Genomic DNA, 51,314 nt, shown 5'->3' with positions numbered 1-51,314 from the left:
CAGATGATGCCGGGGAGTGTGGAGGCATGGGTCAAATCTCGATGAAAATTTCCGCCCTACCCGGGTCAGTTCTCAGTGAAAATCAACAGCGGGGGATCATGTCGCCCCCTGCAAGGTCGGCGCGACATCGGCAATCCGGCCATGGGCTTCGCCCCAGAAGTCGATCAGATGATTGAGGACCAGCGCGTCGTCCATCTCCGCAAGCCTCATCGTGACATCGATCAGACATAACATCACGACCGTAAATGAACCGGCGCGCACCTTGCGGACGGCGTAGCCGAGCGCACTGTCGGGCGTCCTGCTGACATCAAGGGCAAAGCCCGTTCCCGTCAGTTCCAGCCACAGGGTTTCGGCACTGATCAGGAAAACGGGCAGATAGACTTCAGGGTGTGCCGCGTCAGCTGGTGATACGACCACCCGTTTTCCGGTGCCACGGTCCAGCAGTTCAATCGGCTTGCCGATTTCGGCCAGAAGCCATGTCTGCGCGGCACTGATCGCCGCCAGATCGATCGCGCTCATGAGAACCGCCTCCTTTGCCATGTCGGCAGGGCGGTGCGGACCGGCCCGATGAGGAAGCGTCGCATGGAGCGTATCGCGGCTGGCAGCGTCAGCCCGAAAAACGAGATCGTCCCGAAAAACACCACGCCGAAGACCCCGATCAGCAGGGTGGTGAGGCTCCAGTGTGTCACGGAGATGAGAATGGGAAAGCAGCTGCGGGCGTCGAGAATGAAAACCCGGACAGGATAGGCCGTTGCACGCCACATCACGCGTCTCTCCTTTCTTCCGCCAGAGCGGTGTCTTCGGTGATCAGATCGGCATCAAGCAGTTTGCGGATGGCTCTGCCGAAGGACTGGCCCTGCGCCTCGACCGCGTTGGCCACGACGTCCGGCCAGTCTGTTGGCTCGGTCCGGGTCAGCTTGCGGCGCAGATCACGATCGAAGGTGAGGAATTCGCGGATCGCAACACGCCCGCCGCCCTTGCGGGGCACAAGGCGCTGGTTGATGCAGAACCGGAGTGCCTGAGCGAGGGCCGAGACCAGGTTGTCACGTTCCGAGGGGGGACAGAGCGCGATCGCGCGCTGGATCATGAGGGAGACGCTGTCTGCGTGTAGCGTCGTGCCTAGGATACCGCCCATCATGGCGATATTGATGGCTGCATTCATGGTCTCGCCGTCCCGACATTCCGTGATGATGCCATCGCTCATCTCGCGGCGTGTCAGGCTGCGGGTGAACGTGGGAAAAGTCAGGGTGGGGGGGCGGATCTCCGTCTGGCTGATCCGCGAGCCTGAAGGCGGACGCAGGTCGTCCAGCAGGAACTCGATGGGCTCCTCGCCGGTTGCCATGTCGCAATACACGGTCGGGTCCATGAGTTTTTCGATGGCGAGCCCGAATTGCAACGTGGTCTTTCCGGAACCGGTTGCCCCACCAAACAGGATCATGCCGCTTTTGAGCCTGTTCGTGTCCCGGATTTCCTGCTCGACCATCTGCTGGTCAAGGCTTGCGGGGCGGGCGGGGATCGGACGCATGACGATGTGGACGCCACTGCCCCGCTTGACTGAAATGGGTGAAAGATTGATCCGGAAACGCAGATTGACCTTGCGGTCCAGTGCCACGCTGTAGGCTGTATCGAGGATATGGCCGACACCAAGCATGGCCATCCCGTCAGAGGCATAGACATGGCCGACGATATCCGCCAGCGCAAGGGAGTCCGTCGCTTTACATGTGGCGTAGCGGATCACGCCGTGCACTTTGATCGTGACCGGATGGCCGGTCTTGATGTCGATGCGCGAGGCGCCGAGGCCATGCGCCCAGCGAAGGAGGGAGTCCAGCCCTGGCGCGTTACGCCGTCGCTCCTCGACCCAGGCAAACGCTTTCCTGCCTTCATCCGGCCAGCGTTCGTCGGTCGTGACGGGGATGGTGATATTCATCGGCAATGCTCCGGATAACCGTAATCGCTTCCGCGCCGGACGTGGCCCTGAAGCCCCGGCTGGCTCGCGATCCGGATCGTGCGGTCATTGAGGTGGAGGGTGTCTCCTCCTCCCACGGCATCTTGGTGCTCGAACACGACGCGCGGTTCTTCGACGCGCCCGGCGTTCAGCAGCACCCGGTAGCGGGCCATGCCGGTAATGTCGCGCTGCAGGCGCGACAGGTCGGAGAGGAAGATCTCGGTCGCCTGCTTTTCCCCGTCTGCCCAGCCTTCGGCCACCCACTGGTTCCAGTGTGACACTTCCGCCTTTGTGCGGGGCAGGGCCGCGGCTACCGGGTGATGCGGTTTGCCCCATGTCCGGACGAGATACGTGCGCCAGTCCGGGGGCGCGGATGTCAGTTGTGCCTCCCGGGTGATCTCGAAAACACATTCTGTCTCGTGCGCCACCTGGCCGGTGTCATTGAGCGCAAAGGCCATCTGTGCCTCGGTGACGATGGGGGGCTGCATGAGGGTCTGGCCGCTCCCGATCGGAAGCACGATCGACCGGAAATCATAAGTGGCGTCGAGTGTCTCCTCGTGGCGCCGCAGCATCTCGTTGATTGCGAATGCCCGGGCGGCCAGACCGCCTTGCGCGCCGTAAATATGCGCGGCTTCCCGAAGCTGGGTGCTTCGACCGGGTTTCAGGTCATCGCCTGGCTCGTCATTGGGGCGGGTGTTCTCAAGGGCCTCAAGAGAGGGGGGCGCTTCGCCGCCAACCACCTCGTCGAGCGTTGAGGCCCCTGTCACCGGTTTATTGATGGGATTGGCAAGGGCGGGGTCAGCCCCGTCCACCTGATCCGCACCCGGCTGGGGCGGCTGTGGCTCCGGGACCAATGTGCCGCTGCGGGCCGATGGCGGGGATGGAGACGATGTCGGTAGCCGGACGTGCTGCCCCTCCTCAATGACAACCTTCCCCGTGGAGACAGATGCCGCATGGGTCGGGCTGCCTGCGGCCGTCACGACGATGGCCGAAGATAGAAAGAGCGCCACCTTACGCATGCCAGGCCACCGTTATCGCGTGGTGAAGCGGGTCTACCGAGACCATGGCCTGATCTCCGGCCTGATCGCCCAATGTCCGAAGGATATCCACCACGGCGGCAACGCTGTTGGTCGCGACGCGCATTGCTCGGGGATGGCCGGTGACCGTCACGCTGTAGCCAATCTCCTGGCCGAGTTTTGCGACGGCCTTGCCCAGCGGGCCGTCCCACACGAACCAGATCCGGCGGGTCAGGTCATCGGGGAGCGGGGGTTGGTTGGTAGATGCAACGACCGGAGACGGGCGGATGCTGCCAAGTTCCCGAAGATCAGTCGTGGTCTCTGCTATTGACCGCTGCAAGGCCAGTTCAGGATTGGCCATGCCGGTCGTCGCAATGGGAGAAGGTGACGACAGGCTCTGCGCACAGGCGTTGAGCGCCATGGGCAAAAGAAAAATGAGCAGAGAATGTTTCATGAGCTTCTCCGGATGATGGGAGAAGCTTCGAAGATCATCTTGCGACTGCTACAGCAAAAATTGGCTGCGTTGCTTTTTCTTTCATGTAGGCCCCGAGAGCAGATTCGTGTCCTCTTTTGGGGTATGCTGTCGCCGGATTGACGCGCAGAATTGCGTGGGACAGGAGCAACCCTTTTCTGTTTTCGGCTCTGAACGTGAGGGGATCACCGGCAGCCATCCATGTTGCTGACAGTCCTACCAAGCATCTGATGTGCGCTGAACAATCTGTATCGATGGGACACAATGAGGTATGTCGATGATATGTAGCCGAGAGGGTAGAGTGCAGGATGAAGATCATCAGAACGGCCATCGTGATGGCGATCATTGCAGGCACGAGTGCCTGTTCGTCCACGGGTGATGCTTCCATAAAAAAAACAACCATCGCGGAAGTTGATCAGAATATTCATGATGGTGTGACAACTTCATCCCAGGTGCGTCAGATTTACGGTGAACCGGGGCAGAAAACCTATGAAGATGGTTATGAGGTCTGGATTTATAGTTTTACGTCCGGCAGGGAGGATGGTCTTTCAATAGCGCAGGACGTAGTCGGGCTTGGCATGCTTGGAGAAAGATCAAATAACAAAAGCAAGATGCTGACTGTTGTGTTGAGTAACGGGATCGTGCTGAAGCATAGTTTTGCCACCTCGCATTTCAGTTCCAGCAGTGGCTTGAGGTAGTAATATCGCAGGCAGGTAATGGTTTGGTATGAATGTATTGATCTGGGCAAGGCATGCAGCCGGGGCTGACTATAATCAAGACGTGTGCCGCAGAAATTAAGTTGGAAGAAACCACCTGCATGGTCCGTAGTAATGGGTCGCGGTAAGTGCGTATCCGCATGTCTCCTGATCAGAAACACAGCTATACGCGCTCCAGACGTATATCCCCCTTTAAGTCACTGCATTGACGGGTAAGTGGTCCTTTTGGTGACGAAACCATGGGACCATGCGGCGGATGGCTTCTTCAATCTGGTCCGTTGCTACCGCAAAGCTGAAACGGATGAAGTATTTCCCGTCTAGAGGGTCGAAATCAATGCCCGGTGCTGTCGTAACACCCGTATCCAGCAACAGGCGCTTGCAAAACGCCATGCTGTCATCCGTCAGGTGCCGGATATCGGCATAGATATAGAACGCTCCATCTGGTGGCGCGATATGGCGCAGCCCCATTTCGGGCAGGGCACGTAACAGCAGGTCACGATTGCGCCGGTAGGTTTCCATATGCCCTTCAAGCTCATCGCGGCAATCGAAGGCGGCAAGGGCCGCGTGCTGGCTGAGGGCGGCGGGCGGCAGGAACAGATTACCCATCCGCGCGCGGGCGGCTTCCACCTTGGCTGGCGGGACAACCAGCCACCCCAGCCGCCACGGCGCCATGCTGAAGTATTTGGAAAAACTGTTTACCACCAGCGCATCGGGATCATATTCCAGAATACTGTGCGCGCGTTCGCCAAAACTCAGGCCGTGATAGATTTCATCCGATATGATGCAGATCCCGTGCGCGCGACAGACGTCAACAATGCGCCGTATTTCATCAGGAGACAGGATGGTACCGGTGGGGTTGGCGGGACTGGCCAGGATCAACCCGTCGGGAGCAGGTTCAAGCGCGGCAATGCCGTCGGGGGTCAACTGGAAGCGTTCTTTTTCCCCACACGGAATTTCAACCGGTTTCATATGGAGCGAGCGCACGACATTGCGGTAGGCCACATAACCCGGTCGCGCCATGGCTACATGCGCGCCGGGCACAAAACTGGTCATGAGCGCCAGAACCAGCGCGGGTGAGGCGCCACAGGTCAGGATAATCTGTTCAGGCTGGAGCGAAACGCCATATGTTTCGTCATAGTGCAAGGCGATCCGTTCCTTCAGGGGCTGGCTTTCCCAATAGCCCATGGGGTCGGTCGCCAGTACGTGCTGGGCGCGTTCGATCGCCGCGCTTGGCGCGCCGGTAGAAGGCTGGCCAAATTCCATATGAATGATGCTGCGCCCCTGCGCGGCCAGTTCATGTGCCAGTGCGCTGATGGACAGCGCGTGGAAGGGATCGATTGGCGGCACAGGCATCATGACCTCAAGGTGGAAAATAGACTTATAGGGTGATGATCGCCCCGCGACCAGAAACTGCCCGTGGAATTCAGGCGGCCTGCCCAGCGTTTTCTACGCGACGTGCCAGTTCCTGCCAGGAACGTGTTGTGAAGGGCAGAGGCTGGAGTTTGCAGAATTCCATATATGACGGTATAAGGCAAATTATCTGTCAAATATGAGTGATAGTAATGGGCTCACCAAAATCCCGCGCGGCTCTTGAACGACTGGGGCGTGACCTTCGTGGCGCGCGCCTGCGGCGCGGCATAGCGATAGCCGACCTAGCCGCTCGTGCCGGCACGTCAGCAAGTTCCATCGCGCGCCTGGAAAAGGGAGACCCGGGTGTGGGGATCGGCACTCTGGCCGACGTGCTTGTCGTGCTTGGTCTTCTGGACCGGTTGGCCGACCTGATTGATATCCGCAAGGATGATCTGGGACTGGCGTTGGCAGCTGAACGTCAGCCTCGTCGAGGCCGGTCTTCTGCGACCACGTTACGCAGGCAGCAGGATAAGGATAAGGCCACGCATGGGGGAGCGGATGTTATTGATATGGACGGTGCTTCGTTCTGATGCCTGATTTCAGCGCCCATGTCGTTCTTGGCAACAGCCTGACTCCCGTGGGTCAACTGCGTTTTACGCAGGCAGGTCCACGGCAGTTTTCGACCTTCACTTATGATCCGGCCTGGGTCGAGAATTCTCGGGCCTTTGCCATCCAGCCAACCTTTCCCCTTGGCTCTGGGCCGTTTCATGCGGCTGGCCAGCCAGGGAACGTGCGCGATGCCCTTGCGGGTGTCTTTGCTGATGCTGCGCCCGACAGTTGGGGGCGCAGGCTTCTCGAGCGTGCCTACGGTAATGGGCTTTCCGAGTTTGAATATCTCACACTGTCGGATGACGTATGTCGGCAGGGTGCGCTTCGTTTCGCCGATGATAACGGAGAAATCATTCGTGGCGGCGCCGATGACATCATACCGCGTCTGGTCGATCTTGCCGCTATTACGGCTATCGCGCGGGCATATGAACAGGGCAAGGACATATCCGAAAGAGATATGCAGGCGCTCGCTGGTGCAGGTGGTTCGGGTGGGGCGCGACCGAAGGCCAATGTTCGGGACGGCGATGTGCTCTGGCTTGCAAAATTTACCTCGGTTCACGACCAGTGGCCAATAGAACGTATTGAAGTTGCCACGCTTCGTCTGGCAAGAGCATGCGGAATCCGGACGCCAGAGGTCAGGCTGGAACTGGCTGAAACGCCGTTTCCTGTGGCTCTGATCCAGCGGTTTGATCGGCGTGAGGCTGGCCGGATTCCTTATATTTCGGCGAGGACTGCTCTGGGGAAAACCGGAACGGAACTGGGTTCCTATACGGAGATTGTCGATTTTATCCGGACCTATGCCGCCGATCCCCAGGCAGAGTTCCGCGAACTCTTCCTGCGTCTGGTTTATACTATTCTCGTGTCAAATAAGGACGATCATCTGAAAAATCACGGATTTCTCTATGTGGGCGCTGGACACTGGCGGTTATCCCCCGTTTTCGATGTGAATCCAGCACCCGACCGTAACCCGCATCTGGAAACGGCGATACTGGAGGGCGGTCCGCATGATCGGTCCATCCGTCTGGCACTGGAGGCGTGTGAATTCTTCGAAATTACCCCTGCTGAGGCCCGGCAGATGATCCGCGTGACAGCGCGGCGAATTTCGGATGAGTGGAGGCCTGTTCTGCGAGAGGTTGGTGTTTCCGGGGCGATGGCGCGTCATTATGAAGCCGCCTTCATAAACGATCAGATCGGGATCGCGCTAACGATCTGATAGTCACATATGACTGATAATATCGTATAATATGCCAGATACGACACATAAATTTGTCGAATCTATCCCTGCCAGACGTCGCCGCGCTATTGATCGAACAGCATGGTCAACATCATTGTGTCCGCAATGATCGGGATGTGAGGCCGTCAGGAAAATATCGGTCACCTTCTACCCAATGGTAAATTCGAGTTCCGATTGTTCATCAATGGCGCGCAGGGTTTCATACAATCCTGCGGCCACGCCTCTACCTTCCACGATCTCATCCGCCAGTTCATCCAGAACGCCGGCAAACGCTTCATCGGTCGCGAGACCGAAAACATTCATGCGCTCGCTTTTTCTGCGTTCGATCTCGCTGTTTGCTGTTCCCGAGGGAAATACAGTGGCGAGCATCCGCAGGGCGCGGGCAAAATGGATCCGTTTGTAAAGGCGCGAACGGAGCGCCGTGTCGCCAGGCGTCGTCGAGAATGACCAGAGTTCGATTGGCCCCAGGACGTTCACCAGAAGCTGTTCATATTTTGCTTCTCCGGCCGACATGTCCACGAAGAACGGCGCACCATTCTTTCCCGGACCCGGCAGCGCGTTGCGAATGACATAGGCGCTGGCATCGGACAGCTTGAAACGTCGGATAAGACTGTCTGCCGTCTCCTGATCACCGCATTTGAGGACCCATCGGGCGGTTGATATCTTGTAGAGATCCTCGCTGAAATCGGTATGGTTCTGTGAAATGAAGGCGAGTTGGACGTTGTGCTTACGCCCCTCGCGGCCGTCGCGGACAGCCTGCTTGTCTACTTGGGGTGCGGGTTCGGTACGGTGCCACTCATCGAAGTCGACACGCTTCGTCGTTTCGTACATCTCCGTGAAGCGGGCGAGATGATAGTCCCGCATGGACGGGGGCATATGCGGGTCGTCGGCATAATCGGGATGGAGAAAGAAATTCCGGGCCAGGATATGGCGGCCAAGCATATACATGAGCGCTGTCTGGCGGTTGGCCGCGGGAGAGCCGGATGGTGCCACCTCGGCAAGATCGAGGACGATCACGCGCGCGTCCCCCATATCCAGCCTTGTCGGGGACGCCAGCATGGGAAAATTCTTGATCACGTTCATGATGTAGCGATCAAACGTGTCGATCAGGCTTTCACCGGTTTCCAGGGTGATCTTGGAATAGCGTTTTTCGATTTCCGGGCTGCGGGCCGCAATCAGCAGATCCTGCAGGACCGGTACGGCATGGCGCTGGGCAAAACCTGCAAGGCGGTATTCCCTGAGATTGACAAGGGCATCGACGACATCCCGCCACCATGTCGGATCGTCCTCTCCCGCATGGTGGGGCAGGCTGATACCCAGCGATGTTATTGCGGCATCGACGTCGGGCTCGATCCCTGGGGTGTAGATTTTGGGCGTGCCCCCCTGCACCCCGGTACAGAGGCGGTAGGCTTCATCAATCACGTCCTCTACCAGATGGTCCATGCCCTCCCACGGCCTGCCATCCAGCGGCGTAGCAAGGAGCGAGATGAAATTCTGCAGGAAAACGCGCTCGAGTGGCAGGGGATATTCCAGTCCGACCTGGGTATCGAAGACATTGACCTCGAAGCCCGGGATTGCCTGCATCTTGACGTAAACCGCCTCGTGCTGGCGTTCGGGGCCAAGCGCGTTGCGCAGCATCTCGATCAGTCCGCGCGAGGACGGCCCGATATCGAGCTTGCCGATATAGGGGAGCTTCGTGCCGTGGCTGCTGATCGCGGCGCTGCTGAGGATCAAGCCCAGAAGAATGGTATTGGCCAGAACGGATTTTCCGCCGCCAGGCGGGGCTACGATAATGTCTACGACGGATGGGCGTAGCCCGCCCCCGGTCGGATCGTAGGGCCAGATTGAACCATCGGGTTTGCGGAAGAGAATGGATCCTCTCTGCCACGGTGATGCACTGCGTGCCCACGGCATCATGGAGAACGCGTCACCGACAAGGGCGAGCGATGAGGTCGCAGTCGAACCGAGCGCCAGGGCAGGGACAGAACCCATGGCCGCCTCCAGCGGATCGCCAGAGATCCGCGTTGTCTTGCTGTTGCCCCACGCATCAATTGCCTGAGAGAGGTCCGACGCCTGCCGTCGCAGCTTCGCCTCTGCTCCAACCGGAGCCCAGGTTGTGGCGGTCATGCGCATCCGCACGGAATTATGGTTGTTTTTCTGGCGCTCCAGCTTGAGTGCAGCAAACGCCCGTCGAATGTCGCTATTTCCGGGGAACATCGCCAGAAACCCGGCTCCGGCTTCCTTGAAGCCGAAGGCGGCGCGGCCACCACCCTCCAGGATCATGGCGCTGCGCCATGGCAGTCTCTTGCGGCCAAGCACGCTGGAGAGTTCGGAAAACGGGCGCGGATCCTCTGGGCCAATCGTCATGTCGACCGGGGCGTATGTATAATCCCCCACGGTCACGAGTTGTCCGCCTTTCGTTTCGGCGTCGGCATTGAAAATCTGGTCCCGGATCGCCGGCCAGAGCAGGCCCTGCGGGTGTGGCTGCGGATCATCCAGATCGTCGGGAAGCCGTGGCATGACCCGGTCACCCAGCAGGGTCGGTTTCCAGGCGGACCCCGCCGTTTCACGATAGGTCGCTTCGCGCGCGACCTGCAATGCCTGATGTGGACCAAGGAATTCGCAGGAAATGTCGAACCCCTGCAGGGCAGCCTGGACGCGTGAAATGAACGATTCATGGCGGGCCGCCATGATATCGGAGCGCAGGGCAAAACGTTGGGTATTGCCCACGCGGGGAAATTGGGAGGCAAGGGTCCGGCGCTCCTCTGCCACCTGTTTGCGGTCCTCACGTGTCAGCACGCTGGGCCGGGTCCACAGGACGTAACAGGTGGCTTCCCAGCGCATGACGTTTGGCCAGCGCCGGCGCCTCTCTTCGATGACGTCCGAAAGGTCCGCTCCGATCTGTCGGGCTATGGACCGGCAACCATTGAGGCTCAGGCGGTCAATCTCGATACCTGAGCGCTCGGGATCGGAAATATACCATCCCACAATGGCATGGCCACGTTCTTCAAGGAGACCCTGCAATTCTATACGCTGCTGCTCGGCGAGCGCTTCCACTTCCTGCCGCGTGCACATGCGACGCAGGCCATTGATGCGCAGTACGGAGACATATTCACCGCGTTTGGTGATGAGATGGTCCCCGTGCGTACTTTCCACATCGCAGAATGAGGCAAGGGGCTGGCGCAGCCCGAGGCTGATGCCGGCCAGCAGACTGGAAAGAATACCGCCCATTGATATGATCCTGTCACGTCATGACCGGTTGGGGATCGGCATCAAGCCATTCCCTGACAAGCGCCGGGTAGATGTCGGTGGGGCCGTTATGGAGACGGCCCAGGGGGAAGAGCCGGATGCCGTCCATCAGGGCGGTCGCGCTTTCATTGATCTGCGGGTCGGCCCGGTTCGCCATCAGCAGGGCAGTCGCCAGCAGTCGGGGAGAGGTTGTCTCCAGCCGCCGCCGGGCTTCGGTCGTTCGCGCGTGCAGAGCGCGGAGCACAGCGAGAGCGCTTTTGCATTGCGCAGGCATCATCGCGGTGTCCGACCCTGACGCGATCGCGTCCATTGCACGATGCCAGACGACATCCTGTCCGTTTGGCCCATTGCCGAGCGTCTGCATGAGGGCTTGATGCGCGCAGCGGGTCAGGGTCATGATGCGGGCCTGCGGCAGTTTCGGCCACCATATTAGGACGGCTTCGCGTTCAATGGCCGGACGGGTCGGATCCTGCAGGATGTTGCATAAGGCGCAGACAGGCCCGGGTCCGTCACCATGCCATGGAAACCTGCGACCAGGCGTTATCAGGCCGCAGCAGGCACATGTGAAAAGGCCCGGCTCACCCATCTCCCTGGCGCCTGGCGCTGACGGATCCCATGGGCGCGGCAGCAGCCGGAAAGACTGTGTGAGACGGGCCATTGCGATCGGGTTCCTAGCCGCCGCTCGTGAATTGATAGGCCTGAGCCTGCGTACCAACGGTTGCCGAGCCACCGGACGCGGTGTTGGCAGCCTTGTTGATCCACTGCGGACCCGTTGCGAAAAGACCGCACAGCACGATGCCGGCGATTGCCATACCGACCTTTCCGGGCGAACGGTTCTGTTCGTTGCGGCTCTGCCAGGCCGCCCATACGCCGCCGATGAAGCAGATGAAGGCAGCGACATACATGCATGCAGCAGCGACAAAGCCGCCCGCTGTCAGTCCCTCCTGGGCGGTGGCCTGCATCTGGGCCCCGATACCGTTTGCGCTGCCGGTTGCGGATTGGGCCAGCGCATGGCTGGCAATGAGGATCGGGACGGCCAATGTGCCAAGTGCCGTGACGGCACGCTGTCTGTATCCGGCCCGTTGTGTCACCAGACGCGTCAGTCGCGCCGCGCTGGTGGTGCCTGTGCGAGAGAGGTTCATGGTCGAGGGCTCCGTTGAAAGAGGGATCATGTCCCCCAAATCATTGTTCTGTCGGCAACATGCGACTTCGAACGCTTTCTTTGCGGACAGGACCTAGCCGGACGTTGTCCAGTGGTTCAGGATCCAGGTTGCTTCCTTGACGGGATTGAGGAGGATCACGCCGAAAACGAACTGGATGAGGCAACTGAGTTTTGAGCGGTTTGTTTTTCCGGTCGCTGACGCGTTCCACGCAACGACCGCCATGAACGCCGCCCAGGCGCCGAACATTTCGAAGAACAGGGCGAAATCACTGACGATTGACAGGATGGCATCCTCTGGGCCAGTCCCGGAAATGACGCTTCCCGTCGTCGCTTCCGTGTAGCCGGTGACAGAAGCTCCCAGCGCAACCTGCGTATCGAGACCGGCAGAGCTGGTGGATTTTGTGAGTATCCTGTCAAAAGTGGCAAAGACGCCGGACAGGACAATCCCGATCCAGGGCACCCAGGGACGGCCGACGAACGGGTTCTGGGGCTGGCGCTGCTGCCATAATCCCCATGCCCCGGTCAGGAAGGCAATCCACGCTGCAATATAGCAGGCCATTGGCAGCAGCCAGGCCATGGCGAGAGCGAGATCGTTGACGAGGTTGACCAGACCTTGCACGTCGATGTGTCCTTGCCTTACTGGATGATGCCGCGTTCAGCCTGGATCACCCACATCGTGCCGCGTTGAGAGATGGTGCGCACACGACCATATCCGCGGAGATCGGTGCCGATTTCGATTTCGGACTGCGGCGGTTGCCCGGCCGGCGCAGCGTCGTCCTGCACCATGGCAAGCTGGGGAGATGCAGCAAGTATCCGGTAGTGGGGCGTCCATGTCGGGGGCGGAGAAGGAGGCGTCGGGCGCATTTTCGCTGTCCGGGACGCTGGAGATTGCGGCGGCGTTGGTGCTGGCTGCGGCTCGGCCGCCGCCGCTTCCAGAGCTGCCCGTGCCTTGTCGGCCGCGGCGCGTGTGGCGGCCGGTCCATCTGACGGGGGTGCTTCGGCGTCGGCCACGGCTCGTTTCGCTTCGAGGAGCGACATCCGGCGGTTGAGATCCGAAGCCTTTGCCGTATCGGCGATACGCAGCCGGTCAAGATCCTGCCGGAGCGCTGCGATGTCGCTGCGGGTCCGCTGCACCAGTGCTGCTTCTTCCGTTACAAGCTGCAGCACCTGCAACTGGTCGTCCGATGTCATGGGAGCCGCTTGCAGCCGGGTTGCTTTCTGGACCGCATCGTCGGTTGGAACGGCCGTTTCGATGCCGATATCGTGTCTCTGCGTAGGCGTGTTCTCAGCCGACGGAGTTGCCGGTATTGGGTCGGCGGGATGGGGCGGCTTTTTCATCGCAAGGAGTGCCTTGAGATCCTCATCTGTAGCCGAGACCTGAGGTGCCGGGGGTGATGGCAATGATGTAGGTGAGTGCCCTGGCGCTGGAGACGCTTTGGGGCCTGCCGGTAGCGGGGCGGAAATCATTCCGACTTCCTGGCCCACGGGAGACGCCTGCCTCTTTGTTATGCCCATCACGAGGAAGAGGGAGAGCAGACTGCCGACGGCAGTACCCGCGATGATGACCTGCCTGCGGCGCGGAAGCGCCCTGAAAAGGGCTATTGCATGTGGAACGGGTCGGTTTCTGTCAGGTGCTGCTGTCACAGGTTGCGGGTGAGGAGAGAGAGGCTCGGCAATTGTGTCCGGTTCAGGCGAAGGGTCAGGCTCGGGCGTCGTGCCCAGCTTGCGAAACGGAACAGGTTCAATGCCGCGATCCGCGCTGAACGGATCCCGGGACGTCGTTGCGGTTGCGGCTGAGGTCATGGTGAATGCTGCCTTCTGGTAGAGAGTGCAGAATTCGCCGATATCATGCGACCGGTGCCCGAAAACTTACTTCTTCATGACGACGTCCGACATGAAGATCACGCCAACACTGACCTGAGCGGCAAGATTTACGCGCGGCTGGGTCGGCATCTGCTGCATGAGCGCGCTGTTGACCTGCGAGGCCGCTGCACCGGCCGCCACGCCCAGTTGTTGCGGAAAATTCAGTGACTGGACGTAGTTGACGTTGCCGAGGGCTCCGATCGAACCGGTCGTGTTCGACGTCATCTCGATCGCCTGCCCGAGCCCTTGGACAAAGGCGGCTGCGGCGGGAAGAACAAAGCGCTCAACGTATAGCTGGTCAACGCTTGAGGCCACCGCAGCTTCCATGGTGTCCGGCGCAACCACCATACCTTCGACCTGGATCGGGGTCGGATCATTCTTATGGAAGACCTGATCAACGCGGACAACCAGCCTGTTCAGATGTCCCCCGGCCCTTCTGACGGATGCTTTCATCCTGTCGCCAGCGAGTGGACCTGAATCAGCTTCCAGGATGATTTCTCCCCCGAGATCGCTGTTGGTTGCTGAAACCGTATGGGCGTAAATCCCCCGCCCGGCAGGAACAAGGACGCGGGAGAGGGCCGTCTGGGAATTTGCTGTCGCCGCCGAAGTTATTGAAGGGGAGACCACCGGTTTTTTTGGCTGTTCCCTCTCGGTTTGCGTCTTTTCATACAGGACATTTGTGACCGGAAAGCGTCCATCAAGACGGCCCGCGAGATCCATGATCGCATGTCTGTATGCGGTGATGGCGTCTTTCTGGAGCTGCGGGTCACGTGGCATGGCAGCACGGAAGGCTGCATCCGTCTGCACTGGTACGACGGGAACGCTTGGTACGACCTCAGGCGCGTGCGGGGCTGGCGCTGCGGCGGCCTTGGCCATCGCCGGGTTGGCGTCCGCCCCGACCTCCTGGGCGACCGCGGGCGGGGGAGGCTTGTCGTCGGGATGGGTGAGCGTGCCCGGCGCAATATCAGGTGAATACGACTGTCCCGCAGTTTGTGCCCGGTCTGCCTCGTCGCGGATCTGATCTTCGCGGAGTTCCTGCTGACGCGGATTGGAATTCAGGCCGCCGGGCAGGGGGTTGGCGGCAGGCGGCCTGCCGGGGTCCGAGCGTGGAAGCTCCTTACGGTGGATGGTGGAGATGAGTAGCGTGACGCCAAGAACGGTGCCGATACTCCCAAGGATTGCGAGCAGACGTCGGTTTCCGCCCCGCGACGCATCACTGAACAGCTGGTTAAATCTGGGTTTCATCACTGTGCGTCCCTGATATGGGCCGAGACCGTCCGTCCCGCATCGGAGAGAAGGACAACGGGGGACTCATGGAAGGCATAGAGCGTGTATCCCCCTTCACCCTGCTCCATGCTGTCCGAGGAGGGCGTCATGAGATGAAGGCGCGTGCGAAGATAGACCTCGTTTCCAATCCGCCAGGCGCGCACGTCATCGGGTGAAATACCCTCGACGGCCAGAGGAACGGCTGACGCTGGTGGAATGCCGCTTAGCATGGCGTTCATGTAGGGCTCGCCTGTCGCGGGTACTCCGGGGCGGCTGTCGACCGGCTCCCGGGCATTGGGGCCTCCCTCGGACATGCGAACGGTCAGGTTGTCATCGTAGGATCCACGTCCCGCGATCAACAGGAAGGAGACCGGCTTTGGCGCGTTCTGAAGCGTTACGAGCAGTCCACCTCTGGGCTGGAGCGACATCGGTTCGATATTGATGGTATTGGAGCCCTTGAACGGGACGCAGGTATAGAAACCTGTTGTCTCAACCGCAGGATTCCCGGCCGACGCGCCGCTTTTGCCGGAAGCACAGTTCGTGCTGCCGTCCGGGTTGGCGGAATTGCCAGACGTATTCCATGCGATCGGCCAGGGCTGTCCCGTGCTGTCCACGAAGGACAATGCGGTCGGATAGCCTTTTGTCGTAAAGATCAGGCTTGTCTGCTGACCAGGCGCAAAGGAGACACGGATCGCCGGGCGCGCATTAGGGGTCGCGAATTCCGTGCCGACCTGCTCCGTGGCACGACGCACGTCCTTCAGGCGTTCCCCCAGCCGAAGGATTTCTTCGGGCGTGAAAGGAATGGCCTCATGCTCGGCCTCATCTTCGGCTGCCTGATCCTGATCGTCTGCAGGTGTCGTTGCCGCAGGCCCGGGCTGTGATGGCTGCTGTGCGAGTGCCGCAAGTGGCAGGATGGACAGGGTCAGCGGAAAGAGAGAAAGAATTCGCACGGTTGTCACTCCCTACCCGACGAGACGACAAGCTGTTCGATGGCCAGTCCATCCGGGTGATCCAGGTCCTCCACGCGATCAATCGTCACGGTTGCCATCAGCATTTGCGTATTCTGCTGGTTGACGTTTTCGCAGGTCTGGATGAAAGGGAACTGTATTACGTAGCGCGAATGTCCCTGCACGACAGTCTCGGCGCGTACGGTCGCGGCCCGTGTCGGCTGCGCGTAACAGAGCAGTTTTGCATCCCTGAGTTTCGCCAGATTCCCCTGCGTAATGAAAGACTTTGCAAAGGTGTTCCATCCGTTGAGCGTGTAGTGAGCGCCCGCGGTGTTCATCTGGGTTGGAAAATCACGATAGTTGATGTTGTAGGGTGCGATCGCCCATTTGACGGCCCAGCCGAGAAGCTGGTCCTGGCCAAGTACCGGACTGGTGAGTGCAACGGCCGGTCGGGGAGCGTTCTGGCCGTCAACGTAGAAATAGAGGGGTGTGGGCGGGTGTGCACGGATATAGGCGTCGTGCGCCGCGAACACGATGACCACGCCCGCCAGTGCGATGTTGAGCAGCAGTGATCTGTCTACAACAATCCCCTGAAAGTCGGGGTCGGTAAGGCGCCTGGTTACTGCGGAATTAAACAGCCGCATGGCGCGCCTCCCTTACGGGGGCATGAAAAAAGGTGGTCATCACTCTACTCTCATTTCCCGACGGTGATGTGAGCAGGCTGGAAGTCTATCTTGCGACCGGCACGTTTTTTCTTTGACGGTTCCCGGCACTACTCAGGCGGCAATGCCATGCGTGGCGGCAATGCTGCGGCGGTATCGTCTGCTGACCCGGTCACCACCCTTGCGGGTGGTCCAGAAAAAGCATCCGCTCTTGCAAAGGCATTCCCGCCGGATGTACTGGTGTTCGCCGATATAATATTCGGCCCTCGCATGAATGAACCAGGGCACTTTGGCGCCGCGTCGTGGCGGAAGCTGCTCCCAGCAGCTTTGGGATTTCAGCGCGCTTTCCGAAATAAGGAAGTCCCGCGCAATTTCACGCGGGTTCTGAAATGCAAAATGGCGGTAGGCGATTTCAATGTTGGCGGCCTCGTGCCACCGTACCTTGTCTCCTCCCTTATGTCCTGTGAGGGTCAGCCTGTTGAGGCTGTTCCTGACAAGCCATGTCCGTCCCCGCCGGGCTTCATGAGGAAGCAGGGAGGCCTGTTCCCATGTCAGGACAGCTTCGGGATCTGCGGGAATGGCACTCCGCTTTTCGGCAAGTATGGTCTCCGCCTGTATTTTTGAGAGCCTGAAGCGCGGTGGCAGGCCAAGCTGCTTTCTTTTTGCACGCACGCTCCCGGCCGAGCGGCCAACCATCTCGGCTATGTCGGCGGTTTTATCACCACAGAGCCAGCGTTGGCCAAGGATGAGCAACTGGGTCCTTGTCCATGCTCCCCTGCGTGCAGGCGCTGCATAAAAAACATTCTGGGGTCGGTCGGCCCATTGCGCGACTGACTCCTTTACCTCCTGCACTGTCAGGGTAAGCATTGTCGCTACAAGGACCTCGTCGCACAGCCTGGCATAGAGGGCGCGTGTCATTTCTGGCGTGGGATAGGTCTGAAGCCATGTAAACAGACCGTGTTTTATGACCTGGCCGAACGATGCTGACTTCATGGCGGTATGCCCTCGTCATCGCGTTTTCGGGATAGGCTACGTGTTTTGGGAATAATATCTCTTAAGCGTTATATAACCGTCAAGAAATAAATAGCGCAGAACGCGCCAATATGACTCCAGACGCGGTTTCTGGTCCACGTTGGTGATCCGCCGGGGCACATCACCTGGAATGGACAGCCCAAGGCACAGGGGCTGCCATAAGAAAGGAGACCCCTTTCCTGACAGTCTCCATACCTTCATGCACCCGGTCAGTGGTTTGCGATATCGTCGAGGTGACCAATAATGGACTCGAGATCAGCGAGGGCTTCGAGTTGTGATTGCGCGGACATTGCCCACGCGGTCATGTCCAGGGAACGCAAAAGGTCTGCGTCGTCGTGTATTCCCGGGATCAGGTAATAAACGGAGACGGACAGTCCTTCGGCAATGCGATAAACCGTTTCAAGGCTTGGATTTCTCAGCCCTGCTTCGATCAGGCTCAGGCTGGTCAGGGAAACGTGTGATTTATGGGCGATCTGGCTCGCTGTTGCCCCCTGAAGCGTCCTGAAGATCTGAATCCTGCGCCCAAATATCTCAAGGAGGTCCTGCCGTTCCCCCGAGGTGAAGGCGACACTGTGTGAATAATGATCGATCGGCAATCTGGCCGGTATTTCCGGCAGGTTAAACGTCTTTGAAATATTGCCAATAATGTCGCGTAATTTCTGGATTGCCAGATTGTAGTCCGAACACTGCTTCATGGTCTTTTTCAGCTGCGTGGCGGATGCTACCAGATCCAGATGGGCAAACCATGTTCCTTCCGGTGCACCTTGCGGAAGAATATCGCGCGGATCTATCTCGAATACCCGTAGCAGCGCCGATAATGTTTCCAGGGAAACCGGACGACCTGCTTCGATGCTCCGTATGACCGATACATTCAACCGTGCCAGTTTGGCGAGGTGCACCTGCGTCCAGTCAAGCGCAGTCCGCCTGTCATAAATGATTTCCCCGATGTCTCTATATAATTGGCCGGATGCGAATAAAGCCTCGGCTTGCATCTTGCCATTGTCATGGGACATTTTCGTTTACTCTCACGACGGGCATTTTCCTCAGCAAAAGAAGCTTCCAACATCCAGAAGATATCGACTGGCCGCGTCCTGACAGGGGATCAGCCGTGACGGAACGTCATGATAGTCGAGTTGGAGCCCGCAAAAAAGGTGTCTGAGGTCGCAAAGGCCGCTGCTCTGGTCAGGAGAGCTTGATGGAGACACTCATATGCCTGTTATGCCTGCCGTGGTTATGGCGCTGGCCTCTGGCCCCATATCTGTCACACCTGCCGCGTTTCATCTGGTCCAGACGACCTCTCCGGAAACTCCGCCCCGGCCGGCATTGACGTTGCCGTCAACGGGGACAACTGGCGGGGAGACCTTACCCCCATCGGGAGACGCTGATCAGGAAGGGCCGGGCGTATTGCCGGGCACTGGTACGGATCCTCGAACATCCGGGAATGTTCCAGCCCGTCGATATTTCCATATCGCCAGTGGATACGGAAAGCAGGTTCCACTTGGCTTCGCCATACGCCAGATCGTTCCGCATGGGGTGCGTGTCGTGTTCGCGGCGGACGTGAACACCAACGTTCCTGTTGACTGGCAGGGCGGCCGGGAATGGAACAAGGTTCTGGCGACCACGGTAGCCCAGGCGGGCGACGTCATTGATGTTGGTCATAATAAAGTCGCGGTCCGACGTCGAATTCGCTGACCGGTCGCATGATGGCCCGACACCTTCGTCGTAATCACCCGAGGAAGGTTCCATGAACAAGCCCTCATCCGTCCAGAAATCCGGGCCTCCTTCCCCGATGCCCAATGTTGCCCTTGCACTGGATGCGCTCGGCGAGATCTGGCGCATCAGGGGCGGAGAAGACGTCATCGCGATGTTGGACAATGATATGGCAGCGAGGACGGCCTGGCACGCCGTCCTCGCCGGTGTCGCGCCGCATGAATGGCCTGATCTGGTCAACTCCCTTGACGCGCTGATCCCCTATCTGCGCGGCCGCAGGGACCTGTTGTCGCCGGACAGCCCTTTTGGACGGGGCGTGATTTCGGAAAGCAGGCGCCAGGCGCTTCATCGCCTTCTTGCTCCGGAAAGGATTGCCCTGCTGGAGGCTGTGACGCGTCCGGCTACACGTCAGGAGGCCGCATGATCCGTCTGCGCTTCCGTGTCCTGTTGTCAGTGGCTGCCGCTCTTGTATCGATACAGGGGCATGCGCAGACCACGTCATCAGGCACCTCTGGTGCCACGACATCTACGGGAAGCGTCGGCTGCGCCGCCCTGACCCAGGCGGCGGCAACAGCCGTAAACGAACGCGTCCAGGCCAACGACGCCTATGAAAAGCAGCCGGATAGCGTCAACGGCCTGTCCTGCCTGAGCAATTTTTTCAACGGCACCGGACTGAATCTCATCACGAACGGCCTTGACCCCGCAGCCCTCCTGCAGGCCGTCGAGGGCCAGATAGGCGGCCAGGTCTGTCAGGCCGCACAGGCGGCATGGGGTAACGCCATGGGGTCGACCCAATGTGGACTCAGTCTGTCAGGCGTTAACCTGGGGCTCGGTTTTGCCTCGAGTAGCGGACTCATGTGCCCGAGCCTGAGCTTCGGTGGTGGTGGTCCGCCAATTGCGACCGCCATTGCGGGGACGTCGAGCGGTACGACTGACCTGTATATCAACGGCTCTCCCCAGCTTCCGACCGGATACAGCCTGAGCAATCTCGTGGACGGAGTGTTCTGATGCGCAGGCTGCAGATGGTTGCCATTGGTGCCGCTTCGTGCGTCTGCGTGCTGGCAGTCACGCCGCGTCCGGCATACGCGCTTTTCAGTGATGCTGCGGTCGTTGCCGCGATCAAGCTTCTCCAGGCGTTCACGGGCAACGCCCTCAATACGATGACGAAAAACCTGACGGACAGCATCGATTCAAATCTCAGTAGCCTTACAAACCCGAATTCCGTGGCGTCTCTCCTGACGAAGGGTTTCACGCAGGTTGCCAATTATGCGAAAGCCCAGGTCGGTGCACAGTCGCAACTTATGGATGCCCAGGACGCGGCGATGGCCGGATTTCTACGGCGTCAGCAGGAAACCGGAATCCGGGACGAGCATATGATGAATCCGGAATTCTGCGCGGGCCTTGATGCCCAGCAGTCCACCGTGGCCGCGTCCAAAGCGGCTCGATCCGCGGTGTATGCCATTGCGACCGTGAGCGATCCGCGTGGTGAGGCAGGTCAGGGGACGCCCTCCTATTACGGCAAGTCACAGGGCACGGATGCGAATATGTCCCTGCACCTCAAGCGCTACTGTTCATCCGACGACGTGGCGCAGGGGCTCTGCTCTTCCGTGTCCCGGCTGCCGAACGCCGACCAGCGTGCCGCCAGTCTGTTCGGCGCCGATACCCTGTCTGCGGATGGCGCAGTGGATGCAGCCAATGATTATGCGACCACGCTCATCCAGCCGGTAGCACCGGCGGCCCTGCGTGGCGAGCAACTATCCAGCCTTCGCGGACGTGAGGCCGCAACGCGGCGGCGGTCATACAACAGCCGTATGTCTCTCGCCCGTTGGGTCACGGGCTACGTCACATCTCTTGGCGTTCCGTCCGTCACGCTGACGCAGGACCAGAAGGCCGAAATGACGGCCGAGGGGCTCGCACCGCTCGACAAGGCGTCATGGCTGCAGGCCATGGCGCTGGAAGTCAATCGCAGGGTCTCCAGCGTAAGCTGGAACGCCTCGCTCCAGGCAATGCCTCCCGCGTCCGTCATGCGCGAAGTTGCCACCGAGATGGCGCAGTCCAATTACCTTGCGCTGCAGAACTACCGTCTCGGGCTCTACCTGGCGACCATGGGAGCTGCCCGGGTTGCGCAGGAAGAAGAGGTCGCCTTCAAGGACGGCCTGACACCGATGCCTTCCCCCACGATCAATCCCTAGAGGTTTGCCATGTCTGAGGCCCAGCAGAAAACCGGCGATATCGAGGATGTGCTGAAAACCCTTGATCGCGTGCAGTCCGAATACAGGAAGCAGGCACCCGGGCAGGCCGCCGCATATGATCGGCTGCGGCAGGAATCCCGCGAGCCTGACGTCCATAATGATCCCGGTTTCCGTACGCGCATCGCATACGCCGTGCAGGATGTAGAGCGTCTTTTGGGACCGACGCTCGAAAAGGAGCATCCTCTCCGCACCGAGATGACAGAGCGCGCAGCGCATTACCCAGGTCTGAACGAACCTGTGGTCGCTGCGATGATGCGTGAAACGCATCGCCTTCAGCAGCCAGAAGTAAACGCAATCCGGACACTTGCCAGCGAACTGGTTGAAGGACGTCAGGATCCAGACCACCCGGACATCGCGCACACCATCGAGAACCTGAGGGCGACCGTCTTTCCCGAACCAGGGCACCAGCCAGCGCCAGGGCATGACCATGCGGCTGGGTCTGCGCACGATGAGAAAGGTCAGCCGTGCAAAACCCGAGGAATGGCGTCCCCGGGGGAGGGTACCCCGCCAGGACCGGAGCAGTCAGCCAGCAGCCAGCCCGGACGGACCCATACGACGGATCCTCAGAAGGATTTTCGAGAGAAACAGACAGGTCCGGCAAAAGATGCGCCGGAAAGCCGATCGACGATGGATGCCAGCGGCACAAAGGAAAAGGCGGCAGCGAACACGCGGGAAACGAACGCGGCGGCCAAGGATCAGGAGGACGTCAAGGTTATTCGCGGTGGCGGATTTGCCCGCCTTGCGGAAGCGATTGCCTCGCGCATTGATAACCAGCCTGCGAACCCGGCATCATCGTGGATGGAAAAGGCCGTCGATTTCAGCACCCGGCTGCACAACGCGCGTGACGCAAAGAGCCTGGAGGCGACCGAACGTCTGGGAAAGCAGGCGGTGGAGGCCCTGCGTGACCTCAGGGAGCGACCAGCTTCCTCGATCATGGCGGCGATCTCAGATGCAGGAAAGGGCGATCCTGACGGTGTTGCCGGTGTGTTGTCGGAGATGAAGGCTGGTGGTCGGTATGCCGATCTGCATAGCCAGTTTGTGACGGAGAAACAGAATAACCAGGCATTTGCGGCGCAACTGGAGAATGTCACCAGCAAACTCGAAGCCTACGGAAAGGGAAGGGAAGCCGCCGAGGCAACAGGCCAGCGCATGGGAATGCCCGGCAGTGTGACGCAGCGCTTCACCCAGATCGATGCCGAGATTGGCAGGACTGCTGCCGAAGTGCCCGGAAAAAAAGAGGGGGCCAGTGCGCTGGAAGACATGAGCGAGAAGGCCCGCGAGATGATGCACAAGGCTGTGACTGCGGTGACGGATTTCATGACGCGGATGAATCCTGGTCCCACCGCCAGTCCTGCGCCGTGACTGTGCTGCTGGGAGGACAAACCATGACGCCGTTTCGTCGCCCTGTATTCGCCATCCTGCCGCTCCTGTTTCTGTCGGCTCTTACCGTGTCCGCTGCAGCGCAGACGGTTGTTGCGACCGGTTCGGAAGATGCAGCCAGCAGCACGGGCTATAACGTGACATGGGACCTGCTTGATCCGGGCAGTGACTGGGCGGCGCAGGTCATCCGGTCCGTATTCCCGGTTTTCGGCCAGGATACGAGCGCGCCCAGCATCGGCAACGAGGCGACCGTGATAGGAACCATGATCGGGTGGTTCTCCGGGTTCGTCATGGCATTTGCGATGGCGGTCGTAAGCTATATCTACTTCATGAACATCCACCGGGGGGCAGAAACAGCGCAACTCCTTGGCAACAACCAGACCAGCATGTCGATTGTGCGGATCGGGATTGCAGCCATCCTGATGTGGCCGCTTCCGACAACCGGCTTCAATGCGGCGCAGGCCGTTGTCGTGCAGGGCTCGCTCTGGGGCATCGGTATGGCGAAGGTCGTCTACGACAAGGCGAAGCAGGCAATCGGACCAGACGGCAAGGTCATCGCACAGCCCCTTATTCCCGGCACAAAGGGGATTGTGACCGGTCTTGTGAAAAATGAGTTCTGCCGGGCCATTATTAACATTGCTGCGAATAACACGAACCTGATTGCAGCCCCGACCGGGCAGACCGTCCTGTCCGTGACCGGCGGGAAGATGGGAATCATCAACTATTCTTACAATATGGCAGCCGGCGCAGGGGACGGGACACCAGTTTGCGGGGCCGTAAGTCTGCAGGCGCCCAATACTGACGCGGTGAATCTGGCCGGTTTCCAGGTCGACCAGGCGGGTATGCAAAAACAGGTCCTTGATTCCGTGATCCTTGGCGACATTCGCAGCCAGGTTGCGCAGGTGGCCGAGAATTACTGGCAGACGAAAACGACAGCGTCCCTGGCCCCACTCATGACCATCATCGTCAATGCCACCAACGATTATGCGTCGCGTCTCACGACGCAGGCGGCACAACTGCGGTCGAAGCTTCAGGACACGGTCAACAATCAGACGCTCGCGCTTCACCAATGGGGGATTTCGACGAACGGAGATGCGGTCAACACCAGCAACCAGATGGATAATCTCGGGTGGACTGGCGCAGGAGCCTACTATCTCGAATTCGCGCGCCTCAATGGCCAGACCCTGTCTCTCATGACCGCAACGCCAACCATCACCACCCCATCCTATTCCGGTCTCGGAAACTATCTTGCCTCGGACATTGCGCCCCTGGTGCAGTCTGCGGACACCTTTATGGAGAACATTGACAGCATGGTTGCGACGCAGGATGGCGTGACTGCGCCAGGCGGGAATGCCGACCTGTACACAGGCGCTATACCGGGTGGAGACGGTGCGGGTGTGCTCGACCAGCTGTTCCGCGCTTTGCACCTGAACGATTACGCCCTGCAGATCGTGACCGGATTTATCGAGCCGTCCGGGACGAACGGCTACTGGACGGATCCGTTTGGCAATCTCATGTCACTTGGAAACTGGATGATCACGACCGCCCTTCTCACGATGGGCACTGCGTCGGTCCTTTCTTCTACGGCCGGGACCGTTGGTATCGGCGTGCTGTCGCTTCTGAGCGGGAATCCAGAAGGTGCCGTAGCGGCAGGGGCCGGGCACGCACTGATGCACTTTTTTGGCGCGCCGATTATCGGCGGCTGCTTTGCCATGCTTATGCCAGGCCTCACCATTGCCTACGTCATCCCGATGATCCCGTTTGTCATGTGGATGTTTGCCGTAGCTGGGTGGTTCATCATGGTCTGTGAATCCGTGATTGCAGCACCTCTGTGGATGCTCGCGCATATGACCATGAACGGGGAGGGGCTGCACGGTCATGCAAAACAGGGTTATGCCCTTCTGTTCAATGTCATCTTCCGGCCGGTACTGATGCTGTTCGGACTTTTCCTCGGATATTTTATATTTGATTCAGTGTCGTGGCTGATCCACATGTGTTTCGGCATTGCGGCCGGACTGGTGCTGTCAAACGGTTGGATTGTCAGCAACTTCCTCGGCATGATTGTTCTGGTCAGCCTTTTTGTCATGATTCACGTCACCCTGGCGTTCATTTCATTCAGGATGATCTCGATCCTGCCCCAGCGGGTTCCCGCGATGATCGGATTTGGTGACGTGGATCGCGTTGATATCGACCAGTTCAGCAGGGACGCCGCCGTTGTCGGTATGGCGGGCACGTTGCTCTCGATTCAGCAGTCTCTGGCAGGAAATAAAGCAGATAATCAGAATGGGCCGGGACAAGGCAACGGTGGCATATCTTCTGGTGCTCGAGCCCTGATAAGTGATACAACAATGAAAAAGAGCGTCTGACTTTAGGGTCAGGAGGAACTGAGATGTCGAACTGTGGTGGCCTGAGCGGGGCTGCAGCGTTCATGTTGGGACGTGCATCGCACCAGTACGAACAGACGTTGGGGAACTCCATACAACGTGCGCTTTACGGCCGACGGCCTGCGCGACCGACAGAAGCCGATGAACTTGCTCACCTGCTTTCGCAGATGACAAGTCTACTGCGACAGAAGAACGCGGAATCTGACAGACTTGAGGAGCATCTGCTCAGATCTAGGGAATATGCTTCTGGTCTGGAGGCTCAGATCAAAGACCTGAAAGACACTCTCGCTCTCGCAGATGCAGCAACTGCGCGGCAGGCAGTTCAACTTAAGGCTGCTGGGGACCGAGAGAAACGCCTGGCGTGCGATCTTGCGGCAGCCCACGATAAATACCATCGACTTAGCGACGACCATACAATGCTGAAGACTAAAGCCGAGAACATGGAACGACGGATTTGGGGCTATCTTTCCATGGAAAATGAATGGAGAAAGCGGCAGTCCTAGTCGCAAGATACTTTGTCAGGATGGTCTCCTCTAAGCGGGAGACCATTCGTGAAACATCTCATTCTACCTCTTGTCCTCTCCCCCTGGCTTGCGGCATGCAGCGCTGGCAACGTGTCGTCTGCTGCACATGTGCATGGCCCAAAGGCTCCCCCGACCAGGCATGCGCGTTATGATCCGCACGTGGCCTACGGATCGACACGTGTAATCTGGACACCCCCTACGTACGATCGCGCCGGTACGATCGTCCGGCCTGATGATCCACGGGCGATGTCGGGGCGCGAGGATTACGAACATGCCTCCTGGGCAACAGGCGCTCAGGGCGGCGACAAGAACGCGCCACCCGGCACGTTCTGAGTGCTCCGCCAATCCTATCTATTCACCAGCGTAAAGCAGATGGACTTGCGGTTACGGCCTGCGTGGAATGAGGCTGTCGGCGGTGGCGACAAATTGGCGGGCGGAACCCAGGCGGCGTTCGCGGATCTGCCAGTTGAGCCACGCGTTCTGAAACGCCACGAGTGTCAGAAATGTCCAGAAGGGTGCGAACTCCAGCGCAGCAAGGAGTTGGCTGCCCTTCCAGTGGGAAAGGAGCATTTCTCCGGTCCAGCCAAGCACCAGAACAACAGCGAGCATACTGGCAGCAAGCGCCCGCCTGTATGTCTCATGCTGTCTCTGATCGAGTAAGATCGCCACAACGCGGGGTTCGACGCCGTATTCGGCAGCGACCGCGGCGATATCAATAGGGGTACCGTCTGGCGCCCGCGGGCCCTGCATACCGGCTTTAGGCTTCAGTAATGCCTTCCCGAGGGCTTCAATCAGCGCGGCATTCCTTGTTACATCGGACCAGGCGACCAATGTACGTGGGTCGCCAATCACCACGCGGGCCACCTTGCGCGTTCTTTCAAAAAAACGCCGCGGGCCGGTCTGGTCCTGTCGTGTCTTCATTGCGAGACCGAGGTGAGAAATGTGGCGACATCCGTGGGAACGCCGTCGAGCCGGCCGGTCCCGCCATTGCGGTGCATCCAGACGAACGTTGGTGTCCCTGTGAGCCCTATCTGCCGTGCAATCCGGGTATTACGGGCAAGCTTCTCCCCACTATCCGGTTCAGGTGCAGCCAATCCCGGGTTTAGACGACCGTTGACCCACGCTTGTGCCATCTCGTTTGCCGGGAGCGATAGCATGGCTCTCGCATTGACGGTACTGGCGCCGTTATCCTCGTAATCAAGCAATGACAGCGGGACTATTTTCAGGCGAACTTTCCCTGCATCGATTGCGGGCTGAAGGATATGCATCGCCTTCATCGAGTAAATGCATTGCGGGTCTATGAACATGATGACTTCCGGGGCGGAAGGTATCCCTATAAGGCCTCCCGAGAGCCCCTGGAACTCGGACTGTTCGTTAGCGTCGGATGAAGCGCCAGAGATACTGATTTCTGGGACGGCTCCAGGAATGCCCCTGATCTGGTCTTTCGTGATGTCCTGTCCAGCGGCACCCCACATCCGGGCCGCGACTGCTGCCTTGCCATCCGGGGTCGCATAGACGACCTGAAAACGATTATCTGCCCGAACAAACATTCCCCTGATGCCATCGACCGGTGCGAGATCGTGGGCGCGCGACCCGGCCAGTGAACGTAGGGTGTCGTAGGGTACCGGAATCATCGTGCCGCTAAGCACGATTGCATGGCTTTCCGGAGCGAAAAAGACGAGGAGTTCGTTCCGGGTATGGGCGATGCCAGCTTCGAACCCGTGGAGATCGGGTAGTTTTTCGATGTTGGCCCCTGCGATCCCAAGGTGGGCGACTGCATCGGTCCTACCTTTATCATCATGTTCCAGGGTCGGCCCTATGGTGTCGCTCCTGGACTCAATCGGAGTAGACACAGAGCATTGCTGTCCTCGCGCTGGCGCGTGCATGAGCAGGAGAAATGGCAACACGTAGAAACAGCGCATGGCGGACTCCGGACAATACCTATGTCCTGTACGCCCTGATCATGCGACTGCGATTAAAAAATCATCCCTTGTCGTTTCCCCTTTCTCGAGACAGGAGATTTTCAAAAGGGGGGGGGATCGGGGAGAGAATAAACGTATCTTCTGCTTCGCTTCCTAACTCCTCGACCGACATCTCGCTTATCATTTTTACAAGAATATCAACGCGGAGTTGCAAATAATGGGAATTCGGGTGGTCGTCTTTCAACTGACGGCCTTTTTCGTGGCAAAGCACCAGAATGGGGTGCAATGATCTTGCCTGCTCACGCCTGGCAGTTGATGTTTTCGCTGGAGAAGCAATGTATTCAATATTGCATCTCAGCGCTAAAATCGCCTGAACCAGCGTCAGACATAGCTGTCCGGATTGTTCGTCATCGATAAGCTCGAAACGCGAGCGAAGTTCATCAAACTTCATATCATCCTCACACGGATCAAGACGAACACACTGAAGCAACGCAGTGCACGGTTGCCATGTTTCTTACGGAGCGCTGGAGCGGCATAACCCGATATACTTTGCTATTGTTGACGATTTCCGTAGTGATTTAATCTGGTCACCTGGCTCCACGGAATCATGATCAGGCTGCTCAATCTACACGATTCCGTCTTGTTGTAACGTATATCTCATTATTGTTACCAAGTGTTTCGTCAATATTCTGCGGGCAACGCATGTTCGAAACATGCCCTGCACTTTCTGGCTGATCGAAGGGCAGTCACGCCTGAGTGGCGAGAAAAAGCGTCTTCTACGTCATCTTCGACCGGGTCATGGCTTGAGGCAACCACCAATGTGCTGGATGATTGACGTATCGGAAGACATCCGCATCGTATCATCCGACCCATAGATCGTAGGAAATGATCCATGCATGCTCCACGCGGAGTTGCAAAAGGCTGAAAGAAGTTCAGAATATCTGTACTTGGATAATAGATCATGTTAGCATCATGCGATGCGCAGGACCAATATGACATCCAGAAGATCAAGGAGCGCCGTTCCCCCAGGGAAAACAATACAACTTGGACTGTTCCCGCTATCGGTCCAGTTGCGCCGTATTCAACCCAGTTTCAATGAGTGGCGGTATTACGGACTGTCAGTTCAGCCCGACCTGTTCGGTGGTGCTGCACTTGTTCGTAACTGGGGCAGGATCGGGACAGCTGGCACCCAGCGCGTGGATCTCTATCCCGACGAAGGCGCTGCGGTGAATGCTCTGACCGCGATGATCCGTTATCGCCTGAAACGCGGCTATATCGTTACACAGTCATGACTGGCAGCATTATCTGCAGGATAACCCGGGGTGATCATCAGACAGGTGATAGAGATAAATACTGTATCCGCTCACCACGTCATGGAAAATTCGTGTGTGGATATATTCGGACTAAAAAACTTATCATCGACATTGAGGTGAGCCGTAGTTTTCGTGAAAGGCCCGCTGCATAAGCCAGTCTACGCCGTCTGATAGCGTAATCAGGGGCAGGCTCCGCCGCATACAATTTGCGTAAAACTTGATGTTCATGGTGCAATGTGATCGATGTAGGCAACGTACCGCAATATATAATTCAGCTTTCGATACGCCATATTTTGCCGATTGCATAAAGACTTACACTCCGGCAATGTTATTCGGCAAAAATATAGCGGAGAGGCTTTATCATGGACCAATCAGACGACCTATCCCCGGCAATTGTAATTGCCATGAGCGACATCGTGGCAGCGCATCTCGGCAATACCAATACCTCTCTGCCGACAGAACATGTCCCGGCGTTTATCCGCGATGTCTACGCCGCTATCCGCGAAACAACACCGGCCACACAGAAAAACAGCAGCATCCCTGCCCAGCAACCCGCAGTTCCAGTCGCGCAGTCGGTATTTCCTGACTACATCGTCTGTCTGGAAGATGGCAAAAAACTCAAAATGCTCAAGCGTCACCTGCAGACAAGGTACGGAATGACGCCAACGCAATACCGAGAGAAGTGGCAGCTTCCTATGGATTATCCCATGGTTGCTCCGGAGTATGCCAAAATGCGGGCGACTCTGGCGCGAGACGCGGGTCTCGGACGTAAGGTTTTGGTGCCCCAGACCGCTCCCGTGGACGAAGCAACCGCAGCACCTTCTGTCGATAGTGCGACGAAAGAAGTGTTGGTCGACACTGCAGAGGCTGTATTACCCCCCAAAAAAACGATTTCGAAGCGATCCAGGTCGTCGGCAACTGAAACCGGATCTTCCGCGGCATCGCCAAAGAAAACGCCGGGTTCCAAGACTTCAGCGAGACCGCGTGCGGTACGGAAGACCGGCACGAAAGCAAAAGGGGCCAAGGTCTGACTGATCAGCCCAGCCTATCCGGCTTTGTCATAAGGCAGCCAGGCATCACCCGAACGTCAGGATGATCAGATGATGAATGTTCATGAGGAAGATGTTCGAGTTATCATTGCGCCAGTTCGCGCCACACTGCTCAAACTGGAAGATCTCGTCGCCGGGATTACCGATCTGAACGGGCATGATGAAATTGACTTTGGACAGTCTGTAGGTGACGAAAGCTGGTGAACACCAAATCGCAGGTCACGTGGGTTCCGGACTGCGGCGACATTGTCTGGTTGGAATTTGATCCCTCAGCCGGGGCGGAAACGGGCTGTGCATCGGCCTGCGGTGCTTCTCAGCCCTGCAAGTTATAATGCCAAAGCGGGGATGACGCTTTGCTGCCCCATGACCACTAAAATCAAAGGCTATTCGTTTGAAGTAGCCGTAGTAGTAAAACCCGCCAGTGTGGTCCTCTCTGATCAGGTGAGAAGTCTGGACTGGCGGATGCGGAACGCGAAGCTCAAAGGAAAGGTCTCGGCAAAGGAAATTGAGGCAGTTCGTCAGCATGCCAGATTACTGGCTGGCCGAGGAAAACAGGGAAGCCCGAACATTTCAATGTATTCAAACATGTCCTGCCGGACTTCTTAATATGTGTTGTAGGTTCGACGCTGCATGCGCTTGTCTGATGAGCGATCAACCACGTTCTACGCCGACATACAGGGCAACGTTGGCCTCTGCGCCAGAAAACGGAAACATGAGATGTGCAGCACAGCCGAACAGGGTCACGTTCGGTTGCGGCTGCCAGCACATTCCTGGCGGTAGGTTGCTATACGTTAGCAATGGCACCGGGCTGTGGTCGGGTTTTGTACTCTAATTGGGCAGGGGTGTGAAATCACCTGTTTCAGTCTGGGTGCGGGGTGAGTCTGGAGCCTTATCCTGACGCCGATGAGCGTTCAAAACGCCGGGTACCGGCTAGACGAGCCATCAGCCCGCATATGAGTGCGGCTGCACAACGCGGGCCTATGTATGATACCGGTGATCGGGTTGAAAAAGGCAGAGCTGGGTACCGAGGGCACGACAGCATCATGTCCGTCCGTAGCAAGGAACTTTAACAGATGCTCAAATCCGAGATACGAGCCTAGCCAGCTGTGGCAGAGCAGCACAAGTGGGCAAGACGCCACGCCTTCGGTGGGTGTTATTGACAGCCAGTCGGTTAAAACCGCTACAACAGCGGCCGCTGTGGTTATGACGCGAGCAAAAAAAATCAAGGGTCGCGAGCGGCATATCTCGACCGACACGCTGTGTCATGTCGTGGCAGCTGTCGTGCATCCCGCCGACATTCAGGATCATAACGGTGCGCCGCCGGCAGCAAGCAAAATACGCTCATTGTTCGCTTGGCTGCGCCATCTGATTGGTGAGGGTGGATATGCTGGCGAGAAGTTGCGTGGTGTGCTGGTCGAACGTGGCCGACGGACGATCGAGATCGTCAAGCGCAGCGATCGGGCTGAAGGCTTCATCATCATGCCGAAACGCTGGATCGTGGAGCGTCGCTTCGTATGACTCGGACGCTGCCGCCGTTTCACGAAACATGTCGAGGCACCAATCTCGTTATCCTGTGCACAGTTGATGATTGTCCATATCTGCAGCGTGCTGAGACAAATCAATCAAACCGCTTTCTAATTCAGGCTCTAACAGAGCCTTAAATTCACATATGAAATTATCGCTTACTCTAAATATAGAAATGATAATCATTTTCATAATATAAATTTTCTTTTGTAGACCGGATGTTCAGGTTCACGTCAGGTTTCTCTGTTACCGTCAGAAAGTCGTCGTCGTGATGGCAGGAACTTTATGTACGCCGGGGAACAGACGCTTATTATGCAAAGGATAGTGCGGGATAGTCTGTATGCAGCCTGTATTTTCTTCCTAGGGGTGTCGGCCGCTTGGGCGGATGATGGGACAGAGGGCATATGTATGACGGTCCGGCATGGTATACGTTTGCATGTAGATGGCATGTATGGGGGTTATCCCCATTCCGTACTGCGTGACGCCGTGCTGCAGGGCGTGGCGTGCCCCTCTGATGAAGCTGAACGGCATGTCTTCGGTCTCATTGCCGACCCGCCGCCACACCTGCGTATTTCCGTTACGAGGCCCATGGGGCAGGGGCAGCAGGGGGCGATTTCGGCCCGGCTGTTCTCGCAGGGGCATTTTGTCATCGGGGAACGCATGTCCCTTTCGCCCCTGGCGCGTTCGCAGTCCCCGTTTTCGGTCACGTCCGAGATCAATCTGCTGATGGCGCGACTGTGGAGCGATTTGGCCGAACGGATCAGCCATGGTGGTCGCGCCATTCCATGATGGCCTGAAGCATGAACCGCGCCATCCCCCCCATCGTGTCGATCGCCATGGCCTGTGCCCTGCCATGGATGGCCCTGGCCCAGGACGCCCGCCCTGGCCCATCCTTCCATGAAGCCGTCGGCATGGCCTGGGCGATCGATCCCGTCCGCACCGAACTTCAGGTCGGCCATCATTCCGCCCGCGCCCGCGCCAGCGCTGCCGGGTCATGGTTTGCCGGCGGCCCGACCCTGTCGGGTGAATACATGGATGACCACATGCTGGGCAGTAACGAAGGCTATACAACCTATCAGGGCGGCGTGTCGGTGCCGCTATGGCTGCCGGGGCAGGGCAGCGCCACGAAACAGGTCGCCAGCGCGGAAGCCGCGTCGATTGATGAACAGCTCAATGTCGAACACATGGCACTGTCCATCCGGGTGCTTGATGCAGGCGCCGCCGCCCTGATCGCCCGCAGCCGGGTGGATGTGGCCCGCACCCTGTATGATGCGACCGCGCGCATGGCCGCCAGCGCCACGCGCGCGGTGCAGGGGGGCGAACTGGCCGCGACCGACGGGCAGGTGGCGCAGGCGGCGATGGAGAACGCGCGCGATGAACTGGCCCTGGCACAGGAGGAAGCGCAGAACGCGACTACGGCCCTGGAGGTGCTGCTGGGGCGCCCGGTTGTGCCTGACCTGAGCCGTTATGGTGGCGGCGACGTGACGCAGGCCCGTTTTGTCAGCCCGCGCGACATGGAAGACAACGATCCCCGCATAAAGGTCGCGCACCGCAATGTGGAAGCCGCCGAAGCGAACATGAAACTGGCGCGCCGTTCGTTCATGCCCAACCCGGAAATCGGCGTGGACGCCATTCATGAAAAGCAGTACGGCAGCCCGTGGGATGATCGTGTGGGCGTGAATTTCAGCATCCCCCTGCCCAGCGAGGTCCGTAACACGCCCATCATGTCCGAAGCCCGCAACCGCCTGGCCACGGCCACCAGTCAGGAAACGCAGGCGCGGCGCATGGTGCATCTGGAAATGATGCGCGTGCGTGAACGCCTGATCGCGGCCACCACGGCACGACAGGCTACCCGCAGTGCCGCAGAGAATATGGAAAAGCGGGCCCAGGCGCAGGAACGGGCCTGGCGGGTAGGCGAAGCCGGTGTGGATACGGCGCTTGCCGCCCGGCAGGCGGCCGCCAATACCCGACTGGCCAGTGCCCGGGCTGAGGTGGAATGGCATGTCGCCAGCATCCGCATGCTGATTGCAACAGGTGTTGTGCCATGAAGCGGATTGCCTCCATCCTGTTTCTTCTCGGCCTGCCCGCCCTGCCTGCCCATGCCGGGGAGGGGGCACTGCCCCCGATCGTGAAGCTGGACGGGGCGGCGGTTGCCAATGAAGGGGTCACCATCGTCACGGCCACGCCGGGTCGTATGGCACCCATGCTGCCGGTCATGAGCCGGGTCATGCCCGATACGACGCAGGTCGTGCATATCCACCCCGCCGGCAGTGGCAAGGTGCTGGCAGTACTGGTACAGCCCGGCGCATCCGTGCAGCGGGGGCAGGCGCTGGTGCGCTATCAGGATCATTCCCTGCATGTTGCGCGCCTGCAGGCGGTTCAGATGCGTGCAGCGCTTGCTGCCGCCATTGCGGCCCGGACCGATGCGGCAGGTGCGGTGCAGCGGGCTAAGGCCCTGGCTGGCGAGAGCATATCATTGGCCGAACTGCGCCGCAGGCAGGACGTGCTGGCACAGGCGGATGCCACCATGCGCGCACGCCAGGCGGATGTGGACACGTTGGGCCACCGTTTTGCCGAGGAGTTCAATTCCTCATCGGAGCAGGACAGTCAGGGCGCGGAAGATGAAACCTCAACCCTGATCTCCCCTGTCAATGGCATGGTGCAGGTGATCGGTACGTCAGTGGCGGGTGATGTGGACCCGAGCATGGATGTGGCCACCGTCGCGGATCTGTCCAGCATATGGCTTGTTTCCGACATCCCGCCAGACCAGGCGGCACGGATCGCACCAGGCGGCCAGCAGGTAACGCAGACGGCAGACGGCCCGTTTACATCCCGTATCGATACGGTGGACGGGATGGCCAGTTCCCTGACCGGGCTGGTCCGGGTCATAAGCCGTGTGTCCAACCCCACTGGCGCGCTGGTGCCCGGTATGGTGCTGGATTCTGCACTGGCCCAGCGTGACAGCGTGGCGGGTCTTGTCGTGCCGTCCGAAGCCATCCAGCAGATTGACGGGCACAACGTCGTGTTCGTGCGGGTGAACGCGACGGATTACCGGCCGGTCGTGGTCGATGTGGCACTGGATGACGGGCGACAGGCAGTGCTGCGTTCCGGCCTGAAAGGGGGCGAGCCGGTGGTGGGTCATGGTAGTTTTGCCCTGCGTTCCGTCATCGGTCTGGCCGGAATGGATGCAGACTGATGGCACATGCCTACCTTGCCACCCTGATCCGCGCGCGCATGCTGGTGCTGGGCGGTCTTGGCCTGCTGCTGGCCGCGGGCATCATGACTGTCCTGGGCCTGCCGGTGGAAGCGGTGCCGGATATTTCGCCCCGGCAGGTTCTCGTCTCGGTCGTGGCGCCGGGCCTTGCGACGGAGGAAGTGGAAAAACTCATCACCTTTCCCGTCGAGACCAGCATGACCGGAATCCCCGGCATGACTGACCTGCGTTCCGTATCGCGCGGCGGCGTCTCGGTGGTGTATGTGCAGTTTGCCGATGATACCGACATCAACCTGGACCGCACCCGCGTGAACGAGCGCATACAGCAGGCGCGTTCAAACATATCCGTGCCCGGCATTACCGTCAGCATGGGGCCGCTGGCCACTGGCATGGGCGAAATCATGCAGTTCCAGATCCGTGGCGCGGGGCGTTCGCTCATGGAACTCAACCGCATCATGAACTGGACCGTGGTGCCGCAGATGCGTCTTGTACCCGGTGTGGTGGATGTCAACGTCAATGGCGGGGCGGAAGAAACCTATGAGGTGACGCTGGACCCCGCGCGGCTGATCGGCAGCAACCTTTCGGTAGGCGAGGTCTATCGTGCGGTGGATGCCGGCAACGCGGCATCCGGTGGCGGATGGATCACGCACCATGCCGAACAGCAGAGCGTGGTCGGACGCGGGCTGGTCGGCAGCCTGGCCGACTTTGGCAACATTGCCGTGCGCACCAACCCCGATGGGTCCGCCGTGCGGCTGCGCGATCTTGGCCGCGTGCGCGCAGGCGCGCGCACCCGTCTGGGGGCGGTAACGCGTGACGGGCAGGGCGAGATCGTGATCGGCGTGGTGATGATGGAAAGCGGGGCCAGTTCCAACGCAACGCTTGCCGCGATCGACCGCGCCCTGCCGGGCATCAGGCAGGCGCTGCCCATGGGTGTCACGATCGAACCCTATTACACCCGCGCCACCCTGACCGGGCAGACCATCGCCACCGTGCGTGACAACCTGGTCATGGGCGCCGTGCTGGTGGTGGGGGTGCTGGTGGTGGTGATCGGGAGCTGGCAGGCCGCCCTTGTCATTGCCTCGGTCATTCCGGTTGCCCTTGTCTGCGCGATGGCGGGCATGCGGCAGTTCGGTATCTCGGCCAACCTGCTCAGCCTTGGCGCAATCGATTTCGGCATGATTGTCGATGGTTCGCTGGTGGTGATCGAACATGTGCTGTCGCGGCGGGAGGAAGAACCGGAAGCGGAATTCATCCCGCTGGTCATCTCGTCCGTGCAGCAGGTCATGCGCCCGGTGGGGTTTGCCATACTGGTCATCATCATGGTCTACCTGCCGATCCTGACCCTGCAGGGGATCGAGGGGCACATGTTCCGCCCCATGGCGCAGACGGTCATCATGGCGCTGCTGGCGTCGCTGGCGTACTGCTTCATCTGCGTGCCCGTTCTGGCCGCCCTTGCGCTGGGGGGCGTGCGGCCTGCGGGTGATACGCGGCTGATTGCCTTCCTGCGCCGGCCCTATACCCATATGGTGACATGGGGGGAAACCCATCCACGCATCCTGTTTGGCGGTACGCTGGTGGTGCTGGCCCTTTCAGCGGGGCTTGCGATGAGGCTGGGCGGTGAGTTCATTCCCCAGCTTGATGAAGGGGCGCTGGCGGTCACCACCACGCGGCTGCCCTCGGCCTCGCTCGACACCGTGCTGGCGTCGGTCACGAAGCAGGAACAGATCCTGCGCCGCTTTCCCGAAGTGCGCTCCGTGGTCAGCAATACCGGCACATCCGCCATTCCGACCGACCCGATGGGCGTGAACGAGACCGACAGCTTCATCTTCCTCAACCCGCCCTCTACATGGAAGACCGCCCGCACGCAGGCGGGGCTTGTGGCCGCGATGGATGACACCCTGCGGCGCGAACTGCCCGATGCGCTGTATTCGTGGAGCCAGCCGGTGCAGATGCGCATGGACGACCTGCTGTCTGGCGTGCGCACGCAGATCGCGGTGTCGATCTTTGGCGATGACCTGACCACGCTGGCCGATCTGGGTGACCGGGTGGTGGCAGCCATGTCGGGGGTGAAGGGAGCGGCAGACGTCGCGGCGGCGGGTGATGGCACCGTACCGCTGATCGTCGCCGATATCGACCGCACGCAGGCCGCCAGCCGCAATGTGGCGGTGCAGGACATTCTGGATACGGTGGAGGCGGTTGGCGGGCATGTCGGTACAAGGCCGGTCATCGTGAACAATGCCATCATCGGCACGCAGGTGCGTCTTGACCCCCGCACTGTTACATCTGCCGCCGCCGTCGCCGCGCTGCAGGTCCGGCGCATGGACGGGCAGGGCAATGTCCTGCTGTCACAGGTGGCGCATGTGCATGAAGTCGATGGCCCGCCGCGCATAAGCCGTGACCGGGTCCGCCGGCGCATGGTGGTGCAGGCCAATGTGCGCGGGCGCGACCTGGCCGGTTACGTGGCCGAAGCGCAGGCCCGTGTGGCGCGGGAGGTGAAACTGCCCGCAGGATATACCATGCAGTGGGACGGGCAGTTCCGTAACCTGCAATCAGCCACAAGGCGGCTGGAAATCGTGCTGCCCGTTGCCCTTGGCCTGATCTTTGCGCTGCTGGTGGTGGCGTTTGGCGCGGTGCGGCCCGCGCTGCTGGTGTTCGTCAACCTGCCGGTGGCGGCAACCGGCGGCATCGTGGCGCTGACGCTGCGCGGCATGCCGTTCAGCATTTCGGCGGGGATCGGCTTCATCGCGCTGTTTGGCGTGGCGATCCTGAATGGCGTGGTGCTGGTCAGTGAGATCGCAGCCCTGCGGGCACGGGGAATGGCCGTGGCACAGGCGGCCTTTGCGGCCGCGGAATCCCGCTTCCGTCCCGTCATGGCCACAGCCCTTGTCGCCAGCCTTGGCTTTTTTCCCATGGCGTTTTCCGAAAGTGCGGGCGCGGAAGTCGAGCGCCCGCTGGCCAGTGTGGTGATCGGCGGGCTGGTCACGTCCACGTTGCTGACCCTGCTTGTGCTGCCATCACTGTATGCCCGGGTCATGCGGGAAAAGGATCAGGACTGATGCGTATCCTTATTGTCGAGGATGAATACGATCTGGGTGTGGCGGTGCAGGAGCGCGTGGGTCTGGACGGGCATGCCGTGGACTGGTTCACGACGCTGGAGGACGCACGCGCGGCCATGGCAACGGTGGATTATGATTTCATACTGCTCGACCTTGGCCTGCCCGATGGAAGCGGGCGCGACCTGCTGCGTGAGGTCCGCCGGACATCGTCTGACATCGCCATCCTCATCACCACGGCAGAAGACCAGATCAGTGACCGTATCGCGGGTCTGTCCGAAGGGGCGGATGATTATATCGTCAAGCCCTATGACCTGAATGAACTCGTGGCCCGCATTGCGGCGGTAGCCCGCCGGTATGCATCGCCGCGCAGGCAGGCGCACTGCCGCGTGGGAGAGATTACGATAGACCGGGAGAACCGGTCCGTAACGCGTGATGGCGAGCGGCTGGACCTGACCGCGCGCGAATGGAGCATCATGGAACTGCTCTCGCGCAGTCCGGGCCGGATCTATTCGCGCCAGCAGATCGACACGGTCCTTTATGCGCTGGATCGCGAAGTGGACAGCAATACTGTCGAGGTCTTCATCAGCCGCCTGCGGCGCAAGCTGGGCAATAACGTGATCCGGACCATACGCGGTCGTGGTTACTGCCTGGATGGAAAGAACGGCTCATGAAAAGCTGGAGCCTGTCCACCCGCATCATCAGCAGCGTACTTATGGTCGTTATTCTGGGGCTGCTGATCCTCAGTATCGCCGTGGGCGGATTTACCCGCTACGAGGTGACGGAACGGCTGGATAACTCGCTGCAGGAAGTGGCCGAGCGATTGCAGACGGCGGTGGCCACGCGACTGCACGAACCGGGTGCGGCGTCATCCATCGCCTGGCTGCCCGAGGCCGGACCGCGCACACTGGCCTATCAGGTCGTGGACGTGAGTGGACATGTCGTGCTGCGTTCCCAGAATGCCCCGCAAACCGCATTTGTCAGCAACTGGCGGACCGGGTTTGCCAACGTCCCGCATTTTCGCGTTTATGTCGCGTCACCCGTGGCGGAGAAATACCGTGTCCTTGTGGGGGAACCGACCTTCCACCGGCGCGAGGCCGTCCGGCGCGCGATGCTGATCTCTGTCGTGCCCATGCTGCTTTTCATGCCGGTGATCTGGTGGCTGGTGCGCCTGATCGTGCGGCGCGCCCTGCGCCCGCTGGACCTGCTGCATGACGAGATGCGCGCACGTGGCAGCGGCAACCTTCAGCCCATTCCCCCCCTTGATCTCCCTGACGAACTAGTCTCCATCCAGCGCTCGATCAATACGCTGTTGGCGCGGTTGGAGGCAGCGCTCTCTACCGAGCGCGCCTTTGCCGCAAGCGCTGCGCATGAACTGCGTAACCCGCTTGGAGCCCTTCTGGCGCAGGTACAGATGCTGGGCCGACTGATGCCGGCGGGTTCGGATACGGGCCGGCGGGTGGAGGTCATTGCCGACCGGACCCGCAGGCTGGGCCGCACGGTGGAAAAACTGCTGCAGTTTTCCCGCGCCTCGTCCGGCGTCGCTTTCCGGCGCGACCGTTTCGACCTGATGACCGTAGTGCGTGTCCTTGTCGATGATCTTGGGCATAATCCGTGTGACGGGCAGGGCATTGTCATCGCGCCAGACGGGATTCACCACATATTCGTACATGGTGACATGGATGCGACCGGCATCATGTTGCGCAACCTGCTTGAAAACGCCCTGCTGCATGGAGGGCACCATATGCCCGTGCGGGTGGCCGTGCTACCAGATGGTGGAATCGACATCACCAATGACTGCCCCGCGCTGCCACCCGGCATATTCCAGCGGCTGACTAGCCCATTCGTGCGCGGCGGGACCGGTAATCATGGCAGTGGCCTGGGTCTCGCCATTGCCAGTAATATCGCTACCCAAATGGACGTTACTCTGCGCTTACGTTCCCCACTTACAGGATCTGCCAGAGGATTTGGTGTGTGTGTCACCTTTCCAAACTCGAAGGTAACCTAATTCATGACTGTAGAGGAACAGACGCGCAGGCAACTCCATTTTGCGTACTCTACTCCCCTATGTCACGAATGCCCTGCGTCACGGTTGCCTGGTAGCAGCCCGTTGGCAATATTCTGAGAGGCTGCTTGGGAAAATCAGTCAACACGTGCCTATGGGTGGTGGGGTTGATGCGTCTTTCGCTGCGTACCGACTACGCTTTCCGTGTGTTGATCCACTTGGCGTGTAATCCTGATTCGCGTGTTACCGTCAGGAACATCACTGAGTTGCATGGCATTTCGCACAATCATCTTGTGAAAGTTGTACAACACCTGTGTCATGCCGGGATCGTACAAGGTACCCGGGGACGTACTGGTGGCATCCGTCTGGCTGTGTCTGCCAGAAACATAAACGTCGGTCATATTATGCGGCTCATGGAAACTGAAAAAGAATCCCCTGGTGCCTGTCACTCATCTGGCAATAACCAGTGTATACTGGGCAATGCTTGTCAGTCTCGCCATCTCATAGTACAGGCCGTTGATGCATTTATGGCATTTTCCGATGGGATGAGCTTACTGGATCTCACTAGTGGTTCAGGATAATGTGTTTGCTCACTTTTCCATCCTGGCATGATGCCTCCCTCAAACACTTGATAGAACATTTGAAGCCGTCGATGAAAAAAATATCACTGTAGTCATAGTGAATCTCGTGTGAAGTAAGATTCATATAATCTTCAGGTGAAAAGTTCACTTTGTTGCGGGTAATATAATGATAGCGGACGTTATTATTATTACGGTGTTGAAAGATTTTTACCAAAGTACGGACGGCTTCTAGGCTCGGGACACATAGCCAGAACATGACGGTTGCGGTGAGACAGATGGCTGAGAAGAAGACGGTCGGGCACCTGTTGTAGCGGGTTGCAACCCGCCGCCAGCCCTTGAGCCTTCCGAATATGATCTCGATGCGATTGCGGCGTTTATATTTTCTCTTGTCGTATCTGACCGGTTTTCCGCGAGATTTCTGTCCTGAAATGCAGGGCTTTTATACCTTTTGCTTCCAGGGCGTCCCTGAACCAGTCGGCGTCATCCCCGCGATCTCCCGGCATCCATTGTGCTTCAGGAAGACTATCCAGCAGGGCAGCGGCATCGGTATAATCGCTTATCTGTCCCGCAGTCATGAAAAAGCTCAGCGGTCGCCCACTCTGGTCGGTGATCGCATGCAGCTTCGTGTTTATGCCCCTCTGGTGCGGCCGATCAAGCGACCTGGATCCCCTTTTTTAGCCGCACGCTCGAAGCCGTGCGGTGTGCCTGGAGATACGTCGCATCAGTCATGATGGTCTGGGGCTCTGCCTTTCCGGCAGCCAGACCGTCCATCATCCGGGCGCAGATCCCCATGGCGCCCCAGCGCTTCCAACGGTTTTAGAGCGTCTTATGTGGACCGTATTCCCGGGGCGCATCGCGCCAGCGCAAGCCGTTCCGATTGACAAAAATGATGCCGCTCAGCATTCGGCGGTCATCAACGCAGGCTCTACCATGGCTCTTAAAGAAAAAGGGCCGCAGACGCTCCATTTGTTCGTCCGGCAGCCAAAACAGGTCGCTCATCTCCAGTCTCCTCACAGAGCCTGAATCAGATTCCCGCACTCAAATCAATGGGTTGTTATCATAGGGGATGAAGCCAGTCTGGAAAGCACTCGGGGGCTCAACTCGCGTTCATCACCATTTTTCCATTCGACCGCGAAAGTGTGTTGCCGCCATGACACGGACGCTGCGGCTTCATGGGCTACGTGGGCGAAATGCACCGTGACATTTGCCTACCGCGCTAACTGACTACTGGCGGAGATCACCATCATGACACCCGCCACGACCATGGCGGCATGACCAATATGGTGAAACAAGCGATCATGTAGGTGCGGCAACAGGTACTTCATGATTATTGATGACAGAACCGCCGCCGCAGCAACAGCGATACCCGCAATGCTGGCCCGGGTATTCAACAGGCCGAACTCAGCGTAGAGAGCGATCTTGAGCACATGCAGCATGATTTCGTTGGCCGCGCGGGTTGCGACGATTTCTTCCTTCCGCAGACCAAGTCGATAATAAAACCCATTGAACACCAGGCCGACCGCTCCGGTAAAACCGGAAATGAAGCCGGCGGTAGCACCCAGCACGTGCAGTTCGATAGCGTGGGGCGTTTTCACAGTGACCTGGGGTGCAGGCTTGCGAAAGAGAAGGGGAAGATTGCCCATCAGGAATACGCCAAGAAGCAGCGACAGATAGGCTGGCTCCATACGGCTCAATGCCCATGCGCCCAGGGCGGCGAAGGGCAACGCGGTGGGCGCAAAATGCCGGACGATGTCCCACCGGATCGCCTGCCGGAACGAGATGATGCGCGTCGCCGAACTGGCAACTGTCCCGATCGACAGGGCGGCTGGCACCTGAGTGCCAGGCAGCACCAGCCCCAGCAGGGGCATTAGGAGCAGCCCGGCACCGCCTCCCGACACGGCGCTCAGGCCAAATGCCGCGGCTGATGCAACCAGAATCAGGGACCAGAGCAGCATGGTTTGTATGAATCCCGATTTGGATCCCTGCTCGCCGGGACCGTTGCAGGCGGCCACATCGCATGGGCGCGCGGCATCATTATTTCTGGCGAAAGCTCACGGGGATGTCAGCTTACAATGCCCCAATCTTCAGTCGTATTTGCACATCTCTAACCAGCCAGGAGGCCTGCTGTCTATGAGGCCGTGAAGGCTAGAGCTCTATGGGTAATTTAACGATACACCTTACGCCAGGGTTGTTGTGAGACAAGACGATCGTGCCCCGGTGCAGTTGTACTACGGCTTTCACCATGGTAAGCCCTAGCCCGTTACCGTCATGCGTACGGCTTGTATCAAGACGGACAAAGCGGTCGAATACCCGAAGCATGGCTTCGTCCGGAATGCCTGGACCATTATCGGCTATTTCTATCGTGATGGTCTTGTCCGAAAGCATTATGGTCGCTGTGATGGTGGTCTGGTCGGGCGTATGGCGTACGGCATTCTCGATCAGGTTGGAGAACGCCTGCCGTAAAAGGACTGGATGACCGGTGACGGTAGGGCAGGCGGGAATGATTTCGGTTTCCAGGCGCTGTCCATTGTCTTCGATAACGGAGCGATACGGTTCTAGAACTGATTCCAGAAGTCGTGCGGGATCGAGGGGTTCCATTTCGTTGTTCCATGCCCCGGACTCAAGTTGCGCCAGCTTGAGCAGCGAGGAAAATATTTCCAATGCGGCATCCAGATCCTCGATTGCACACTCGACCTGCTCATGCATGGTATCGGAAGGTCCATGTGCCCCAATGGCGCGCTCAAGATTCTGGCGCATACGCGCCAGCGGGCGGCGCATGTCGTGCGCGATGTCATTGGAGACCTGTTTCAGACTTGCAATCAGGTATTCATTCTGGTCGAGCATCGCATTGAGGCTCTCCGAGAGATGATCAAGCTCATCATCCGTGCCACGTAGCGGGATGCGGCGAGACATATCGCCCTGCATGATGCTCCGTGCCGTCCTGCTTATCGTCTCGATCCATTTCAGGATCAGGTTGCTCAGGAAAAGGCCGCCCGCTACCCCTATCAGACCAAATCCTGCAATGCCCCACAGGATCGTTGTCCATAATGCGCGTTGGAGATGCGTCAGGGGCGAGGCATCCATGCCCACGAAGTAATAGCCGCCGTCATCAAGGCGATAACCTATTCCATAAACGATATCCTGGTTGATTTCTTTCGGCAGGCGATGGGACCATGCCAGCCAGCGTTCGCCCGGCACTGGTCGCAGATGCAGCATGTTGCCTGCGACAATGACCTGTCCGGGGTCCTGAAGCAAATAATGGAAACCGGGTTCATGTTCGATCAGTCCTTGCACAACTGGCAGGAGATGACGGACATCCGCAACACCAGCATCTGCAAATGTCTCATGGCTCTCGTTCTCCACTTCCCGGCGGATCTGCTGGCGCATGGTTGACTGGCTGTAAAGGCCTGACGTTATAGTCATGACCATGCCGCCCAATATAAAAAGACCGGCGAACAACGTGACGATACGAAACGACGTCGTGGCGATGATACGTCGTGTCTCCACATTTCGGCGTCGGGATATCCTATTCCACGACATCATTGGACATATTTATCATGTAGCGACATCCTCTCAGGATATGGATGACCGAACAAGATCCACCCGTCCCCGATCATGACAGGTCCGGTTGGCAGAGGCTCCAGCCCTGTGGCCTGACTTTACCCCAATGGTCTTTCCGCGTTAACCCCTTTGCCTTGTCCTGTCCGGAGAGAACTTACCGTCTTTTATTTTTTATATGCCTGCGCGTACGTAGTATTTGTTTTAATACCGTATAAAATATAATTCATATACATCCACATTTATGATATGTATCACATGGAATATTGATATTATTTATTCTGTATTCAATTTGGAGACATGGTCGATACATTAAAAAATGCCAATAATTGTCTATCCATCGTCATGGATGGTGTCATGTAACAATGATTCTGATAACCTGATCAAGAACTCAGTCTCGCTGGGCGGGACATTAAATTTGTTGATTGGCCTGCTTCATGACGCTGGTAACACGCCCCCGCCTGCTTTTGGTTGAAGATGACCACGCAACTACGGATTACGTGCGGCAGGGACTGGAGGAAAGCGGAATTGACGTGGTTTGTGTCGCTAACGGGACCGATGGATCGCAGCATGCCCTGTCGCAAACGTGGGATATCGTCATTCTGGATCGCATGCTGCCTGGTCTGGATGGACTGACAATTCTCATGCGCATGCGCTCTTATGCCATCATGACGCCAGTCCTGTTCCTGACGACGATGGATGGCGTACCAAGCCGTGTCGCCGGTCTGCGGCATGGTGCGGATGATTACATGATCAAGCCATTTGCATTACGCGAGTTGGTCGCGCGCGTGCAGGTACTGCTTCGTCGATCATCTTCCTTCCAGCATACAACAATAATGAATGTGGCTGACGTTGAACTCAATCTGCTGACGCTTGCAGTGACACGGAATGGCGAAAAGGTTCTTCTGCAGCCTCAGGAACTAAAACTTCTGGAATATTTCATGAGGAATGCAGGCATGGTGCTTTCCCGGCAAATGTTGCTGAAGGATGTCTGGCATATGGATTTCCCGGTTCGTACGAACATCGTCGAAACGCATATTTGTCGTCTGCGGGAGAAACTGGGGCAGGATGGCCAACCTCTGATCCACACCGTCAGGGGTAGCGGTTATGTCATGAGTGCGTGACTCCCTGGCGGTATAGGATGATCTTGCATGCATGCCCGGTTCGGCCATCCTGGATGAGATAGGTACGCAAGCAGGATGACCATGGCGTGTAGGCAAATGCCTTTCGGTCCGACATCGTAGTCGGCCATTAACGATCGCAGCGACAACGGAATAGAGATCACTGCGCATATAATTCGCGTCCCGCAGGAGAAGCGGGGTTCCCATAGCCGCCTTGGGAAAGTCTTCAAGGAAGTTGATGCCCACTATCTATTGCCGGGATAGCATAATCCCACAGACCTATTTCTATGTAATATTATATTGTTTTTGTCACGATATAAATGAAATGCAAGTCGCATGCAGAGCACTGAAACGACTGCCTTTGATAGCACAATTACAAGAAGTACATTCACGATATCATTCCATTCGTTCAATATACAGAAATATTTAATACATTATGTCTGTACCCCGAATATCCGGCCGATGGCAGCCGTCACGGCCATCGCTACGATGCCCCAGAATATGACCCGCATTGCCGGACGCCATGGTGAGGCCCCACCTGCACGCGCACCCACGACTCCCAATACCGCCAGACCAATCAGGGATACAGCGGATACACTCCACGAGACCACGCTGGCTGGCGACAGCAGGGCTGCCAGCACGGGCAGTATGGCACCGGAAGAGAATGCGCTAGCCGATGCAAAGGCGGCCTGTACCGGACGCGCCGCAGTCGCGTCCGAAATGCCGAGTTCATCGCGGGCGTGCGCCCCCAGTGCATCATGCTTCATGAGCTGAAGGGCAACCTTGCGTGACAGAATATCATCCAGGCCACGCTGACGGTATATCCCGGCCAGTTCGCTCACTTCAGCGTCCCAGCTACTGCCAAGCTCCTTTTTTTCGCGGGCGAGGTCAGCCTTCTCAGAATCCGCCTGCGAGCTAACGGACACATATTCCCCCGCGGCCATGGACATGGCCCCGGCAGCCAGACTGGAAATTCCAGCCAGCAGGATGCTCCCCTGTGTCGCATGGGCGCTGGCAACGCCGATGATCAGGCTGGATGTTGACAGGATACCATCATTCGCCCCCAGAACAGCGGCCCGCAGCCAGCCCAGACGGGAGGTCGCGTGGATTTCTTTGGGGCGCAGCGGTATTTTACTTTCCATATTCATCGGATACATTCCCTGTCAGCAGCATTCTCTGAAAAACATTGTCCCGGAGAATGAAGTAATGAAAACACGCGGCCAGCGCATGACCCGTGGCAAGCACGATGATCAGCCAGCCATTCCACTGGTGCAGCCAGTGCAGAATGCCGACTGTCGATGTCGGAAACCTGCCAAAGGGCGGCATGATCTGGATGGACAGGAAACTCATGGCCTGCCCATTGCCCCATCGCCACAGATACCCAAGGAGGATTTCCAGCAGGACTAGCCCATACAGGCTGTATTCCACGTAGCGCGCCAGCATGGCATCAAGCCAGCGATCGGCGGCGCGGATCTGCCGCCCCCAGCCTAGTCGCCATAGCAGGCGTGCGGGAAACAGAACGCTCAGTACCATGCCTGCCGTCAGGTGGGTCACCACCAGTTGATGGTGTAGCGGGTTCCGGAACAGGCCCCATAAATTCGCGGTTGCGAACTGCAACATGATAATGGCCGTGCATCCCCAGTGGAAAATGATTGTTGGTGCGTCATAACGTGCTGGGGAAAGGCCAGATTTGTATTTCATCCGAACGATCATATCACTCAAACATGACGCGAACCTGAACGATTGGCCGCCTTGCCGATACCTGCGGCCTGTTGGTGTTCAGACTGTAAAAAAAGAACGGAGATGGTAAACCCACGACGACACCGGCAGCGAGCAAGGAACCTGTATCCAGATAACTGTGTGGCGCCCGTGACCTAATGACATCGCAGAATATGTGCAAGCTACGGCCATTTTCGGTAAACCGGATCGCAAATGTGATGGACTGAGCGTGTTTCCCCATTATGGAATGGCACGCTTCCCCTGTGCGATCCGGTTCGCCAGATCGCCCCATAGGCGTGCTGTTGCAAGGTTGATGTCTGCCTTTACCGAAAAAGGAGACTGGGTGCGTGAGAAAGGAGAGAGGGACATCCGTTCGCCGATAACGAAATGCCCTTGTGAAAACAGCATGATGGACAGCGATCCCTGCTGGCCCTGCCCGATGGGGCGCATGACGGCAATACGCATATGGGGCGGCGGTATCGCAATGGTATGGAAAGCGCGTAGTTCTGCATTCCCCGAAGGACAGGCTACGCTCTCCAGCACCGCATCACGCAGGACGGAATGGGGATATCCGCCATACGTGCCGTCGACATGCAGCCGGATACCCTGTTCCACTGTCTCGCAAATACCGTTTGTTTCTGTTTCTGTTTCGGCGCGCGCCACACAGCCGGATATGCTGACTATCATCAGGATTGCCAATCCGTAATGCACTATCGATCTCATAATATTTGTCCGGCCTCCTGGCACCCGACCCTGGCCATGCCATCATGCCGATGCTCGCTGTTCTCGTAACACGCAGACATGACGTGAACCTGAACACGGAAAATAAGGTCACGGGGGAGACGCTGCTAGCAAGAGATCAGCCGTTATGAGCAATGGTAGGGCGGCCAATCCTTGTAGCAGGCAGCATGGTACTCCGTATTACCACGCATGCCGGCGATCATTTTGTGCAGGCAGCCAAAGTGAAAAGTCTGAATTGTTTTCCATAGAAGCGGCAGCCGCGATAATTTATTTTCCGCTATGTGTTTTCGTCCATCGCCAAAGCAGAATAGACACCTTTTTATGACCTTCAGGCATATTTTTTAAAAACAATAAATTAAATTACGAGAACGATATAATATCACAATTCTCTTTTATTCACATTGTGTCTTTAACAAAAACATCATGTTGTGGAAAGAAGACCGGGTATATGATATCTGTCTGGATTACGACCTTTTTTACGATAATATGAGAAACATTTGCGACCGTGCGAACTGACATCACGCAGGATTCCGGCGGTTTGCGTTACCCGAGTGTTCCGGCGTGTATGTGAGGGAATTTTCTTCTGGGGCATCGGCGGTTTCATCTCCGTTGCGGGGCAGGCCCAGACCGCCATTGCGGGTGGGCAGGCCCATCTGGGCGCCAGTACACCTTTCTTGGCCCAGATTGACCCGGCGACCGTGCGTGATTCCTGGCAAGCAGGCGCAATCACGACCAGCCACAGCCAAGATACGCCGTCTGCCGGTGGGAGCCTGCTGGGGAATATGGGGGGACTGCGTCCATGGCTGGCCCGCTACGGCCTGACGCTGAGCATTCAGGACGTCAACGAGTTATGGGGTAACGCCACGGGCGGGATCGGCAGTACCAATGGCGATGGCAGGGGATCGGGCACGGGCCCTTCCTATATCGGCATTACCATGCCGACCCTGATGGCGGATCTGGAAAGGATGATCGGGCTTAAAGGCGCGACAATCAACATCAGTGCCCTGCAGATCCGGGGACGTGCCGTCACTCAGGACCATCTGGGCAATTTCAACCCCATCAGCGGATTTGAGGCGGATCGCTCCACCCGCCTGTTTGAACTTTGGTACCAGCAGTCCTTTCTCAGGGGCGCGCTGGACGTCAAGATCGGCCAGCAGGATCTCGATACGGAATTCCTGATCAGCGATTACGCGTCCCTGTACCTCAACGCCAATTTCGGATGGCCAATGGGTCCTTCGGTCAACCTTTATGCTGGCGGTCCTTCATGGCCGCTTGCAGCTCCCGCAATCCGGTTGCGCTACCGACCCGGTGAAAAATACACATTCATGTTCGCGGCGGCGGATGACAATCCGTCGGGTAATCAGGATAGCAGTGTCTTTGGCGTGACCGGAAACCCGGCGGACCCCACCAGCCAGACCATAAGGGATGGAAGTGGCACGCAGTTCAATATGGGAACCGGCGCGCTACTGATTACCGAAATTCAGTATGCCTTCAATCCTCAATCTGGCGACAGTGGACGCGCGGCCAGTCATCCGGGCCTGTCAGGCGTTTATAAACTTGGAGGCTATTATGATACGGCACGATTTCCGGATTATCGATATAACACACAGGGACTGTCTCTTGGCGCGGATGGTGGTACACCCCGCTGGGATCGGGGAAACTGGCTGATTTACGGGATAATCGACCAGTTGATCTGGCGTCCGTCGCCTGATGCATCACGCGCACTTGGCCTGTTTGTCCGGGCGACGGGTAATAGTGGTGATCGCAATATCATAAGCTTCGCCATTGATGCCGGCCTTAACCTGAAGGCGCCCTTTTCAGGCAGGACGAATGATACACTTGGTCTGGGCTGGGGTATCGGTCGCGTCACATCAGGCGTGCGTGCCTATGATCGCGCGCGCGGTGCCCTGGTGCAGGGAAACGAAAATCATTTTGAACTGACCTATCAGGCCCAGATCACACCATGGATGGTCGTGCAGCCCGATTTCCAATATGTCCTGAACCCCTCGGGCGGCACGGGAGATCCATCCTGTCCGACGCACCGGATTGGTGATGAAGCCGTATTCGGGTTGCATACCAATGTGAATTTCTAGCTGAACCTGGAATGAAAAGGCGGGACAACACAGTCTGGTCGGATCTTTTCAAAAAAACCTTGTACAGAGTGGTTCAGAATGTTACGCTGCTATGCAGACCGAAGATGGCTTCGTCATGCACATGCTGCCCTTTATTATCGAGAACACCACCACTGGGCGATATGATGCCCTGAATATCAGGCTGAAGCATGAACCATGGCGTGATTGGGATCTGATAGGTCAACTCCAGATGATATTCGGTGCCCTGCATGGGCAGGCCAGAACGCCGGTCCGCCTGGGCAAGATAGGGACTAGCCGCCCCCAGGCCCGCACCAAACCCCGCCATGTCGCCTGCACGTCCAAACGGCCCCTTCAGGGACAACCCAGCATCTGCGGCATAGACGATCTGGTTGCGGTCGGTGTCCGCTGTCCAGTTCCCCCGAATGAAAGCGTCAAGCTCCGTTATTCGCCCGAAATGCTGCAGCGTCTGATCCGCAATGGCGTAGACGGCCCAGTTGGTTTTATGGTTTTTTCTGAGATCGGACTGGTCGGGAAAGCGTCCGGTATCAAAGTAACCGCCAAGTTTATATGTGCCCTGCCTTCCGTACAGGGTCCGCCGGTACTGGACCTCCCCGAAGAAAAGAGCGCCCGTGCGGAAACTGAAGCGCGTGCCACCGGGGTCGCGGTTTTGGTTCCACAGGTCCTTCGCGTTGATGAAGGGGCCGCCCACAGGATTGTCATCGGCTGCCGCGAACAGGAAATTCCAGTGTGGGGACAGGGTATAGCGCAACCGTATCGCAGGCGTGGCCACGGGGGAGACGGGGCCTTGGTCATACAGGTCATTATCGGGCATGATGGGCCAGGAAAAGGACGCGTTGAGGAAGTTCAGCCCGACGCTGCTGACCATGAAGTCATGCCCGAGATCCAGCTTGCCAATCCGGAAGGCCAGGCGTTCTCCCATGAATTTCTGGCTGTACCACAGTTCATATAGCCGCCCGTTATCATCCGCTTCGATATTCGATGTCTGGTTGAAAACATACAGGGGCGTATTACTGAATGGTCGCCCACGGATTTCCATGGCGCTGATGTCAAATGTACCCAGTGGCAGGCCCGTCAGGGTGTGCAGATTCGTCACCATTTCAACCGCGGCGGACCCGATGTAGTTGCTGGATGCCTGCGCGCCCCCCACCGGGTTGGACCAGAATTCATTGGTATCCGATATACGGATATCAATTCCCTGTGCCAGCAGCCAGTTCCGTATTCCGCCCCAGTTGCCGGACAGATGGGTGCGCGGGTCAATATGGTCGGGAATATTCTGCTGTGGCGTAACGCCCGCGCTCAGCACGCTTACGGGAACAGGCTGGGCATATGCAAAAGAGCAGGTTTTCAATAATATGATTGTATGTAACCATATATGATGATTATGCCAGATGCGCCTCATTTTTCGAAAAAATATCGTATAATAAAATCTAAAACAAATTATTTATTGAACAATTCTTTTCATTAATTCAATATATATTTTGATAAGTGGAATAGCTTCGTTATGTCGGAATTTATACGAAATGCGCTTTAACAGGCAATAGAGGTGGTCCCCATTTTTCGGACAGGGCAATAAGCTATAATCCGACCTGAGAGAGAACGGGTTTTATGGGCAAGGTTACGCGCAAGA

The 51,314-nt window shown here is 58.3% G+C and carries 48 protein-coding genes and 2 pseudogenes; 23 read left to right on the top strand and 27 right to left on the bottom strand.

The genetic code is table 11. The features are described from left to right. Positions 1-96: 96 nt before the first annotated feature. From DY926_RS09910 to DY926_RS09890, 5 genes are read right to left on the bottom strand one after another with little or no spacing between them, the layout of a single operon-like run. Complete coding sequence (locus DY926_RS09910; protein ID WP_116703210.1) at positions 97-519, bottom strand: hypothetical protein; 423 nt, start codon at positions 517-519, stop codon at positions 97-99. Then, positions 516-764 carry an IcmT/TraK family protein gene (icmT, locus tag DY926_RS09905; RefSeq protein WP_010511855.1) on the bottom strand — a complete coding sequence of 83 codons (249 nt, stop codon included), beginning with the start codon at positions 762-764 and terminating at the stop codon, positions 516-518. The genes DY926_RS09910 and icmT overlap by 4 nt, the downstream gene beginning before the upstream one ends. Beyond that, positions 764-1,927, bottom strand: coding sequence for a type IV pilus twitching motility protein PilT (locus DY926_RS09900; RefSeq protein WP_116703209.1), 1,164 nt, complete (start codon positions 1,925-1,927; stop codon positions 764-766). The genes icmT and DY926_RS09900 overlap by 1 nt, the downstream gene beginning before the upstream one ends. Further along, positions 1,924-2,964, bottom strand: coding sequence for a type IV secretory system conjugative DNA transfer family protein (locus DY926_RS09895; RefSeq protein WP_116703208.1), 1,041 nt, complete (start codon positions 2,962-2,964; stop codon positions 1,924-1,926). Before DY926_RS09895 ends, DY926_RS09900 begins: the two co-directional genes overlap by 4 nt. Further along, positions 2,957-3,415 carry a DotD/TraH family lipoprotein gene (locus DY926_RS09890; RefSeq protein WP_025440151.1) on the bottom strand — a complete coding sequence of 153 codons (459 nt, stop codon included), beginning with the start codon at positions 3,413-3,415 and terminating at the stop codon, positions 2,957-2,959. Before DY926_RS09890 ends, DY926_RS09895 begins: the two co-directional genes overlap by 8 nt. A 326-nt stretch (positions 3,416-3,741) precedes the next feature. Between DY926_RS09890 and DY926_RS09885 the strand changes: the two genes are divergently transcribed. After that, positions 3,742-4,131 carry a hypothetical protein gene (locus DY926_RS09885; RefSeq protein ID WP_007396668.1) on the top strand — a complete coding sequence of 130 codons (390 nt, stop codon included), beginning with the start codon at positions 3,742-3,744 and terminating at the stop codon, positions 4,129-4,131. 210 nt (positions 4,132-4,341) lie between these two features. Here the strand turns inward: DY926_RS09885 and DY926_RS09880 are convergent, their stop codons facing one another. Next, positions 4,342-5,502, bottom strand: a complete 1,161-nt coding sequence (locus DY926_RS09880) for a pyridoxal phosphate-dependent aminotransferase (protein ID WP_186336131.1) — start codon at positions 5,500-5,502, stop codon at positions 4,342-4,344. Between the two features lie 209 nt (positions 5,503-5,711). Here DY926_RS09880 and DY926_RS09875 point away from each other — a divergent pair, with 209 nt between their 5' ends. Together DY926_RS09875 and DY926_RS09870 are read left to right on the top strand one after the other, a co-directional pair. Continuing rightward, entirely contained in the window at positions 5,712-6,089 is a 378-nt protein-coding gene (locus DY926_RS09875; RefSeq protein WP_019087395.1) for a helix-turn-helix domain-containing protein, read from the top strand. After that, positions 6,089-7,321: a type II toxin-antitoxin system HipA family toxin gene (locus DY926_RS09870; protein WP_007396676.1), complete on the top strand. Its 1,233-nt coding sequence runs from the start codon at positions 6,089-6,091 to the stop codon at positions 7,319-7,321. The genes DY926_RS09875 and DY926_RS09870 overlap by 1 nt, the downstream gene beginning before the upstream one ends. 168 nt (positions 7,322-7,489) lie before the next feature. Here DY926_RS09870 and DY926_RS09865 read toward each other — a convergent pair whose 3' ends face one another. The 11 genes from DY926_RS09865 to DY926_RS09815 form a co-directional block, all read right to left on the bottom strand. Continuing rightward, a complete protein-coding gene (locus tag DY926_RS09865) occupies positions 7,490-10,573 on the bottom strand; it encodes an ATP-binding protein (protein WP_116703206.1) in 3,084 nt (1,027 codons plus the stop codon). Between the two features lie 13 nt (positions 10,574-10,586). Continuing rightward, the gene (locus tag DY926_RS17855; RefSeq protein ID WP_240906601.1) at positions 10,587-10,988 is read right to left on the bottom strand and encodes a hypothetical protein; all 402 of its coding nucleotides are present in this window, start codon (positions 10,986-10,988) and stop codon (positions 10,587-10,589) included. Between the two features lie 274 nt (positions 10,989-11,262). Then, positions 11,263-11,733: a hypothetical protein gene (locus DY926_RS09855; protein WP_025440154.1), complete on the bottom strand. Its 471-nt coding sequence runs from the start codon at positions 11,731-11,733 to the stop codon at positions 11,263-11,265. A gap of 93 nt (positions 11,734-11,826) precedes the next feature. Then, positions 11,827-12,372, bottom strand: a complete 546-nt coding sequence (locus tag DY926_RS09850; protein ID WP_116703204.1) for a hypothetical protein — start codon at positions 12,370-12,372, stop codon at positions 11,827-11,829. 17 nt (positions 12,373-12,389) lie between these two features. Continuing rightward, a complete protein-coding gene (locus DY926_RS17850; protein WP_241503151.1) occupies positions 12,390-12,944 on the bottom strand; it encodes a hypothetical protein in 555 nt (184 codons plus the stop codon). Positions 12,945-13,622: 678 nt separating this feature from the next. Continuing rightward, entirely contained in the window at positions 13,623-14,861 is a 1,239-nt protein-coding gene (locus tag DY926_RS09840; RefSeq protein WP_116703203.1) for a DotG/IcmE/VirB10 family protein, read from the bottom strand. Continuing rightward, entirely contained in the window at positions 14,861-15,841 is a 981-nt protein-coding gene (locus tag DY926_RS09835; RefSeq protein ID WP_113596178.1) for a DotH/IcmK family type IV secretion protein, read from the bottom strand. The genes DY926_RS09840 and DY926_RS09835 overlap by 1 nt, the downstream gene beginning before the upstream one ends. Continuing rightward, on the bottom strand, positions 15,838-16,473 hold the full coding sequence (locus DY926_RS09830) for a DotI/IcmL/TraM family protein (protein ID WP_010515538.1): 636 nt from the start codon (positions 16,471-16,473) through the stop codon (positions 15,838-15,840). The genes DY926_RS09835 and DY926_RS09830 overlap by 4 nt, the downstream gene beginning before the upstream one ends. Before the next feature lie 132 nt (positions 16,474-16,605). Next, positions 16,606-17,244: a hypothetical protein gene (locus DY926_RS09825; protein WP_241503150.1), complete on the bottom strand. Its 639-nt coding sequence runs from the start codon at positions 17,242-17,244 to the stop codon at positions 16,606-16,608. Between the two features lie 488 nt (positions 17,245-17,732). After that, a complete protein-coding gene (locus DY926_RS09820) occupies positions 17,733-18,536 on the bottom strand; it encodes a helix-turn-helix domain-containing protein (RefSeq protein WP_087608991.1) in 804 nt (267 codons plus the stop codon). Between the two features lie 349 nt (positions 18,537-18,885). Further along, positions 18,886-19,269 (bottom strand): hypothetical protein, encoded by a 384-nt coding sequence (locus DY926_RS09815; RefSeq protein WP_116703202.1) that lies wholly within the window; start codon positions 19,267-19,269, stop codon positions 18,886-18,888. Between DY926_RS09815 and DY926_RS09810 the strand changes: the two genes are divergently transcribed. The 6 genes from DY926_RS09810 to DY926_RS09785 are packed head-to-tail and all read left to right on the top strand — an operon-like array spanning position 19,268 to position 25,752. Then, positions 19,268-19,657, top strand: coding sequence for a hypothetical protein (locus tag DY926_RS09810; RefSeq protein ID WP_241503149.1), 390 nt, complete (start codon positions 19,268-19,270; stop codon positions 19,655-19,657). The two genes, DY926_RS09815 and DY926_RS09810, sit on opposite strands and share 2 nt — an antisense overlap. Next, on the top strand, positions 19,654-20,241 hold the full coding sequence (locus DY926_RS09805) for a hypothetical protein (protein ID WP_116703200.1): 588 nt from the start codon (positions 19,654-19,656) through the stop codon (positions 20,239-20,241). Before DY926_RS09810 ends, DY926_RS09805 begins: the two co-directional genes overlap by 4 nt. After that, on the top strand, positions 20,241-21,425 hold the full coding sequence (locus DY926_RS09800) for a hypothetical protein (protein ID WP_116703199.1): 1,185 nt from the start codon (positions 20,241-20,243) through the stop codon (positions 21,423-21,425). Before DY926_RS09805 ends, DY926_RS09800 begins: the two co-directional genes overlap by 1 nt. Before the next feature lie 9 nt (positions 21,426-21,434). Continuing rightward, positions 21,435-22,847, top strand: a complete 1,413-nt coding sequence (locus tag DY926_RS09795) for a hypothetical protein (protein ID WP_116703198.1) — start codon at positions 21,435-21,437, stop codon at positions 22,845-22,847. A 23-nt stretch (positions 22,848-22,870) separates the two neighbouring features. Next, positions 22,871-25,231, top strand: a complete 2,361-nt coding sequence (locus tag DY926_RS09790; protein ID WP_116703197.1) for a DotA/TraY family protein — start codon at positions 22,871-22,873, stop codon at positions 25,229-25,231. 23 nt (positions 25,232-25,254) lie between these two features. Then, positions 25,255-25,752, top strand: a complete 498-nt coding sequence (locus tag DY926_RS09785) for a hypothetical protein (protein WP_112209948.1) — start codon at positions 25,255-25,257, stop codon at positions 25,750-25,752. Between the two features lie 405 nt (positions 25,753-26,157). On the opposite strand, the gene DY926_RS09775 is transcribed toward DY926_RS09785, so the two are convergent. The 3 genes from DY926_RS09775 to DY926_RS09765 form a co-directional block, all read right to left on the bottom strand. Then, positions 26,158-26,694, bottom strand: a complete 537-nt coding sequence (locus DY926_RS09775) for a hypothetical protein (protein ID WP_110569791.1) — start codon at positions 26,692-26,694, stop codon at positions 26,158-26,160. Beyond that, on the bottom strand, positions 26,691-27,695 hold the full coding sequence (locus DY926_RS09770; protein WP_186336129.1) for a thiol:disulfide interchange protein: 1,005 nt from the start codon (positions 27,693-27,695) through the stop codon (positions 26,691-26,693). Before DY926_RS09770 ends, DY926_RS09775 begins: the two co-directional genes overlap by 4 nt. A gap of 61 nt (positions 27,696-27,756) precedes the next feature. Continuing rightward, positions 27,757-28,146, bottom strand: coding sequence for a hypothetical protein (locus DY926_RS09765; protein ID WP_116703196.1), 390 nt, complete (start codon positions 28,144-28,146; stop codon positions 27,757-27,759). Between the two features lie 541 nt (positions 28,147-28,687). Here DY926_RS09765 and DY926_RS09760 point away from each other — a divergent pair. The 12 genes and pseudogenes from DY926_RS09760 (at position 28,688) to DY926_RS09710 (ending at position 40,434) form a co-directional block, all read left to right on the top strand. After that, on the top strand, positions 28,688-28,987 hold the full coding sequence (locus DY926_RS09760) for a WGR domain-containing protein (RefSeq protein ID WP_110569789.1): 300 nt from the start codon (positions 28,688-28,690) through the stop codon (positions 28,985-28,987). 425 nt (positions 28,988-29,412) lie between these two features. Further along, entirely contained in the window at positions 29,413-30,039 is a 627-nt protein-coding gene (locus tag DY926_RS09755) for a MucR family transcriptional regulator (RefSeq protein WP_241503148.1), read from the top strand. 69 nt (positions 30,040-30,108) lie between these two features. After that, positions 30,109-30,261: an AbrB/MazE/SpoVT family DNA-binding domain-containing protein gene (locus DY926_RS17535; protein ID WP_053323998.1), complete on the top strand. Its 153-nt coding sequence runs from the start codon at positions 30,109-30,111 to the stop codon at positions 30,259-30,261. An 87-nt stretch (positions 30,262-30,348) separates the two neighbouring features. After that, on the top strand, positions 30,349-30,663 hold the full coding sequence (locus tag DY926_RS09750; protein ID WP_338034328.1) for a type II toxin-antitoxin system PemK/MazF family toxin: 315 nt from the start codon (positions 30,349-30,351) through the stop codon (positions 30,661-30,663). 519 nt (positions 30,664-31,182) lie between these two features. Further along, positions 31,183-31,695 (top strand): annotated as a pseudogene (locus tag DY926_RS09745) (transposase); the annotation flags it as partial. 198 nt (positions 31,696-31,893) lie between these two features. Continuing rightward, entirely contained in the window at positions 31,894-32,370 is a 477-nt protein-coding gene (locus tag DY926_RS09740) for a hypothetical protein (protein WP_370664434.1), read from the top strand. Positions 32,371-32,381: 11 nt separating this feature from the next. After that, positions 32,382-33,629, top strand: coding sequence for a TolC family protein (locus DY926_RS09735; RefSeq protein ID WP_019092071.1), 1,248 nt, complete (start codon positions 32,382-32,384; stop codon positions 33,627-33,629). Further along, positions 33,626-34,777, top strand: coding sequence for an efflux RND transporter periplasmic adaptor subunit (locus DY926_RS09730; RefSeq protein ID WP_116703194.1), 1,152 nt, complete (start codon positions 33,626-33,628; stop codon positions 34,775-34,777). Before DY926_RS09735 ends, DY926_RS09730 begins: the two co-directional genes overlap by 4 nt. Beyond that, positions 34,777-37,851, top strand: coding sequence for an efflux RND transporter permease subunit (locus DY926_RS09725; RefSeq protein ID WP_116703193.1), 3,075 nt, complete (start codon positions 34,777-34,779; stop codon positions 37,849-37,851). The genes DY926_RS09730 and DY926_RS09725 overlap by 1 nt, the downstream gene beginning before the upstream one ends. Beyond that, complete coding sequence (locus tag DY926_RS09720; protein ID WP_116703192.1) at positions 37,851-38,522, top strand: response regulator transcription factor; 672 nt, start codon at positions 37,851-37,853, stop codon at positions 38,520-38,522. Before DY926_RS09725 ends, DY926_RS09720 begins: the two co-directional genes overlap by 1 nt. Continuing rightward, complete coding sequence (locus tag DY926_RS09715) at positions 38,519-39,856, top strand: histidine kinase dimerization/phospho-acceptor domain-containing protein (RefSeq protein WP_014106854.1); 1,338 nt, start codon at positions 38,519-38,521, stop codon at positions 39,854-39,856. The genes DY926_RS09720 and DY926_RS09715 overlap by 4 nt, the downstream gene beginning before the upstream one ends. A 167-nt stretch (positions 39,857-40,023) precedes the next feature. Next, positions 40,024-40,434 carry an RrF2 family transcriptional regulator gene (locus tag DY926_RS09710; RefSeq protein ID WP_116703191.1) on the top strand — a complete coding sequence of 137 codons (411 nt, stop codon included), beginning with the start codon at positions 40,024-40,026 and terminating at the stop codon, positions 40,432-40,434. A 244-nt stretch (positions 40,435-40,678) separates the two neighbouring features. Here DY926_RS09710 and DY926_RS09705 read toward each other — a convergent pair. The 3 genes and pseudogenes from DY926_RS09705 to DY926_RS09695 all read right to left on the bottom strand — a co-directional run. Beyond that, positions 40,679-41,433 (bottom strand): annotated as a pseudogene (locus tag DY926_RS09705) (IS5 family transposase); the annotation flags it as partial. 209 nt (positions 41,434-41,642) lie between these two features. Then, positions 41,643-42,389, bottom strand: a complete 747-nt coding sequence (locus tag DY926_RS09700) for a sulfite exporter TauE/SafE family protein (protein WP_241503147.1) — start codon at positions 42,387-42,389, stop codon at positions 41,643-41,645. Positions 42,390-42,579: 190 nt separating this feature from the next. Continuing rightward, the gene (locus DY926_RS09695; RefSeq protein WP_025440171.1) at positions 42,580-43,977 is read right to left on the bottom strand and encodes a sensor histidine kinase; all 1,398 of its coding nucleotides are present in this window, start codon (positions 43,975-43,977) and stop codon (positions 42,580-42,582) included. A gap of 452 nt (positions 43,978-44,429) precedes the next feature. On the opposite strand from DY926_RS09695, the gene DY926_RS09690 reads away from it, so the two are divergent. Next, positions 44,430-45,116, top strand: a complete 687-nt coding sequence (locus DY926_RS09690; RefSeq protein ID WP_116703190.1) for a response regulator transcription factor — start codon at positions 44,430-44,432, stop codon at positions 45,114-45,116. A 431-nt stretch (positions 45,117-45,547) separates the two neighbouring features. Here DY926_RS09690 and DY926_RS09685 read toward each other — a convergent pair whose 3' ends face one another. The 3 genes from DY926_RS09685 to DY926_RS09675 form a co-directional block, all read right to left on the bottom strand. Continuing rightward, positions 45,548-46,255 carry a VIT1/CCC1 transporter family protein gene (locus tag DY926_RS09685; RefSeq protein WP_007396730.1) on the bottom strand — a complete coding sequence of 236 codons (708 nt, stop codon included), beginning with the start codon at positions 46,253-46,255 and terminating at the stop codon, positions 45,548-45,550. Continuing rightward, positions 46,245-46,814 (bottom strand): cytochrome b, encoded by a 570-nt coding sequence (locus DY926_RS09680; protein ID WP_257997690.1) that lies wholly within the window; start codon positions 46,812-46,814, stop codon positions 46,245-46,247. The genes DY926_RS09685 and DY926_RS09680 overlap by 11 nt, the downstream gene beginning before the upstream one ends. 258 nt (positions 46,815-47,072) lie before the next feature. Further along, entirely contained in the window at positions 47,073-47,555 is a 483-nt protein-coding gene (locus DY926_RS09675; RefSeq protein WP_102325965.1) for a hypothetical protein, read from the bottom strand. A 569-nt stretch (positions 47,556-48,124) separates the two neighbouring features. Here DY926_RS09675 and DY926_RS09670 point away from each other — a divergent pair. Then, on the top strand, positions 48,125-49,666 hold the full coding sequence (locus DY926_RS09670) for a carbohydrate porin (protein ID WP_102325963.1): 1,542 nt from the start codon (positions 48,125-48,127) through the stop codon (positions 49,664-49,666). A 73-nt stretch (positions 49,667-49,739) separates the two neighbouring features. On the opposite strand, the gene DY926_RS09665 is transcribed toward DY926_RS09670, so the two are convergent. Continuing rightward, positions 49,740-50,990, bottom strand: a complete 1,251-nt coding sequence (locus DY926_RS09665; RefSeq protein ID WP_241503146.1) for a carbohydrate porin — start codon at positions 50,988-50,990, stop codon at positions 49,740-49,742. Positions 50,991-51,314 lie beyond the last annotated feature (324 nt).

The sequence above is a fragment of the Komagataeibacter melaceti genome (assembly GCF_003403295.1).
In the GTDB taxonomy this organism is placed as follows: domain Bacteria; phylum Pseudomonadota; class Alphaproteobacteria; order Acetobacterales; family Acetobacteraceae; genus Komagataeibacter; species Komagataeibacter melaceti.
This window is presented reverse-complemented; position numbering and strand designations above follow the sequence as displayed.

Excerpts from the sequence above, each read along its gene's own strand:
- DY926_RS09910 (WP_116703210.1), bottom strand. The coding sequence starts at position 519 with ATGAGCGCGATCGATCTGGCGGCGATCAGTGCCGCGCAGACATGGCTT.
- icmT (WP_010511855.1), bottom strand. The coding sequence starts at position 764 with ATGTGGCGTGCAACGGCCTATCCTGTCCGGGTTTTCATTCTCGACGCC.
- DY926_RS09900 (WP_116703209.1), bottom strand. The coding sequence starts at position 1,927 with ATGAATATCACCATCCCCGTCACGACCGACGAACGCTGGCCGGATGAA.
- DY926_RS09895 (WP_116703208.1), bottom strand. The coding sequence starts at position 2,964 with ATGCGTAAGGTGGCGCTCTTTCTATCTTCGGCCATCGTCGTGACGGCC.
- DY926_RS09890 (WP_025440151.1), bottom strand. The coding sequence starts at position 3,415 with ATGAAACATTCTCTGCTCATTTTTCTTTTGCCCATGGCGCTCAACGCC.
- DY926_RS09885 (WP_007396668.1), top strand. The coding sequence starts at position 3,742 with ATGAAGATCATCAGAACGGCCATCGTGATGGCGATCATTGCAGGCACG.
- DY926_RS09880 (WP_186336131.1), bottom strand. The coding sequence starts at position 5,502 with ATGCCTGTGCCGCCAATCGATCCCTTCCACGCGCTGTCCATCAGCGCA.
- DY926_RS09875 (WP_019087395.1), top strand. The coding sequence starts at position 5,712 with ATGGGCTCACCAAAATCCCGCGCGGCTCTTGAACGACTGGGGCGTGAC.
- DY926_RS09870 (WP_007396676.1), top strand. The coding sequence starts at position 6,089 with ATGCCTGATTTCAGCGCCCATGTCGTTCTTGGCAACAGCCTGACTCCC.
- DY926_RS09865 (WP_116703206.1), bottom strand. The coding sequence starts at position 10,573 with ATGGGCGGTATTCTTTCCAGTCTGCTGGCCGGCATCAGCCTCGGGCTG.
- DY926_RS17855 (WP_240906601.1), bottom strand. The coding sequence starts at position 10,988 with ATGACCCTGACCCGCTGCGCGCATCAAGCCCTCATGCAGACGCTCGGC.
- DY926_RS09855 (WP_025440154.1), bottom strand. The coding sequence starts at position 11,733 with ATGAACCTCTCTCGCACAGGCACCACCAGCGCGGCGCGACTGACGCGT.
- DY926_RS17850 (WP_241503151.1), bottom strand. The coding sequence starts at position 12,944 with ATGACATCGGACGACCAGTTGCAGGTGCTGCAGCTTGTAACGGAAGAA.
- DY926_RS09840 (WP_116703203.1), bottom strand. The coding sequence starts at position 14,861 with ATGAAACCCAGATTTAACCAGCTGTTCAGTGATGCGTCGCGGGGCGGA.
- DY926_RS09830 (WP_010515538.1), bottom strand. The coding sequence starts at position 16,473 with ATGCGGCTGTTTAATTCCGCAGTAACCAGGCGCCTTACCGACCCCGAC.
- DY926_RS09820 (WP_087608991.1), bottom strand. The coding sequence starts at position 18,536 with ATGTCCCATGACAATGGCAAGATGCAAGCCGAGGCTTTATTCGCATCC.
- DY926_RS09810 (WP_241503149.1), top strand. The coding sequence starts at position 19,268 with ATGAACAAGCCCTCATCCGTCCAGAAATCCGGGCCTCCTTCCCCGATG.
- DY926_RS09815 (WP_116703202.1), bottom strand. The coding sequence starts at position 19,269 with ATGGAACCTTCCTCGGGTGATTACGACGAAGGTGTCGGGCCATCATGC.
- DY926_RS09805 (WP_116703200.1), top strand. The coding sequence starts at position 19,654 with ATGATCCGTCTGCGCTTCCGTGTCCTGTTGTCAGTGGCTGCCGCTCTT.
- DY926_RS09800 (WP_116703199.1), top strand. The coding sequence starts at position 20,241 with ATGCGCAGGCTGCAGATGGTTGCCATTGGTGCCGCTTCGTGCGTCTGC.
- DY926_RS09795 (WP_116703198.1), top strand. The coding sequence starts at position 21,435 with ATGTCTGAGGCCCAGCAGAAAACCGGCGATATCGAGGATGTGCTGAAA.
- DY926_RS09790 (WP_116703197.1), top strand. The coding sequence starts at position 22,871 with ATGACGCCGTTTCGTCGCCCTGTATTCGCCATCCTGCCGCTCCTGTTT.
- DY926_RS09785 (WP_112209948.1), top strand. The coding sequence starts at position 25,255 with ATGTCGAACTGTGGTGGCCTGAGCGGGGCTGCAGCGTTCATGTTGGGA.
- DY926_RS09775 (WP_110569791.1), bottom strand. The coding sequence starts at position 26,694 with ATGAAGACACGACAGGACCAGACCGGCCCGCGGCGTTTTTTTGAAAGA.
- DY926_RS09770 (WP_186336129.1), bottom strand. The coding sequence starts at position 27,695 with ATGCGCTGTTTCTACGTGTTGCCATTTCTCCTGCTCATGCACGCGCCA.
- DY926_RS09765 (WP_116703196.1), bottom strand. The coding sequence starts at position 28,146 with ATGAAGTTTGATGAACTTCGCTCGCGTTTCGAGCTTATCGATGACGAA.
- DY926_RS09760 (WP_110569789.1), top strand. The coding sequence starts at position 28,688 with ATGACATCCAGAAGATCAAGGAGCGCCGTTCCCCCAGGGAAAACAATA.
- DY926_RS09755 (WP_241503148.1), top strand. The coding sequence starts at position 29,413 with ATGAGCGACATCGTGGCAGCGCATCTCGGCAATACCAATACCTCTCTG.
- DY926_RS17535 (WP_053323998.1), top strand. The coding sequence starts at position 30,109 with ATGATGAATGTTCATGAGGAAGATGTTCGAGTTATCATTGCGCCAGTT.
- DY926_RS09740 (WP_370664434.1), top strand. The coding sequence starts at position 31,894 with ATGCAAAGGATAGTGCGGGATAGTCTGTATGCAGCCTGTATTTTCTTC.
- DY926_RS09735 (WP_019092071.1), top strand. The coding sequence starts at position 32,382 with ATGAACCGCGCCATCCCCCCCATCGTGTCGATCGCCATGGCCTGTGCC.
- DY926_RS09730 (WP_116703194.1), top strand. The coding sequence starts at position 33,626 with ATGAAGCGGATTGCCTCCATCCTGTTTCTTCTCGGCCTGCCCGCCCTG.
- DY926_RS09725 (WP_116703193.1), top strand. The coding sequence starts at position 34,777 with ATGGCACATGCCTACCTTGCCACCCTGATCCGCGCGCGCATGCTGGTG.
- DY926_RS09720 (WP_116703192.1), top strand. The coding sequence starts at position 37,851 with ATGCGTATCCTTATTGTCGAGGATGAATACGATCTGGGTGTGGCGGTG.
- DY926_RS09715 (WP_014106854.1), top strand. The coding sequence starts at position 38,519 with ATGAAAAGCTGGAGCCTGTCCACCCGCATCATCAGCAGCGTACTTATG.
- DY926_RS09710 (WP_116703191.1), top strand. The coding sequence starts at position 40,024 with ATGCGTCTTTCGCTGCGTACCGACTACGCTTTCCGTGTGTTGATCCAC.
- DY926_RS09700 (WP_241503147.1), bottom strand. The coding sequence starts at position 42,389 with ATGCTGCTCTGGTCCCTGATTCTGGTTGCATCAGCCGCGGCATTTGGC.
- DY926_RS09695 (WP_025440171.1), bottom strand. The coding sequence starts at position 43,977 with ATGATGTCGTGGAATAGGATATCCCGACGCCGAAATGTGGAGACACGA.
- DY926_RS09690 (WP_116703190.1), top strand. The coding sequence starts at position 44,430 with ATGACGCTGGTAACACGCCCCCGCCTGCTTTTGGTTGAAGATGACCAC.
- DY926_RS09685 (WP_007396730.1), bottom strand. The coding sequence starts at position 46,255 with ATGGAAAGTAAAATACCGCTGCGCCCCAAAGAAATCCACGCGACCTCC.
- DY926_RS09680 (WP_257997690.1), bottom strand. The coding sequence starts at position 46,814 with ATGAAATACAAATCTGGCCTTTCCCCAGCACGTTATGACGCACCAACA.
- DY926_RS09675 (WP_102325965.1), bottom strand. The coding sequence starts at position 47,555 with ATGAGATCGATAGTGCATTACGGATTGGCAATCCTGATGATAGTCAGC.